Raw genomic sequence first — 57,671 nt, 5'->3', positions numbered from 1 at the left:
TATAAATGAGCTACCGTATGGAACGTCGGGCGTATGCAGAAACTTTCGGTCCGACAACAGGCGATCGCATTCGTTTGGCAGATACAGAAATTATTATCGAAGTCGAACGAGACTATACAACTTACGGTGAAGAAGTAAAGTTTGGTGGTGGTAAGGTAATCCGCGACGGTATGGGACAATCGCCAATTTCCAGGGCAGATGGGGCGGTAGACACGGTAATTACTAATGCTTTGATTCTCGACTGGTGGGGTATCGTCAAAGCCGATGTAGGTATTAAAGACGGCAAGATAAAAAAAATTGGGAAAGCTGGCAATCCTCTAATTCAAAATAATGTCGATATTATTATCGGTGCGGCAACCGAAGTGATAGCAGGAGAAGGAATGATTCTTACTGCTGGGGGAGTAGACAGCCACATTCACTTTATCTGTCCCCAACAAATCGAAACGGCGATCGCTTCTGGAGTTACGACAATGATCGGCGGTGGTACGGGACCTGCAACTGGTACTAATGCTACTACCTGCACTCCTGGAGCGTGGCATATCTGGCGGATGTTACAGGCTGCCGATGCTTTTCCGATGAATCTGGGGTTTCTGGGTAAGGGCAATAGTGCCAAACCAGAAGGATTGGTAGAACAAGTTCGGGCAGGGGCAATGGGGTTAAAACTCCACGAAGATTGGGGTACGACTCCAGGGGCGATCGATACCTGTCTTAGCGTCGCCGATGAATATGACGTACAGGTAGCAATTCATACCGACACTTTAAACGAGGCTGGTTTTGTCGAAAATACCATCGCCGCTTTTAAAGACCGAGTCATTCATACCTATCATACTGAGGGGGCAGGCGGCGGACACGCACCAGATATTATCAAAGTCTGCGGACTGAGTAACGTTTTGCCTTCCTCTACTAACCCCACTCGCCCGTTTACGGAGAATACCTTAGAAGAACATCTAGATATGCTGATGGTTTGCCATCACCTTGATAAAAACAGTCCCGAAGATGTGGCATTTGCCGAATCGCGCATCCGTCGTGAAACCATTGCCGCTGAAGATATTCTGCACGACTTGGGGGCATTTAGCGCGATCGCTTCTGATTCTCAGGCAATGGGTAGAGTGGGAGAAGTGATTCTTCGTACCTGGCAAACCGCCCACAAAATGAAAGTGCAACGGGGAGTTCTATCATCTTCTACCGAAGAACCAGCCGATAACTTTCGTGCTAAACGCTATATTGCTAAATACACTATTAATCCCGCTGTAATGCACGGTATTGCCAATTATGTCGGTTCGATTGAAGAAGGCAAGTTAGCCGATCTCTGTCTTTGGAAACCTGCCTTCTTTGGAGTCAAACCAGAAATTGTCATTAAAGGTGGTGCGATCGCCTACTCGCAAATGGGCGATGCCAACGCCAGCATACCCACTCCCGAACCCGTACGAATGCGTCCCATGTTTGGTAGCTATGGCGGTGCAATTGGGGCGACATCTCTCAGTTTTGTTTCGCAAGCAGCTATGGATGCAGGAGTTGGCGAACAAATTGGCTTGCAATCTTCTGTCGTCGCTATATCTAATACCCGCAATATTAGTAAGGCAGACATGAAGCTCAATGCTGCTACGCCAGAAATGGAAGTCAATCCCGAAACTTACGAAGTAAGAGCAGATGGAGAGTTATTAACCTGCGAACCTGCAAAGGTTTTACCTCTGGCGCAGCGTTATTTTTTGTTTTAACAATTTAATGAGCGCAAGTTTTGCTGTTAATATCTCTGGCTAGACTGATAAACTCTAAAAATTTTGATTTTAATTAGAAGTAAATCTTGATAGTCTTACCTGTGTAAAGATTCGATATCGTAAGTTTTGCACTTGATTTTCAACCCAAACAGCCTTTAACGGAGCAAAGAAAATGGCAATTTTTGAAGGTGACAATACAGACAATAATTTATTAGGAACTCGAGAAGATGACTCACTCTTGGGTTTTGAAGGCGAAGATTTTTTATTCGGTAGGGCTGGCAATGACTATTTGAATGGCGGCGATGAACGAGACTTACTCATCGGCGGTACTGACTCCGATACACTCGTTGGTGGTTTGGGCGAAGATGCAATTTTTGGCGGTAGCGGTAACGATCGCTTAACCGCAGGAGACGACATTCAAACAGGTCCAGGAGCTTTTGGGAATGACGAAAGCAACAATATTTTATGGAGCGGACGGGGTAACGATACAATTTATGGCTCTTTCGGTAGAGATATCATCTTTGGTAATGCTGGCAATGACGAAATCGTTTCGGGGTCTTTTGGTGAAGACTATATTTATGGGGGCAAAGGTAATGACGAAGTAGAGGGAGGTTTTGGCAATGATACGCTCATCGGCGGGGATGGTGATGATACTCTATTTGAGAATATCTTTAGAGCAGCGGGTGGCGATGATGTTCTTAAAGGTGGTCGGGGAAATGACGAGCTTTACGGACAAAATGGAGATGATAGTCTTGAAGGCGGAACGGGAGACGATACCCTTATTGGTGCTGGAGTAGTTAACGCGCCTCCACCATTTAGCAATCAGGGATTTGGTGAAATAGATACTTTTAGTGGAGACAGTGGCAAAGATACGTTTATTTTGGGTATAATTCAAGCTTATTACGATGGTGGTGAAATAACCGTCGGAACAGATGACTATGGGTTAATTGTCGATTTTAATTCAGAAGAAGACACTATTCAGCTTTCTGGTATTGCCTCCAACTATATATTGGCTCCATCTCCAGAAAGTTTACCATCAGGAACGGGAATTTATATAGACCGAGAAGAAGATGAACTTATTGGCATCGTCCAAGGAGATTCAGACTTAACCCTTGATAGTGATGCTTTTGATTATGTTTAAAACTAAAAATTGGCGTTGCATCATAAGGGGATGGTTTAGATTGACTTGCGGTGCGACCGTCGACGTTGCGAAGCTTCTCTAAAAGAGTAAGACGCAAGGGAACGCGCACCGTTGGGTATCTGGAAACTGGGCGAAGGCTCTACTCTGGAAATTTACGGCAACAAATGCTTTATTTACGACGCAAACGATCTATAGAAAAACTATTAAAGCTATTGCCAGCGATTAATACAAACAGCACCAAACAATAAATAAGTTGGGAACCAGCCGTATCCCACTTTTGCAGCAGCGTAACACCGTACATTAAAACTATCATCAAACCAAACAAAGTCACTAAGGCTGCTTGGGTAAACAAACCTATCGTTACTAATAAGCCTCCGATTAGTTCTACTATTGGAACTAATAGCCCGGGTACTCTTACTAACACTTCAGGAACGAAAGTATTTTGAAACATATCTACCATCGATTGAGCAAATCCAGATATATCAGCAATTCGAGTAAAACCATGATTGAAAAAGTTGACTCCAAAAACAATTCGCAAAAAAACATAAGCTAAAACAATGTCTCTACGTCTTAGCCAGATTGCTCTATCTTCTTTAGTCATTTCATTTATTATTTATCATTTACCAATGAACAACTTTTTAATGAACAATTCTTTATTCAAAGTGCAATCGCACCATCGTTAAACTTAACCAACGGTTAGGCTTGTGGGCTAGCAGCAACCGCCAGCACATCCTGACTGCTTACTGTTTAATGTTCACTGTTAATTGTTCATTGCGAGCGAGCAGCGATCGCAACTACTCGGCACCTACCATTTGAGCTAGTTGATTTAGTTCGATCAAATTACCTTCAGGATCGCGCACTAGTGCTAACTTAACGCCCCAATCGACAAAATCCCAAGGTTCGCTGACAATTTCAACTCCTTGCTGTTTTAAATATGTAAAAGCTTCGTCTACATCTTTTACTTGAAAGCTTAACGCGATCGCATCGTTTTTATGCCCGAAAGATACAGGAGTGTCACTGCCAAAATACTCGGTAATTTTGTTGCGGTTTAATAAAGTCAGCTTGGTTGCACCATCGGTTAGCTCTACGTAGGTGTCTATTTCGGATGCAAAAGTCTCCTCTAATCCTAAAATATCTCGATAAAATTTCAAGCAAGTTTCATAGCTTTCTACATACAGTCTGGTATAGGTAAATTTAAATTCCATTACTTTTTGATTGAATTACTTTTAGCTCGATTTCTAATTGTTTTTTAGATGATTTAGCCGATTAGCTGACAATCTCTTCAAAGAGTTTATCGGAATGGTAAAAATTCTTCTTAGAAACTAGATCGATTTTTGGGTTAATAAATCTATCTATAAGCGGTTTTAATTTAGTTCACTTACAAATAGGTATGGGCGATATCAGCTTTAACGATCGTCTAACTTAAGTTCTTTAGCTCCTTCTTCCTGCTCTTTAATTTTTATTTCTGAAGGAAAGTCTCGCATAACCAGAGTATAAATATCTGTGGGCATATCAATGTCAGCAGTTTCTAAAACTTCTTTAACTGTTTGAGTGACTTTTGAAGTAGTTGCCAGAAAACCAGAACGGCGAGAATTTACCCAAAAACGGACTTCCAAATTTACCGTACTAGCAGCCAATTCGCTTACTAAAACATCTGGTGCGGGTTCGGTTTCTACTTCTTTTATCTTGCTTAAAGCCTGAAGAATCTCGTTTATAGCACGTTGGATATTTTCACCATAATCGATTCCTACCATAACGCTACTGCGACGGCGAGAAGAAGCAGTGTTGTTGATAATGCTGGCTTGAAATACCTCTTGATTGGGAATATAGACAACTCTACCATCGTATGTTTTTATCGTCGTAGCCCGTAGCTGTATTTGAGTAATCGTACCTTCGTAATCTTCAATAACTACCTGATCGTTAATTCTAAAGGGTCGCGCCGCTAGCAAAATCACGCCAGAAATATAATTACTCAAAACATCTTTAAGGCTAAAACCAATTGCTACGCTAGTTAGTCCCAAAGCACCTAATAAAGCCCCAAAATTCAGTCCCATTACGCCCAGAGCTATTATCGAACCTACAATCCAAACGCCTCCATAACTAAGTCTGGCAATTAAAATTTCGGTATTAGAATCCCCTTCAGTTCGCTGTGCCCAGCGAAAAGCCAAATAGCGTACGATTCTAGCAACTAGCAAGGTAAACCCAATAACAATAATTGCTCCTACTAGTGAAGGCAGGTTGGCGATCGTATCGTTCAAAAGCTCTCTAACCGTACCATAAAGTCTCTGACCTACATCGATCGCCAACGGAGGTTTATCTAAAGCTGTATTTAGCTGTTCTGCCCATCTTTCTGCTAGTGCTTCCACGCTTAAACCGTAATCTTCTGCATCTTGTTGGGTTACGGTCATCAAAATGCGATTTTTGAGCCTCAAAGTAGCGATTCTTCTCGGATTATCAGGAGTAACTGTAATTGGTTCTAAGTTATTAGAATTAGCGATCGCACTAGCAATACGGCGATTGATAATTTCGGCTCTCGCACTGGCATCAATTTCGGGTAAGCTGCCAATTTGGATTACTGGTCTACCTCTAACCAATACATCAGCAAAGTATAGTCCATCGCTGGGTTCTACTACCGAAGAAGAATTTTCAGCAGGTGGTAAAATTTCTTCTTCTTGAGCGACTAAAGGGTAGGGCATGATAAATAACCCAATCGTAATGATAATTGTCGGAAAACGACGCAATAAAAAATGTTGCTGCTTCATGCTTTTAAAGTCAGAATTATTTAATTGCAGACTAGAAGTTTAATATTCTCATCCCTCAAGAAATACCACAATATTCGATAGAAGCATTAAGACTAAAGATTGAAATAGAGACATAAACTGCGTCTAGAGTTTTGATACGAACGCGGTTTAGTACTTAAAAAAGCAGCAAAACTTTCTGCTAGAGCTGTCTATTGAGACTCTAAAGTGATGCCGAGACAAAGCTTTAAGTAACAAGAACAATATAGACTTTTTAGATGACCTTTAAAGTAAGGCTTATAAAATCACATTTTTTTGGTATATAATTTTTTCGCCTTTTATTTAAATATATAAATAATTTATGCTTTCTTTATTTCAAATTTATAAATTAAATTTATTTTTTGTCTAATTAACTAGAAAACGATTTTACAACATTTACTTTATACTAACTTCAAAAAACTGATAAACAACATCAATAATATCAAGTTATTGTAATTTGTCAGTAGATTCACTTAGCTGTTATTGACTATGTATAAATACGCAAATAAGATAACAATATAAAGTAATTATGTAAAAAATAATAAAAGATCGAAAGATGAATAAAACAATATCATTTCTAATTTTAATTGGTGTCGGTGTTTTATTTAGAAGTAAAATTAACAATAAAGAGCAGCTAAATACAATAAAAACTCTTATTTTAACTTTAGCTTTACCTGCGGTAATTTTTTCGGCATTATTAAAAATTCATCTTACTGCTTCTTTGTTTTTACCTCCGTTAATAGTTTTTGTGTTTAACATATTAATGTTTTTGTCAGTGCGTTTTTTGCTACCTGTTTTTATAGACAAAAAACTCGATCTAGCAAATAGACGAACGCTGATGTTTATGCTACCTTCACTGGCTCCTTATTTGTCTTGTTTTCCTTTTTTAGCAGAATTTTCAGAGCAGTCTAGTCTGGGTTTAGCTGCTATTGCCGATACGGGAAACAAAATATTTATTTTAGTATTTCTTTATTTTTTAGCGATGTATTGGACTTATGGCAAACAGTCAGCAATAAAACAGCCAAAGAGTAGTCAAAAGTTTGCAGAAGTTTTATTGCAGCCTATTAATTTAACAATTATTGTTGCTCTTGTAGCTAGCATATTTGGTTTCAATTTAGAAAATATTCCCGTTTATTTTCAAGATAGTTTGTCTTATTTGCGCGATCTCTTAACACCCACAATTCTAATTTTTATTGGTTTGGCAGTAAAAGTAAAAGGCAAAGAATTAAAGTTATTACTGGGGTTGCTTATATGGAGATCGGCAGTCGCATTTCTGATCAGTGCATTGCTAATTAGTTCATTTGACTTTGATTCTCTAGCTACAATGCTATTAATAGTAGCTTTTCCTCAAAGCTCTTGCAGCTTTCTACCTTATGCACAAATAAGTGTATTTTCTGATTCTCAAGACAATAGTAACAAAGTTTTCAATCAAAGTTTAGCTCTATCTTTATTAGCAATTTCTCTGCCCTATTCTTCTTTTACTATTGTTACTATTTATTCACTAGGTGATTTTTTTGCCTCTCCCATTCATCTTATTATCTTTAGTCTTATTGGTTTTCTTAGTGCGGGAATGCTTCTCAGGCAAAAAAACAAAAGTGGACAAAAAATTTCTGTTGCGCACCAACCATAAGTAAAAGTAGTAGTAACTAACACCGTTATCAAACGAAAATAAACAGTAAAGCTCAACTTGGAACTAGATTTATACCAATTCCATAAAATAAAGATACAGAATAAATTTCAAGGGAGCAGGGGAAAATTTATCGATCTGTAGTCAACATTTAGAGAAATGGTATTAGACTTTGATTTTCCCACTGCCTTCTCCTGATGTCTCTCTTTGCCACTTCATAAAATGTCCCAGCCTGGGTTCAGTTTTTTACTTTTGATTGTCTTAGACGAGATCGAAACGAATTTGCTTTTTCACCAATGAGCTAAACTTATCCTCGGAACCATGCTCACGGAAGAGTTATATTGACACCATTGTTCTGTCGGTTTTAACTGCTAGAACACTTTTATTTTAGGTTCGGCTTTCTGCCTTGAGTTATGATTTTGTCCTTGTTTATTTAGATGCTCGCGTTAAACTAGTTGCTTACCAGAAGTCTCTTGTTTTTCATACCACTTCATTAAAGGTGCTGCGCTAATTCCATGAACGACTATTGATATTACTACTACAGTAAAAGTTATCCAAGAAATTTGTTCGGCAACTGGACCATCTAAACTTTCTCCTAAAGCATAGGTTAAATAGTAAATCGAACCAATACCGCGAATTCCAAACCAGCCTACAAGATGTTTGGTCGAAGTCGGTAAATTGCTATTAATAGTTCCGAGCCAAATTCCTATAGGACGAATAATAAAAAATAATAGTCCAGCTAATAACAAAGACTGACCCAAGTAATTAACTATCGGCTCTATTGACAAAATTGTTCCGATTATCAGAATAGTAGTAACTTCGAGTAGTTTTTCATTTTGTTGGGTAAATTTTAGCTGCGCCAAACGTTTTTGACGATCTATGCAATAGCTTTGTTCGACTATTAGCCCTGAGACAAAGACAGCTAAAAACCCATAGCCGTGTATTAATTCTGTTAGAGAATAGGACAATAAAATTAAACTTATCGCCAAAAAATCTTCTAACAACTCGTCAGCTTTACGGCGTTTTTGTAAAGTGGAATCGCACCAAACAATTACTTTAGCAACGACAATTCCCATAACTACTCCAGCCACAACCGCCCAAATCAAATCTACAGCTACCCACTGTTTAAACCAATTATCCCAATTGCTGTCCTTGAGAGCGGAAATACCAAAGTAAACAAAAGGAAAGGCTAGAGAATCATTTAATCCCCCTTCAGAAGTCAAACTAAAACGCAGTTCATCTTTATCTTCAACATTGGCTAGCTGCACTTCGGAAGCTAAAACGGGATCGGTAGGAGAGAGAATTGCTCCTAATAATATTGCTGCTCCCCATCCCATACCAAACACCCAATGAGCGAGTACTGCCAAACACAAAATAGAAAAAGGCATTAAAAAACCAATTAATCTGATGGTAGTTTGCCAAGTTTGCAGTTTTAGAGGACGATTTACCTTCAGCCCGCAACCAAATACAGAGACAATAACTACAAATTCTGTCAGTCTTTCTAAAAACTGAGCGTCGGGACGAATTTCGATTAGCTTAAAACCATAAGGACCGAGAGCAATACCCACTATTAGATAGATTAGCGAATAAGACAGAGGCAAGCGGTTAATCCAACCCGAACCTAAAGTCACTACTAACAGCAATAAACCAATAATAAGTAGATTGAGAATATATTCATCCATAAGTTGCATTAATTTGATACTGAAAACCCTGCTTTCAGAACCATAGTTCGAGTTTTTGTCGGTATTTTACTAGAGCGCAAAATGCTTTGAAGTTCTACATCAAGGAAATCAAATTCATTTGCTGTTGTTACTCTAATCTTTATCCAATAAACATTCATCCCTCTTCAAGCTAGGAATTCGCTTGCTTTACCTGAATTTTCTTTCAACTTAAGTTAGAGCTTCTGGCGATCGCACTAACGTTTGTAGCTCGTTAGCTTTGTCTGAGTGAAATGAGTATATTAAGTGTTTAAGGTATGTTGCTACTGCTATACGCTCTGTTTTTCATGCTCAGACTCAATCGATATAAACTACGTGACGGCTTATGGCATTAGTTATCGCGGGCGATCGCTCCAGAACTGGTAAAACTACGGTTACTCTGGCAATTTTAGCTTGGTTGGTACGGCAAAGTACTAAGGTTCAATCGTTCAAAGTAGGACCCGACTATATAGACCCAATGTTTCATGCTGCAATAACCAGGCTTCCCTGCCGCAACTTAGATCCTGTTTTGACTTCCGAGACTTATGTCAAATTTTGTTTTGCCCGACACAGTCAAAATGCAGATTGGGTCGTAGTAGAAGGGGTAATGGGTTTGTTTGACGGTATTCGCCCCGTAAGGGCTTGTCACGACAAGACCCTGCGGTTGCAAGATTATGCCAGCACTGCTCATATTGCCAGATTGTTAAATCTACCCGTTCTATTAGTTTTAGACTGTTCTCGTTTATCTAGTTCCATTGCCGCGATCGCTTTTGGTTATGTCAATCTCGATCCCCAAATTAATATCGCAGGAGTAGTTCTCAATCGTGTGGGTAGCGATCGCCATTTAGAATTACTACAAGAAGCTCTTAGCACTATTAATCTGCCAGTTTTAGGAGTATTACGTCGCAACCAGGTCGTTACCATTCCAGATAGACATTTAGGTCTGGTTCCCAGTGAAGAACTACCCCAGCTACAAACTATTTTTACCCAACTAGCAGAACTAGCCCAAACCTGCTTCGATTGGAAAAAGCTTTTGCCATTGCTAAAACCGCCAGCAGCAGAACATACTTTAAGGTTAGACAAAGAAATAACAACCAGGAAAAGTTCTATTAAAATAGCTGTCGCTTGCGATCGCGCCTTTAATTTTTACTATCAAGATAATTTTGACATTTTAAGAAAATTAGGTGCGGAATTAGTATTTTGGAGTCCTCTAGCAGATTCAGCAGTCCCCAAGGTTAGCGGACTTTATTTTGGTGGTGGCTTTCCCGAAGTATTTGCCGAACAGCTAGCCAACAATCGAACAGTATTAAAACAGTTACGCCAGTTAATTTTAGGTGGCATTCCTACCTATGCTGAATGTGGCGGTTTAATGTATTTATGCGATCGCCTAATCGATTTTGAAGGTAAAGAGCGATCGCTTGTAGGTGTAATTCCCACTACGGCAGTAATGCAGCAAAAGCAATTAACTCTCGGATATCGTCAGGCAACCGCAATGCAAAATACTTCTGTGATTTCCAGAACTCAAACCGTACGAGGACATGAATTTCATCATTCTAGTCTGACCGAATCTCCTAACGAAGCTCTCTGGGAAATAGTCAGCTTTAATACTGCTAGCAGTAAAGTTGCCGAAGGCTGGCAAATAGCGAATCTTCACGCCTCTTATTTACATCTGCATTTTGGCGAATTTGAATTTCTGCCCCAAAAATTTATTCAATGTTGTCGAAATTATCAAACTTAGTTATATTAACTAAAGATACACAGTTATCGAAATAACCGTTCAGGGATATAGGAGGTGATGCCCATGATAGATAGTAGTAGTAACATGGGTCCCTTAGTTGAAGTTAGCCGGCTGTGTGCCGGAGCCGCTCTCTAGCAGGCAATAGTCTTTTCTTCTTCGGAAGAAACATAGATTATAGCTGTTGGAGTTCCTTCCGGCAGTTAGGTTTCAACTAAGAGATCCCCTAGACCGCTCTCACAACCCGATAAACGAATTAGCAACTTTTTGTTAGTTTGAATATCACTTTGTGAGAGCGGATAGTTTTTTGGGATAGTTTTTAAATTTCACTACAGGTAAAACGACTATTGCCCCTAACTATAATTTGTGGTAAACAGCTAATTGCTAAAGTTTAAACTGCGTAAATCAAGAAGCTATTGCTATGTATTAGAGCGATACCATCATTTCTCTTAAATATGAATAATTTGACTGTTATTTATAGTAAGTACTTTCTAAAAATCAGTTTTTCTAAAATCTATCTACTGAAATTTATCGGTATAGTTTTTGATTGAAATAGGCTTGCCTTCGCTTGAGATACCAGATAGACATTGGCTATCGGTAATATAAAGTTACATTATTAAACCTTTGAATTTTTGAAACAATTGTCGATTGCGATAGCAAACTGTCAAAGCTAAATTTGTTTTTAAGTTAGCTATCTATCTATTTGAAATAATAACAATAATCGATCGAGTTAATACGTATGTTTGCTATCGGACATACTTACAATGTGTTGTTTGATAATTTAAATCGGAGCAAATTATTCCATTCTTATGATGGTGTAATTTTATTTTTTTAAATTTAGTTAAAACAATATACAACTGAGTTGCCGAAATTGCCATTATCTCCTATAAACAACATTCCTACTAATCGAATATTATCTGCTTTACCTCAAAAAGTGTATCAACGTCTCGCTCGCGATCTACAGCCAGTAGAACTTCCCCAACATCGAATTATTTATTATGCAGGGGATAACTACAATTATGCTTACTTCCCTACTGACTCGATTGTTTCTACTGTGGCAATTATGGAAAACGGATCGACCACAGAAATTGGAGTTATTGGTAATGAAGGAATGGTAGGGTTGCCAATCGTATTGAATAGCGATCGCACGAACTCTACTGCAATAGTGCAAGTAGGGGGAAACGGTTACAAAATTGAAGCAAAAAAACTTAGAAAAGAAATCGAACGTAACGAAGAATTAAAGCATATTTTGATGCGTTACGTTCAAGCAAGAATAATCGAGCTGGGTCAAATCGCCGCCTGTAATCGCTACCACAATATCGAACGGCGATTTGCTCGATGGATGTTAACAGTAGGCGACAGAATAGAAAAATTAGAATTCAACTTAACCCAAGAATTTATTTCCCAAATGTTGGGAGTACGTCGCGCTGGAGTAACACAAGTCGCTAATAAGTTTCAAAAACAAGGCATTATTCAATATAAGCGTGGCTTTATCCAAATAATTTCTCAGAGTGAGTTAGAAGCTCGTACCTGTGAGTGTTATCGGCTAATTGCCAATCATTTTGAGCGCCTGATAATGCCTTAAATAAAATACTTATAACGCTCGGCGTATAGACCAATCGAGCGTAGCTATAAGAATAAATTTGTAGCGAGAAATTTCAACATAATTTTTACTTGCCTCTTTTTTACGACAAATAGAAGTAGCCGAGTAGCGATCGAGATAGCATAATAAATAACTCAAATTATTTTAAAAAATTATGCGAATTGCCAACGATATTACCGAACTGATCGGTAAAACTCCTCTAGTTCGGCTTAACCGTATACCACAAGCTGAAGGCTGTGTAGCAGAAATTTTGGTCAAACTAGAAGGGATGAATCCCTCTGCTTCAGTCAAAGATCGTATTGGGGTCAACATGATTAATGCTGCTGAAGCCGAAGGTAAAATTAGTCCCTATAAAACTATCTTGGTCGAACCCACCTCTGGTAATACGGGAATTGCTCTGGCTATGGCAGCTGCCGCCAAAGGATACAAGCTAATTCTGACCATGCCCGAAACTATGAGTCAAGAAAGGCGAGCAATGTTAAAAGCCTATGGCGCACAATTAGAACTAACCCCTGGTCATGAAGGAATGAGCGGCTGTATACGACGAGCGCAAGAAATACAGGAAAGTATTCCCAACGCCTATATTTTGCAACAGTTTAACAACCCCGCTAACCCTGAAATTCACAGGCGTACTACTGCCGAAGAAATTTGGGCGGATACCGACGGTAAAGTAGATATGATGGTAGCAGGAGTCGGTACGGGAGGAACGATTACGGGAGTCGCTCAAGTATTAAAAAAATACAAACCAGATTTTAGAGCGATCGCCGTAGAACCCTTTACTAGTTCGGTTTTATCTGGAGGTAAGCCAGGATCTCATAAAATTCAGGGTATTGGTGCGGGTTTTATTCCCCAGGTGTTATTAGTAGAATTAATTGACGAGACGGTAGCAGTTACCGACGATGAAGCGATCGCAACGGGTCGCCGTCTGGCAAGAGAAGAAGGCATTTTATCGGGAATTTCTACAGGTGCTGCTGTAGCGGCAGCAGTAAAAGTTGCCCGTCGCGAGGAAAATAAAGGCAAAATGATAGTTACGATCCAGCCCAGTTTTGGCGAACGCTATTTAAGTACCCCTTTGTTTCAAGATTTAGAAACTCCCACTATTGTTGCTAGTAACTAGTTTGCGTGCGTCCCTTGAATTACTATCAAACTCTGCAAGTCAGTTTTCAAGCTAGCCAGCAAGAAATCAAGCAGGCTTATCGGCGGTTGGCGAAACAGTTTCATCCCGACCGCAAAACTGAAACTAATTGCGACAAAATTATTGCTATTAATGCTGCTTATGAAGTGTTGGGTAATATTCAAAATCGTCGCATCTACGACCGCCAGCTACAGTTAAACTCAACCGATGATTCGTTGGCACGTCGGCAAGAAAGAAACGTTAGAGCCAATCAGCAATATCAACGCTATCGCCAAGCCAAGCAAGCCAACAACGTTAGTTATCAATCGTGGTTAGAAGAAATATATTTGCCGATCGATCGCTTGGCTTCAGACATTCTTCAACCTCTATCATCAGAAATTGACGAATTGGCTGCCGATCCTTTTGATGACGAACTAATGGCAAACTTTACAACTTATTTAGAAACCTGTCGTAGCCAATTGCAGCTAGCAAAACAAACTCTAGAGTCTCAGCCCAATCCACCTCAATTAGCAGGTGCGGCAGTTCATATTTATTACTGTTTGAATCAAATTGGCGACGGTATTAAAGAGCTTGAGTGGTTTAGTCTCAATTACGACGATTGCTATCTACATACGGGTCAGGAAATGTTTAGAATTGCCAGCAATTTACGCGATCGCGCTCGTTACGAAGTTAGTTTGGTTTGATTACTTTATCTCAAACAATTCTAAAGGTCAGATCGGTTATTATTTCAAAAAGTCTACTCAATCAAAAACTGCTTTAATTTACATTATTTATGCAATGTACTATCGACCGACGCGCTCAATTTTCTGCGAGTCACCGCTACTGGTTGCCAGAATTAGATCTAGCCGAAAACCAGCGTCTTTTTGGTGCTGGTAGTCGTTTCCCAGGACACGGACACAACTATCTGCTATATGTATCTCTGTCGGGAGGATTAGACCGCTACGGTATGGTGCAAAATTTGTCTCTCGTCAAACAGGTAATTAAACAGGAAATTACCAGTCAGCTAAATTACGCTCACCTCAATGATACCTGGAAAGAATTTCAGCAAACCTTACCCACTACCGAAAATATTGCTAGAGTAATCTGGCAGCGACTAGCACCCCATTTACCTTTAGTTAATATTAAATTGTTCGAGCATCCCGAACTTTGGGCTGATTATCAAGGAAAAGATATGGAAGCATCTCTCACGGTAAAAACTCACTTTAGTGCCGCTCATTGTCTGGCATTACCAGAGCTTAGTTTTGAAGAAAATACCAAAATTTATGGCAAATGCGCTCGCCCCAACGGTCATGGACATAACTACCATCTAGAAGTTACCGTAAAAGGTGAAATCGATTCTCGTACGGGTATGATAGTAGACTTAGCTGCTCTGCAAGACGCAATCGAAGAGTATGTTATCGAACCTTTCGACCATACCTTTCTTAATAAAGATATTGCTTATTTTGCCGAAGTAGTGCCTACAGCCGAAAATATCGCGCTTCATATCGCCAACCTGTTGCGATCGCCAATTCAGAAATTAGGTGTAGAATTGGATAAAATCAAGTTAATCGAAAGTCCTAATAATTCTTGTGAAATCGACTGTCGCCAATTAGCTAAGAACCCTATATCAGAAGTGGAAAAAGAACCAGTAATGTCTCTTTAAAAGCTATAACCTAAAATTAAAAGTTTATTAATGACTAATAATTAACTGCTTTGATATGTAAAATTATGTATAAAAAGCGTTAATAGTTTCAATAGCAAGTATTTGATAATATGAGCAACAGTTTAGTCAAAAAATAAACCGAGCTAATATTCTGATAACAATTAAAAAAAGCAATGCCGTTTTCAAACTGGCTGACGCTGAAATTTAATTCAGGAGTTTATCGAGTTACAAAACGGAGTAATCTCCAAGCCAACCAAATTTAGATAATAGGAGTGCATAAAATATGGAATCTCAAACCCCACAAGTAACAGAGACACCAAATCCCGCTAATTTAAGTAGCGAGTCTCCAGGTAAATTAGCTGCCCCACCTAAAAGAACTGTTGCAGGACAACAGGTGCAAGAAGCTTTAGCACCCGTACTAGATTTCTTGAACAAACTTCCAGAGGATATAGCTAGTTTCGTTTCTGCTTACCAAAAGCCACTGTTGTATATCGTCTTGTTTATTGCAGCATTGGTAACAATCAGAATTATTCTGGCAGTTCTAGGTGCAGTTGACGGCATCCCATTATTATCTCCTGTGTTCGAGCTAGTAGGCTTGGGTTATACGGGTTGGTTTGTCTATCGCTATCTTTTAAAAGAAGATTCTCGCCAAGAATTAGGGCAAGAATTTCAGTCGCTCAAAAGCCAGGTGTTAGGAAGAGATCCTTCCAACCTCTAACTTTTAGCTCGAAGCAATCTCTTTGCTCGTATAATCTGCTGGATTTACCTCAACTGAAGATTTCAAAATATTTTTGTCCCCAAAAGTCCATCTGGGGACTATTTTATTTGTCCATTGCTTCTAGTCGCTTATAGATTGCCGTTAGGGTTGACTTTAAAGTGACTATATTTTGAGATTCTACACGTTCAGCACTCAAAGCAATAGACTTAACAGTCTTTTCTAATTTTTGAGCCAAAGTCAAAGCCTGTTCGCTCATTTTTTCTAGTTGTTGGCGATCGTAAGTTTGTAGAGTTTTACCTTTTAAAGCCGCGAACACAATTTCCTCCCCTTTGATAGAAGGCGTTAATTCGATACGTAGTAACAATCGCTCATTGTTGCGACGTTTTTCCATCGCTACTCTTCTTGGCTTTTCTAGAGGAACGGGCGGCAGCTTGACTAAAGCTTTAACTTCGTTAGCTATGGCAGTAAAAACTGAAGGCTCAACATCTTGCCAGGAAAAAGCTGCTGCTTCGTTGTGACTACCGATGATTTGACAAAAATTATTGTGGTTTTTCAAGCAAAGCCGATCTATTTCACCATTAAGAATTTTTTGATATAGCTTTTGCCATGTCTGGCGAGGTGTTGAATTGGCAATTAGCTCTGATAACTGCCCTATTGGTTCATTATCTGGGGTAGGTTGCTGCGAGTTTGCTGAGTCGATAGTTATATTACCAATATCGAAATCTGAAGGAATCTCAATTTCGGACACCGAATTCTCTGTCATAGGCTCTTTAACCATCTCTTCGGGTCTGCCAATGACTGTAGGAGCATCAAAATGACGACGGTCGCGATTGACTGCTGGCATCTCTTCGGGTCTGCCAATGATAGTAGGAGCATCAAAATGACGACGGTCGCGATTGACTGCTGGCATCTCTTCGGGTCTGCCAATGACTGTAGGAGCATCAAAATGACGACGGTCGCGATTGACTGCTGGCATCTCTTCAGGTCTGCCAATGACTGTAGGAGCATCAAAATGACGGCGGTCGCGATTGACTGCTGGCATTTCTTCTGGTCTACCAATGATAGTAGGAGCGGAATCGCGATTATGACGATCTCTCACTGTAGAACCAGGGTTTTTAAGATAAGATGCCAGGATTGCCTGATGAGTTTGAGCATCAATAGATTTTAGGTCGAGAGTATAGCCCAAAGAAGTAATAATAGGGCGAATTAAGTTAAGCGCATTCTCGTCTTCATAATTTACCATTCCCAGCGTTAAGCGATCGCTATTTAGTTCTAAAGGCAAAATTTCATGGTGGAGACATAATTCCAAAGGCAAAATACCGTCAATGAGTCTAAAAATTCTTTGGCTATTAGCTAAATATTCTGTAAGTTCATTAGGATTAGGAGTATCGTTACTGGGGTTGAAGTGAGTCATTGGACAAATTTTAATAGCTAAATTTTAAAAATATCTATAGATATAAATGAGAATAGACGAGACTTTAACCACAAAATACCCAAACAAACCGCTGAATCTAGCAGTTTTTTATAAAGATCGTGCAAACTTATCAAAATTTTGTTGGCTATAGCAATTATTAATTGTTTGTCTGGCAATTCGATCTAAAATTCTTCTGAGAACTTTTTAAGGATATGTAGCAAATGACACAATCGCCAATTCCAGTAGTCGTCAACGGTGCTTTGGGTAAAATGGGACGAGAAACGGTTAAAACCGTAGCTCAAGCTGAAGATATGATGCTAGTAGGAGCGATTGATAAAAATCCCGCTCATCTTGGTGAAGATATTGGGGAAATAATCGGTTGCGGTGCTTTAGAAGTTCCCGTTCTCAATGATTTAGAAAGTGTTCTGGTCTTAGCTACCCAGGAAAAAGTACAGGGGGTAATGGTAGACTTTACCCATCCCGACAGCGTTTATGAAAATACCCGTAGTGCGATCGCTTACGGAGTTCGTCCAGTTGTGGGAACTACAGGACTGAGCGACAAACAGATTAAGGACTTGGCTGAATTTGCCGATAAAGCTACCACAGGAGCTTTAATTGTCCCCAACTTTTCTATTGGCATGGTGTTACTGCAGCAGGCTGCCGTTACCGCCTCTCAATATTTCGATCATGTAGAAATTATCGAACTGCATCATGACCGCAAAGCAGATGCCCCCAGCGGTACGGCAATTAAAACTGCCCAAATGCTGGCAGAAATGGGTAAAAACTTTAATCCGCCCAAAGTAGAGTCAAGCGAAACTATTGCTGGTGCTAGAGGCGGTGACGGCGCGGGTAATATTCCCATCCATAGCGTTCGCTTACCTGGTTTGATTGCCCATCAAGAAGTAATTTTTGGCGCGACAGGGCAAATTTATACCCTACGACACGACACAAGCGATCGCTCCTGCTATATGCCTGGAGTTTTACTCGCCATTCGCAAAGTTACCGAACTTACTTCTTTAGTTTATGGTTTGGAAAAAATAATATAAATCTGCTATTTATATTCTGCTAAAACAGATTGAGATTTGTTTGTGAAAAAGCAATTAGAGGGTGGAAGCTAAAATAGTGCGGCGACGAACACTATTTACACTTTAAAAAAAACTTAGTTTTATGAGCCGCAACATTCGTTTGTTTCCAACCTACTCTCAAAAAGAGAATCAGACGACAAATCACTGCTTGCTAATTCTCAAATTATTGTACGAAGAAAACCCTAAGTTTCTTTCTGAAGCCTTGAGTAATTTATTAGATGAAAGTTTTTCAGGCACAGTAGGGGTACAGTTTATGCAACAAAGGCAGGGTAAAGACTCTGTTCCTGATGGAGAAATTACTCAAGCTCCCTTTTCAATTTTTATCGAAACGAAACACGGTAGTAATTTTGATAAAGGACAACTTTTGAGACATCTAGAAACCCTAAAACAAAAGCAAGGACAAAAAATATTACTGGCTTTGGGTAATTTTGAGCAAGATAATACCTATCATCCTGATTTTTTAGAGATTGCTCAAAAAGCTAAAAATTATAATGTTTCTTTTGCTCCTGTTAGCTTTGAGCAGTTTCTTCAATCAATTCAATTGAGCAACTTTTCAAAAAACTTAGTAGATGCAGTCTTAGATTTGGGTGAATATCTGGACGAAAACAATTTGTTACCGTCTTGGAAATATCGATTAGATGTCGTCAACTGTAGTCAACTTTTTGACAATGTAATAGATTACAAAATTTATACTTGTCCGACAAAAGGTGGATCTTATAACCATCGTCGAAGCTTATATTTCGGAGCTTATCGTAATAAGCGTGTCGAACAAATTGCTAAAATTGAGGCTGTTCTAGATTTAGAGTCTGAAGACGAATATAAGTTGGTTTGGAAGAATGATAGTCGCTCAGATAAAGAGTTAAGACAAATTGCATTCGAGCGATTTCAACGCTACACAAATAATGAGCCTTGGTATCCTGTAAGAATATTTATATTAGGCAATTTGCATAATACGGAATTTACTAAAGACAGTCCTGGTGGAATGTGGGTTACTAAGCAGTATTTCGACATTGAAAAATTAAAAGTTGATAATGCAGAAGACTTAGCAATGAAATTGAAAGACAAGACTTGGGAAAATTATTTATTAAGTTTTGCGGAATAGATAATTATTACAACTTCGTTAAAAACTAAGTTAATGCTTACAAAGCCTTGTCTTGAGAAATTTAGCTCTAAACGCTGACGTTGGAAAAATTGTAAATTGTATTTTTAGCGATCGCTATATTATGTTGATTTCTTGTAAGCTTTTCCCTGTCTAATGTTTTCGGTTATTACTACGCTGCTATTTGTCAATCTTTATAAATAATTGTTTACAATGTAACAGAAAGTAAATTAAACAGCCTTTAAACTAGGGTTGTTCATTACTGAAAGTACATGGAGAATTCACATGGATATGAATAGACAAGACAATCAACTAACTATGGAACAAGAACTCAACCATAGAATCTTTTCTGACAGCGTGCGAGAACTTTCTAAAGAACAAGCGCAAGAACTGTTAGTTCAGATGCACAAACAAACATTGCTTAAAGAAAACATTTATCGAGATTTATTCCTCAGCCAAGAAAAAGACATCGTCGATTCTTTATTTGGCGTTAGAAAATAAGCATTCAATAATTAACAGGGAGCAAGATTTAATGAACAATGTTTACTGTTGACTGCTTACTGCTTATTGTTAAACGATCGTTGTCGATCGATCGAGGCACATTGTATTTAGCAAAACGAAATTATGTTACGTTTGAAGGTAGGGACAATCCGCGACAGCCTGTAAGTTCCGAGCAAAAATAACCGAAATATCATAAGGTAGATAATGCTCGTTCGATAAGGAAATAGCAAATTTATGAGTCGTCTTGCCCTACTTAGCGTATCTAATAAAACTGGTATTGTAGAACTAGCTCGCCAGCTAGTGGAAAAACTTGACTTTGAAATTATTAGTAGTGGCGGTACGGCAAAAACTCTACAGGAAGCTGGTATTGAAGTTACCAAAGTCAGTGACTACACGGGATCGCCAGAAATTTTGGGGGGAAGGGTTAAAACTCTTCATCCTCGCATACATGGGGGTATCTTAGGTAGAAAAAATTTGCCTGAAGACAGTGCCGAAATGCAGGCAAACAGTATTCGCCCTATAGATTTAGTGGTGGTAAACCTCTATCCTTTCGAGCAAACAATTGCTACAGACGTTTCAGTAGCAGAAGCAATCGAACAAATTGATATTGGTGGACCTACTTTATTAAGAGCAGCAGCTAAAAATTTTGCTTACCTCACGGTATTGTGTAATCCCAACCAATACTCAGAATATCTAGCAGAAATTGATAATTCTAATGGAGATATATCTTTAGAATTTCGACAAAAAATGGCGGGAAAAGCTTTTGCTCATACCCATAGTTACGATCGCGCTATTTCGGCTTATTTTGCAAATTTAAACGAAGCCGAAGAATCAGCCGACACATACAGTCTTTCTGGTACAAAAATCCAAACTTTACGCTACGGTGAAAATCCCCATCAAGGTGCTGCTTGGTATCGAGAAGGTAGTACAGCTTCGGGTTGGGCAGCAGCAGAAAAGTTGCAGGGAAAAGAATTGAGCTACAACAATTTAGTAGACTTAGAAGCAGCAAGAAGAATTATTGCTGAATTTCCCGAATCAGAACCAGCCGCCGCAGTACTCAAGCATACTAATCCTTGTGGTGCTGCAGTTAGCAATAGTTTGGCGGCAGCTTACGAAAAAGCTTTTAATGCTGATTCTGTCTCTGCTTTTGGCGGTATCGTAGCACTCAATCAATCGATAGACGCAGCGACAGCAAAAGCACTTACTAAGACTTTTTTAGAATGCGTTGTCGCGCCTGACTGTAATGCCGAAGCAAGAAAGATTCTTCAGGCAAAATCCAAACTGCGAATTTTACTACTGCCAGATTTAATTGCGGGTAACAAACAAATTATTAAAGCAATTGCTGGTGGTTTTTTGGTTCAAGCCAGCGATGATTTAATCGAAAATCCCGATAATTGGCAAATCGTTACCGACAAACAGCCTACTAGCCAACAAATTGCCGAAATGCTGTTCGCTCAAAAAATAGTCAAGCACGTTAAATCTAATGCGATTGTAGTGACGAGCGATCGCACTACTGTCGGTATTGGGGCGGGGCAAATGAATCGCGTTGGTTCGGTAGATATTGCCCTCAAACAAGCAGGAGAAAAAGCTAGAGGAGGTATTTTAGCCAGCGACGGGTTTTTCCCTTTCGATGACTCGGTACGTACTGCGGCACGGGCAGGAATAACGGCAATAATTCAGCCTGGTGGTTCGATAAGAGATAAAGACTCGATCGCGGCAGCTAACGAGTTGGGGATCGCTATGGTATTAACTGGTACTCGTCATTTTTTACATTAAATTTCGAGTTAGAGAGTAATTTAGGCGATCGCTTTGACGTTGCATAGTTAATCGAAGCTGCTATTATATAATTAGAGGAAACTTGTCTCTATATAACTAGAAACTAATTATTTGGAGGATGATTTTTAATGACCCAAGTGGTTGTTGGACAAAACGAAAACATAGAATCTGCACTACGTCGATTTAAACGCCAAGTATCTAAGGCTGGTATCTTTGCCGATATCAAACGTCGTCGCCACTACGAAACCCCAATAGAAAAACGTAAGCGCAAAGCAATTGCTCGTCGCAAAAAACGTTATCGTTAAACGCACTACACAGTTTTGAGCTTACTAAAGCATTCTTTATGAGCTAAGAATAAAAGAAATTAGATGTTGCCGAATACACGACTATCTCAGTCATAGCTTCATTAGTTAGAGCCTGGAATTAATTCTGAGATTATTTAAATTGTTGTCATTCGGCAACATCTTTTTATGTTAATTAGCCACTGTTATTATTTTCCGAGAGATGGGCATACTGAGTGAGTACTTATTTGCCTAAATAAGCTGTAATGTTCTCTCGAATATTCTATGAATAAATCTCACCAGCAACAGTGGATTGTCGCTCAAAATTCTTCTGACCGACAAATTATTCCCTTGAAACCAGAGCTACTATCTCATCCATTTTGGGCATTTAGTAGTTTGGGTTTAATAGTTGGTCTGGTAGGTTTATTCGTATATAGCAGATGGAAGAACCGTAAAATGGTTGCGGCGATCGCATACGAGCAGCGTAAAATTGAAAGCTTAGAAAAAAGATTGAATACTGCTCTGGCAACGATACGCAAGTGGGAAGAAAATCCAGACTTGGTGCATTCGCGAGACTGCAATCTAGACTATATTAGAATGCGAATGCAGGAACCAACATTTCATGGAGCTTTAACCAACCAGGCAAAAGTAAAAGTCAAACAGTTTATTAGTACCGCTTTGCGAATTAATTTATCAAAAAACGCTGGTGGTGGGGTAGCTAGCAGACATGGCTTTAAAATCGACGAAATTTTTGATATTACCTATGAAACTGATATACAAGGTAAACGCCGTCGCCGAGTTTTATTTCGCATTCAAGTTAAATTGATGAAATTGCCTACTCAATCTACATCTAGTACGGTAAATCAAATTGTCGAATGCGTAGAAACTTTTTTAAGTCCCATTGACGACCGAGATAACTGGCAGCCAACTATTCAAGGTCATATTGTTTCGATGAGTTGGAATCAAATGGCGAAACCAACGCCTTTATTACTGATAGAACAGCATACGGGCGGTGCCAATGTTAACTTTCGCACTAAAAAAACCACTAAAAATCGTTAACGCAAATCTATTAAGATTAGAGGAAGAAAGACCTAATCTAAAGAAAGATAGAAAATGCTGCAATTTTTGCTTACCTGGTTGGCAACTGCTATTTCTTTATTAATAACGGCGAAGATCGTTCCTGGTTTGGCGATTACTAGCTTCACGGCAGCTGTTGTTGGCGCGGCAGTTTTAGGCTTAGTTAACGCCATAGTCAAGCCTATTTTAATTTTATTTACTTTACCGCTAACAATCTTGACCTTGGGCTTATTTTTGTTTGTGGTCAACGCCATTACCTTGGGAATAGTAGGATATTTAACTCCAGGGTTTCAAGTTGGTGGTTTTTTTGCCGCCTTATTTGGTTCGATTGTATTGGCGTTAGTTTCTGGACTAATTGCAGGGTTGTTTCCTGGCGATCGACCTAGAGATTATTAAGCGAAAAAAGCGATCGCTCAATCTTCGAGCGATCGCTTTAACTTTAAGTTTGCTTTACTAAGCAACTTTATCTTCGATTACCCGATCGATCAAACCATATTCTTTGGCTTCATGTGCCGACATAAAATAATCGCGATCGGTATCTTTTTGAATTTTTTCTAATGGCTGGTCTGTATTTTCTGCCATCATGCGGTTGAGTTGGTCGCGGATACGCAAGATTTCTTTAGCTTCAATTTCAATATCTGAAGCCTGTCTGCGTCCTTGAATGCCACCTAGAGGTTGGTGAATCATAATTCTCGAATGGGGCAAAGCGAGGCGTTTTCCTTTTGTGCCGCCAGCAAGTAGAAAAGCCCCCATAGATGCTGCTAATCCAACACAAATTGTTACCACCTCAGATTTGATGTGACGCATGGTGTCGTAAATAGCCAAACCAGCAGTGACCGAGCCGCCTGGAGAATTGATGTAAAGATAAATTGGTTTGCCAGGATCGTCAGAATCTAGATACAGCATAATGGCAATAATTTGGTTTGCCAAAGCATCATTGACTCCTCTACCGAGAAAAATGATTCGTTCGCGATACAGGCGATCGTAAATACTGATCCAGTCGCTATAAGGCTGACCTGGCATTTGATAGGGAACTTTAGGAATACCAATTGGCATAGATTTTACCTAATGAATTTTTAATACTTTAAGTGATTGCAGAAACGGGAGTGGGAAGTTCGGAAGTACTTTCCAAAACTTTATCGATTAAGCCATATTCTTTGGCTTCTTGAGGAGTCATGTAAAGCATTCTGTCAGTATCTTTTTCTAGCTTTTCGATTGGTTGCCCGGTATTTTGGCTAAAAATTTCTAATACTGCTTGTTTGTTTTGTAATACTTCTTTGGCTCTAATTTGAATGTCGGTTGCTTGTCCTTGCGCTCCCTGACGTGCCTGATGTAAGATAATTGTTCCATTAGGCAAACTCGCACGACACCCCTTTGTTCCTGAAGACAAAATCATCGCCGCCGTTCCCATTGCCTGACCGATACAGATAGTATGAACGGGAGGCTTGATATAATTTATCGTGTCGCAAATTGCAAAAGCTTCAGTTTCAAATCCAATTGAATCTCCACCATACCAAGAAGTACCAGTAGAGTTGATATACATCATAATTGGCTTTTCGGGATCGTCAAACTGTAAAAATAACAGTTGGGCGATAATTAATTCGGTAACGTCAACCCCAATTTGATCTTTGTATTCGTCGGGAGATACTAAAGGTAGTCCCAGATAAATAATCCGCTCTTTTAATAGTAGAGATGGCAAATCTGGGGGGGGAGTGCGGTAATTAGCACCACCTCTGTAGGGTGCTTGAACTGCTTTAATTGATAAATCCATAGTATCTTTCACTTGTTTGTTGCTAGCGGTCTAGTTGTCTGCTCTACAAATTTAAAGCTAGTTTGCCGATAATCTATAATTAAGCTTTAAAACAACGCTGGTAATGATGATTTTAACGCATTACCCCTAAGAGCATAGAGTTAAAAGAGGTATCTAAAACCGAACCAATTTTTCGCTCTTTTTTTTCAGTCTCTTTACTATTTTGACTATGGCAAGAACTATTGCTTTTATCGCTCACGATCGCCAAAAAGCTGATTTGGTCGCTTTTACCCAACGACATCAGCCTTTACTATCTCGCTATCATACGATAGCTACGGGAATTACAGGGCAAAGAATTGCTGCTTCGACAAATTTAGAAGTAGAACAGATGGAACCTGGTTCTAGAGGAGGAGACGTGCAAATTGCCGCTAGAGTAGTTTCGGGAGAAGTAATAGCGGTAATCTTTTTAGTCGATCCTCTGAAAGTTCAAGCTCACGAACCGAATTTCGAGCTACTGCTGCGGGTTTGCAATTTACATTCAGTAGCAATGGCGACTAATTTAGCCACTGCTGAGGCAATCGTACGCAGTTTTGCTGATAGCTTAGTCGCACATTTAATCTTCAATCCTGCTTCGGGACATGGTAATGCCGAACAGGATTTAGATTTTATCCAAGAAATGCTCGAACCCCATCTTCATCTAGAAATTCACCTGACCACCCCTGAAATAAGCCCCCGACAGCTAGCAAAAAAAGCGATCGCCGAAGCTGCCAATTTAATAATTGCTTCTGGTGGTGACGGCACGGTTTCGTCTGTGGCAGGAGCGGTTATTGGTACGGATATCCCTCTAGGAATAATACCCAGAGGTACCGCTAATGCTTTTGGTATGGCATTGGGGATTACGCAGCAAATCGCCCAAATTCGACGCGCTTGTGAAATTATTTTGGCGGGTAAAACTAGAGTCGTCGATGCAGCTTACTGTAATGATAAACCTTTAATTTTACTGGCGGGAGTGGGTTATGAAGCCGAAACAATTGCTAAAGCCGATCGCGAAGCTAAAAACCGTTGGGGATCTCTGGCTTATATCATGGCAGGCTGGCAGCAATTAAACGAACACGAACTGTTTGAGGCTGAAGTTGAAGTTGAAGGAGAGTGTAAAACTTTTGAAGCAGGAGCAATTACTGTTGCCAACGCCGCACCTCCTACCTCAATTTTGGCTCAGGGCATTGGTGAAGTAGTTATGGATGATGGTTTATTAGATATTACTATCGCCACCGCAGAAACTAAGTTACAAGCCGTGACTACAATGCTAAATATGCTCGGTAGTGCTTTGATCAAAACCAATCGCGAACATGAAAATATCGTTCATTTGCGATCGCGTAAAGTCAAAATTGCTGCTAAACCGCCACAAAAAGTCGTTCTCGATGGCGAAATTATTGGTGAAACACCGATAGAAATTGAATGTATACCCCAAGGGTTGACAGTTTTTGCTCCTGTAAACAATGAGGAATAAAAGCAAAAATATTCTTAAATTCAAATTAAGAATAATCTTCGAGCATTTTTTTGCCCACAGTAACGTTTAGCTGTTCTCCAATAAGCATGACTAATGAACTTAAATACAGCCACAGCATTAAGACAACAATAGTTGCAATTGCTCCATAAATTTTGTTGTAGATGCCAATATGAGTAACATAAACCCGAAACATCAGCGAAACAACTGCCCACAAGCCAGCAGCTATAATTGCTCCTGGTACGATTGGAATATGGGGTTGGCGATAGCTGACACCAAAGCGATAAACTAAACCAAAAGCGATCGCCACTAGGCTTAAGGCAATGGGAAATCCCAACAGTCGCCAAAAATAAATTGAAACTATAGTAAGCTCGATTTCAAACTCTGAATAAGCGATGGCGTTTTCTACTAGAACACAAGCAGAGTAAACCAACTGCATTAATAAGGCACTAACTACAACGACTGCATTAACAATATGTACTTTTAATCGGCGTTTTTTGTCCTTTAGGCTAGTTTTAAAGCGATAAACAAAACCGAGAGCGATCGCAAAAACAGTTAAAATTGAAATTACACTAAAAATTTTCCAAGTAACTAACAACAATTGATTCCAACTTTGCTGTAGAGCCAACTGGAATAAAAAATCTCCTACCCAAAGCAGAAAGCAGGCAACGATCGTAAATGCCAGGGTACAAATAGTCAGCAAGATTGCCAGTAATTTAGTTTTCCAAAAAGAACGCTTGTATGCTGCTGGAACTTGATGAATCAGATCTAAGGCATTAATTGCCGCACTCAATACGCCAGAAATAAACCAAATAGCCGTAATAGAGCTTAAGGAGAACCAGCTAGTATTTTCTGAAAGTTGTACCTCTCGAACAAATTCTAAAATTAACTCCCAAACTTGTCTGGGAACTATCTCGGCAAAATGCGTGGCAAGCTGGATAACAGTTAATTCTACGGAGGATTCAAACAAGCCAATTGCCATTACAATTGCAATAATTGCTGGAAATAGCCCCAACATAGCATGATAAGCCATTTCCGCAGATAGACCAGTCAGCCGTTGTTCGATAACGCTAGCAATAGTTTTTTGTAGCGCGTTCCAGTCAAGATGACGCACAAAACGAATCCAAATAGACATCTAGAATTTCTACTGAATTAACTTCCCAATGTTATAACTGGTGTTACCCAGATGCGTCATGAGTACAATGCTCTATTCAGTCACAATAGCTTGCCAGTAATTTTTCTAGCCGTCTAACTATGTAAGGGAATAGTTATAAATGGTAACAACAGCAAAGCCAGCCAACTCCAATTAAGCCAATGCGCTTTAGGAATTGACTCATCGGATAACAAAAAGTCAATTCTTGTTTCTAAACGATTGAAATTAGCGGGATAGCTAAAGTGTGCCGACAGCATTTGCGGCGATTCTAAAGGGGCTTTAACTACTGTCAATAAAGATTCGGCTAATAATAAAGAGTTGGTTTTTGCTGCTGCTTGGTAGTCGGCTCTCAATTCTCTAAGCAACAACAGTTCCTGCCATAAAGATGCTGTCTGTGGCAACCAATTCGTAATACAACGCAGCCAGCCAAACCAAAAAAACCAAAATGTATCGCGATAGTGAGCGTGAGCTTCCTCATGGGCAAAGACAGCAGTTAAGTGTTCTTCATCCAAAGCTTCGAGTAATCCTTCACTAACTACTAGTTGAGAATTCCAAAAACCAATTTGAGCAATGTATGGCAAATCTAGAGTTAGAATTCGCACCGTTTTGTCAGCGATAGTTTGTTTTCGATAAGTATTAAGCTGTTGCAACGAGCGGACACCATGATATGTCGATTTTAGTAACAGACAGCCAGCAAAAATCACCAATCCCCATGACACTATGTATCCCAGCCAGCTAGCTCTAACACCAAGCATTTCTCCCTGAAATCCCATGCAGATTACTGCTAGAGCCGTACTTAAAAGTAATAGTGGGGGAAAAAGTAGTAAAAATAGACAGCGGTTCCAGCGTTGGTGCCAACTTAACTCTAAAGGAACTTTTAGTTGTCTTAGCTGCCACGCTATTGCCAATACCATCACTATACCAACCAGATGCATACTAATTTTCCTCTCTCTGACGGCGAATTGCTTTAAGGCGAGAAGCAATGTTTTCAATTTGTTCTAAACTAGCCGTATCCAGACTATCGGCAAAAGATGCCACCAAATCTGGATTGCTTACTGCCAAGAAACCATGTAATTGTTCGTAAGATTTTATTGCTTGAGCTTGTTCGCGGGATATTACTGGTTGCCATGAAAAAGCTCTTCCTTTTTTGCAACACTTGAGCCAGCCTTTAGCAGTCAAACGACGCAATACGGTAGTTACAGAAGTGTATGCCAGTTCGCGATCGGGATCGGCTAAGATTCGTTCGTGAACTTCTTTAACCGTCACGATTTTTAACTGCCAAACTATTTCCAGGATTTCTGTTTCTAAAGGACCGAGAGATAGCTTTTTTGGTCGGCGATTGGGGAGAGGAGACATCAATAGTTTTTGCAGGCGATTACAAATTTTATTTTACCCGACCGTGTCGTTCTCTATCTTTTTACTCTTCAATAATAAGATGATTGCCAATAAGAAAATATAGCTCGCAACTATAGTGCTAGCTAAAGTTTCCTTTAGCAAAATCTCAACTAATATATTGATAGATGTCAATATTTTTAGAGCGCAATTGGCTCTGCCAACGCGCAGGGCGCGGTCGCGTTTTGTTGAAAAGTTAAAATTGCTGAAGGAAGTTAGCTAGTAGTTGACAGAGCTATCTCGGTGTTTCTATAAAAAATAATACTTTTTAAATATACTTTATTTCTATTTTATTAAAATCGCTATGAATTATTGGTGGCAGGGAACGACGTTAGTTTTAGCAACTTTATTCGGTATATTTGGAGGAGATCCTTTATCTGCAACTTCGTCTAGCAACATTTTGCAAGAGGTTCAAACTACTAAAAACAGGCGCATGCCGATAGTAGCACAACAAAATTTAGATTGTTCGCAGTTTGCAGCTAATTATACAAAAGTATATGCGTTTGAAACCCAAAGATTTTGTATCAGTATTTACCAGGCTGATAATGATTTTTTTTACTTCAGGCAGTCTAAGGCAGATCCCGAGGAACTTTTAATACTCCCAGCTACTGCTGTTTTTGGTGGCACTATCTTTCAGGCTATTGACGGTAAAACTGTTTATTTTGTTGGACTCGATGCTAATGGTTATTATTCTTCGGTAATGCGAAATAATGATGAAGTCGTGTTCGAGCCAGAAATACAGCCATCAATGGTAGATTTACCTAAAAATGAGCGTTCCAAACATACTTTGACCGAAAATATTCCGTTTTTGACTGATTCCCACGAAAACGATCCTGACGCTCGAGTAAACCAATTTAAGCAGGAAACTGACTGGAAAAATTGTACTCAAGATGAAAAAATTAATCCACTTATAAATAGCTGGCAAAAACTTATTGGTACTTCAACTACAACAGCTAATAACTGTCAAATACCAGCCGAACTCAATTAATTTTGTCAGCAGATGGCAATTTCCTGGGGATTGACAGCTATTAACACTCGATCGCCATAAGCAATATTGGCAATGGGCAGGGCAATTACTTCTAGTACTGAGTCATCTTGAAAATGACCGATTTTGGTTTCGGGATGGGGATAATAAATCAATCCCGAATAGCTAATATCGTTAAAAATTATCTGACAGGGGGAAAAAGAAAAAGTTTCTGCTGGATAATTGGGATGCCACTTAACGTTTTTAAACGTATATTTAGGTCGCTCGATCTCAAAAGTATGAGGAGCGATCGAGATATTTAAGGTACCAGAAAAATAAGGACTGAGATCGAGTCCTAGCTGTTTAAAAAACGGTAGCTGCATTTCAAGAGTACCGCGATCGTAAGGGCTATCTTCCCCCGATCCCGATGCTACTCGATGACCCGATTTTACTACTCCTGTTATTTTTTGTTCTGGGTGCATAGATTAAATATTAAAAAGATGTATAGAATTAAGCGTTTGCTTTTAATTAGTTCAATATTCTCATAAATATCGGCTAGTTTCAGACTAACAAACTAGTACATTAATCCCTAGCACAGCGAAACCCAACTAAAATTTGTCTGACCCAGGGATGATACCAGTTACGAAAGCTAGTTCTTAGCGTCCAGGGAGATGTAGCCCAACTACCGCCTCGTAGAACTCGATGTTGATTATCGAAATAAGCTCGAGAATATCCAAAGTAGGGATAGCTACTAAAACCACAATAGCCAGCAAACCAGGAAGATGTCCATTCCCAGACATTGCCCAACATATCGTAGCAACCGCAGGAACTTTGACCTTCAGGATAGGCATTAACTGGAGTAGTATGTCCGATTAAGCTATTGTGGTTGCACTTTAGCGAAGTTGCAGGTACTGTAGTAATTCCGCAGGCGGCTTTTTCCCATTCTGCTTCGGTAGGCAGCCTTTTGCCAACAAAGTTAGCGTAGGCTTCGGCTTCATAGTAACTAACACCACAGACTGGATGATTATCCCATTCGACGGCATCCGACCAATACAAAGGCTGGCAGACGGGATTGTTTTGCAACCATTGCCAGCCTGTTTCCGACCAATAGCAACGATTTTGATAACCCCCAGAGATAATAAATTCTCGATATTGACGGCAGGTCACGGGATAGCGGTCTAACCAATAAGAGTTTAAATATACTTTATGTGCTGGACGTTCGTTATCTTGAGCTTCAATTGCATTACTACCCATGCAAAATTCTCCTGCGGGTATGCTTACCATTTCGGTTAAATTAAAACTAGACTCCGTTCCTGCTGTCGAACTTCGGGCAAAATTAACTTGCGAAACTAGATTTTGGTTGCGGCGATACAGTTGCAGAAGAAACGCCATAGTTTCATTATGCTGGCTTTCATGTTGAATTAACCATTGCCAAAGTCGTTCTTGACTATCTAAAGATGAGGTTTCGAGATAGTCTAAAATTTTAGTTCTAACTATAGACAGGTAATCTCGAATAGTTTTAATGGAAGGTAAATTTTGTCGCTGGGCTTTGGGTAAACCATCTGCTGCAAATAGAACGCGATATTCGGGAAACAAAGGCGAACAATTGCCTAGATATTCGAGAATCCAATAGGCTTCAGTAAAGGCAATATGTCCGAAATGCCAACCTATAGGGCTAAAATCGGGATGTGCCTGACTGGTAAAAGCTTCCGAGTTGGTTTGAACGATTAAATCTAGAGTTTTTTGACGACATCGAGCTAAATCGCGTGAGATCGCTCGTTTACGTAATTGAACTGACTTTGACTTCAAGATCTTCTCCTACACTAATGATGCTTTTTTCGGGGCATTCAATCCAATTACCCTCAAACATGGGTTCGGAAACAATCATTACTGCATTTGAGTATAAAATATCTTCTTGCAATTTGAGATAGTACAGTGTGGGGCTGGCATGGCGATTGGAATAACGACAGGCAGTTAGTTCTTTGCCGTTACTAATTACCACATTGGCAGAAAATTCTATTTCGCCACCGTAAGATAACTCTACCAGTTTGGCGATTGCAGTTTCTAAAGCGCGATCGATACTCATTCCTTCATTAGATTCTAATTCGCTAACTACCAGTGCAAAAATGTGTTCCGAGTCGGTAGTGCCTTCAATACGGCGATAGGCAAAGTCAGTCAAATGATTGCGTATCGGTCGATACATGGTTTTCCTAAAGTCATCGATATAGCCATTGTGAATGAATAATAAATCTTCGTGAGTGAAAGGCTGGCAGTTAATTAAATCTACCGATAACCCAGAAGTGGCACTGCGAACATAGCCTAAAACACAGTGTGATTCTACATAGCGGTTGAGGTGAGATAGATTGATATCATTCCAAATGGGCAAGATATTTTTATACGTAAAGGGCGGAACTAATTTACTGGCATGATACCAACCAATGCCAAAACCATCGGCGTTCATTAGTCCTGCGGTCATTTCGCGTGGTTGATAGCTTTGAACGATTAGAGAGTGTTCTGGTTTGTCAAATAAACGATCTAAGGTAACGGCAGAACCGAGATAGCCCAATAAGCGACACATATAGATAAATATATAAATTCTAGGCGATCGATAACCTACAAATTATATCCAACGATTGGAATTACTGTCTTCGTTGCCGAAATTGACAATTTGTTTAAAAGACTGTCGCACTAATAATTTCTTTTAAGAATGACTATAAGAATTTTTGATTTCTTGCCATTCGGCATCTGACAATGCTTGTTCTACTAGTTCGATCTCCCAGCAGTCGCTTGCAGCTTTGGTTAAATGTTCGATAATTTTATCTATAGAGCGATCGCCCCGATGAGGAATTAACTCTAACAAGTTTTTACCTACAGGTTGGTTAAATATTTTTATTGCCAAATTTTTATCTGTACTCAACAGGATCGAACCATGCTGTAGAATAGCTTTACCTCGGCGTAGCTGTGCGCTACCGATCGCCTTTTCTCCTGTAGTGGTAACTAAATCGGCAACCGTTGCCGTACTAAAACAGTTGGGGTTTGCCATGTATTCTTTGGTCGCATTGCCGTAAGATAGCTCGACACCGAGCGATCGCCAACCTGCAATTAGAAAACGGCAAATTTGCTTGTATATTTCCAGTCTTTTACCAGGTGGAGTAGAGGTTACTACCGCATAGGTAAGATCGCCTTGATGTAATACTGCTTTACCTCCTGTAGGGCGGCGTACGATATCTAGAGGCTGTTTCCAGATTAATTTTTGCCAGGCTAAAGGATAATTTTTTTGGTGATAACCCAAAGAAATTGCTGCTGGATACCACGTGTAAAATCGCAAAGTTGGAGGATGTTTTCCACGACGATGTTTTTCTAGCAACCAGCGATCGATTGCCATTTGTGTGTGTCCCGACGCTACTATTGGAGGAATAAAACGCCAGGTTGGAAATGAAGTGAAGTAGCAATCGCCAGTCACCGTTAACTAGTCACCAAAACTAAATTAAGCAGCACCAAATTCTTCTTTAAGCATTTCGTCATTGTCATCGGCAATATTGGCAACTAGAGTGATAATGCGCGATATTTCTCCTGGATATAAATCCGCAACGGTACGTTGAGCCGAAACCATTACCGTGTCATTGTTAATACTAAAGCAAGTTTCAAAAGTACCCGTCCAGTTCATTTCCAACAATCGACGCATCAAACCAGGTTCGTTTTTGGCTGGCAATTTCAAGACATTTGCCCATACGGTAAATAAGTCGTCATCAGTTTCGCCCGTAAGCTGAACGAAGACTTCTACACTACCGTATTGAAATTTCCACAGACTACCTTCATCAGTATGGTTGACCATTGCCGTATTTTCGCCGTCGAGACTGGAAATTACGGTTTCGATTACCTCTTGATGGCTAGAATTTTCCTCGATTAGTTCTTCAATAGCTTGCTCGGTATCTACTTCTATATTAGAAATCTGACTAATCATAACGGCTTACCTTAAATTAATTTAATACCTACTCAATCGTAAATCTAACATTTAGTATCGACAATTGTTGGCTCCCTCGCCACTATTATTTATACTAAGACAGTAAAAAATTGGCTTTCTAGCGTTTAATTTTAAAATTTTTTATAGCAATGTTACTTTTTAAGTCTTTGTGGGCATACTGTAGCGGTTAATTTTGCTATAAATTAGAGCTAACTTTATGTGGCAGTCAGATGCTATGGTGCATTTGGGATTAAAACATTGGAAATTGTTTGGGTACGGTAATCTTGCCGCCATTTTATCATTCGCGCTATCGCTGCCAACTATTCTGGTAGTGCAACCTGCAAATGCAGAAACAATTAATACGCTAACAGCAGAGCGCGAGCAATTATCAAACAATTCCGTTCGCTCGGCAGATTCCAATATCCTTAATATCACTGCACCCAAAACCAAACCTAATGACAATTCCGTTGCCGCAGCTAGTGATGACAATATTCCCGAAAGCATCGTTGTTAAGAGCTTTGATATAGTTGGTAGTACGGTATTTAGCCAGGAAGAATTAGCCAGTGCAGTTGCTTCTTATCAAAACCGCTCTTTAACTCTATCAGAACTATATCAAGCCAGAAGTGAGATTACCAAGCTTTATACCGAAGAGGGCTATGTTAACTCTGGTGCTTATATACCGCCACAAGAGCTAGATGATGGTAAAGTAACTATTGCTGTTTTAGAAGGTGAATTAGAAGCGATTGAAGTTAGGGGAACAGAACGTTTAGATCCCGATTACGTGCGATCGCGCCTGGAAACCGCAGCGGATAAACCCGTTAATGTCGAGTCTTTGCTCGAAGCTTTGCAGCTATTGCGACTCGATCCTTTAATTGCTAGCGTCTCGGCAGAACTTTCAGCAGGAGTTCGTCAGGGAACGAGCTTGCTGGATGTAAAAATTGAAGAAGCAGATAATTTTAATGTTACTACTAGTTTTGATAACGGGAGGTCGCCAAGCGTTGGCACTAATCGGCGAGCAGTCGGTTTAAATCATCGCAACTTACTTGGTTTTGGTGACGAGTTTAGTTTTGGTTATGCTAATACCGAAGGTAGCGATAGCTTTGATTTTGCCTATAGTTTTCCCTTTAATGCTCTAGATGGCACGGTAGGACTAGCTTACGGGTTTAATTTTAATGAAGTAATAGAGGATCCGTTTAATGCACTCGATATCGAATCGGAGTCGCGATATTACGAGCTTAGTTTGCGTCAGCCAATAATCAATCGCCCCAATCGAGAATTGGCTTTGGGAATTAGCTTTACTCGTCAAGAAAGCGAAACCTTGCTTCTAAATACTCCTTTTGCTCTATCTCGCGGTGCAGATGAGAATGGTGAAACTAGAATCAGCACGATTCGCCTGTTTCAAGAATTTATCGAGCGCGACGATAAAAAAGTTTTAGCTTTTCGTTCCAGCTTTAATATTGGTATAGATGCTTTTGACGCTACTAGTAATGCAGACGCTCCTGACAGTATCTTTTTTGCTTGGCGGGGTCAAAGCCAATGGGTTCGTCAGCTAGAACGAGATTTTGTGTTTTTGTTGAGAGGAGATTTACAGTTAGCAACTACGGGGTTGGTACCTCTAGAGCAGTTTCGGCTTGGTGGCTTTAACAGCGTTAGAGGTTATCGCCAAGATTTGATTTTGGGGGACAATGGCCTATTTGCCAGTGCCGAACTGAGAATTCCTGTATTGCGGTTGGGTAGAACAAATGGAGTAATACAGCTAGCTCCTTTTTTCGATCTCGGTACGGCATGGAGCAGCGACGACATGGCGATCGATGATGACTTTATCAGTGCTGTAGGCATCGGTTTGGTATTCAGAGCGGGAGAAAACTTCAATGCTCGCCTAGACTGGGGTATACCTTTGGTAGATATCGATACCGACAGCAATTCCTTACAAGAGGATGGAATTTATTTTTCTATCGATTACAATTTCTTTTAAAAATCATCTTTTATTGCGATTGGCAATTGTTACTACTAGCTCTAAACCGTACTCTTCTTCAAAAACATCTTTTTTGTAATCTAAACTCCACAACTCAAAAGCGCAGTCGTCGCCAATTTCTGTAGGAAATAACTCTAGGTGCAGAGTCTGACTATCGGCTTGGTAATGACAGTTGACACTGGCGATCGCGCTTTTTTGGCGACGGTCTAAAGCCGTAGCAATGCGTAAAATCGCGCTGAGTTGTCTGACCATCAAACGTTCGCGATCGCTTAGTTTCTGATAGGGTTCGTGTTTTTTCTTGGGTTTACTACGACGATGATAGCGAGCAATATTGGCAATCAACTCTAGATCGAGTTCGGTAAAACCCAACAGTTCGGCATTACGAATTAAGTAATAAGAATGTTTGTGATGTGACGAGTGACTGATATAAATACCACAGTTATGCAAAATAGCAGCACTCCACAGTAGTTCTCGTTCGTCATTTCCCCAATCATGCAGTTCTCCTTTAGTTTGGTCGAAGATGCTCAGGGCGAACTCGGCAACTTTTTGAGCGTAAGTTAAATCGACCTGATATTTATGAGCAATTTTTAAAACATTTCTCTTTTTTACTTCATCCTGATAGCGTAGCCGACTGTTAATCAAACCGCGAGTCAACATCCAATTGACGATAATACCTTCTCGTAATGCCCGTTCGCAGACTACAATCGAATCGAGCTTCAGCATATTCATTACCTCCAACAAAATGATTGCCCCTGGAACGATGATTTCGGCACGTTTTTCGGTTATTCCCGCTACTTCTAATCTTTCTTTACAGGTCATTTTTGTTAGTTTTTTGACTACTTTTTCTATCGCTTTGCGACTTAATTCGTAGCCATTAAGCGGATCGGGAACGTAACCTAGTTCTTCATTAGCGCGAACAGTGGCTAGAGTCTCAATTGTTCCAGAAGTACCTATCGCCTGGGGAATTTCATTAAGCTGTAGTTTTGACCAGATTTCTTCTACAGAACGTTCGAGCATACCTCGAATGTATGCCCGTAGATAGTTCAATTCTTCATCGTTTATCGGATCGCTAGTAACAAATTTCTGCGTCAACCTAACCGCGCCCACTTTGGTACTGCTTAAGACGCGAGGTTCTTGAATATCTGCCAAAATTACTTCAGTAGAGCCGCCACCAATATCGATAATAATGTAGGGACGCTCTTCCAAGTCCATTCCTGAAAGCACCCCAAGATAAATGCGCCTGGCTTCTTCTTGCCCAGAAATTAAATTAACGACAATGCCAATTTCTGATTCGACAAGCTGCAAAAAGTCTCGTCCATTGGGGGCTTCTCTCGTCGCACTGGTAGCTACGGCAACAATTTCGCTAGCCTGAAAACTATCGGCAAGATCTTTACAACGTCTGAGAGTTGCTAAAGCACGTTCGATCGCATCGGTAGTCAGGTTTCCCGTTCTAGAATCGCGATCGCCCAACCTGACCATATCTTTTTCTTTGGCAATAATGGTAAAAGCAGGTAAAGAAGGTTCGATTTCTACCACTACCATGTGAATCGAATTGGTACCGATGTCGATGGCAGCGAGAATCTGCTTTTCTAGGTTGTTATTAGTATTATTAAAAGTAGTGTAATTAGCTATTTCCAGCATAAAATCGAGCGCAAAAGATAGGGAAAAAGTCAATTTAGACGGGTAGGAATGATTAATCTAATTTTATGGTCTCATGTAATTTACCGATGCGATCGTAAAACGCTAACTTTTTAAATGTATGTCAATTTATTAAACTTGCAAACTAAATATGACTGAATATCGCGCAACTACAGAACCTACCTGGCAGCGAATTATCAGACTATTGCGTTGGGACAAACCTGCTGGCAGGTTAATTTTGATGATTCCTGCGTTGTGGGCAGTTTTTCTCGCCGCTAATGGCACTCCACCTCTACCCTTAGTTTTGGTAATTGTGCTAGGAACTTTGGCAACCAGTGCAGCAGGTTGTGTAGTCAACGATCTTTGGGATCGAGATATCGATCCGCAAGTAGCCAGGACTAAAACTCGTCCTTTGGCTTCTCGGGCTCTTTCGGTTAAGGTAGGAATTGTAATTTTAGCGATCGCGCTAGCTTGTGCGGCAGGKTTGGCTGTTTATCTCAACCCTCTCAGTTTTTATCTCTGCGTAGCTGCGGTTCCAGTAATTATCTTGTACCCTCTAGCAAAACGAGTTTTTCCCATTCCTCAGCTAGTGCTTTCGGTAGCCTGGGGTTTTGGCGTGCTAATTAGCTGGACGGCAGTAACGGGTAATCTCGAACCTTCTACCTGGCTCTTGTGGGGAGCTACAGTAGCTTGGACGTTAGGTTTTGATACGGTATATGCTTTGTCAGACCGCGAAGACGATTTGCTGGTTGGCATCAACTCCAGTGCGATTTTTTTCAACCGCTATGCACCCGAAGCAATTGGCGTATTTTTTGCGATAACGGCGATCTTAATGGGATATTTAGGCTATCGGATGGCTTTATATCCTATTTTTGCCTTTACTTTAGGAATCGCCTCTGTTGGCTGGCTATGGCAATATTTACGGCTGCGCGATCCCAATCTACCTCGTTCTGCCTATGGCAAAATTTTTGGACAAAATGTCTGGCTGGGCTTTATTTTGCTGGTGGGAATGATTGGAGGCAGTTTGTTGTAAGTAAATCCAAGTGATTTGGGTTGGGTAGTAAAGTAGCAAGTAGCAAGTTATTTTAGGCATTAGGCTAAAGGTTTATGAAACTAACTACTAACTACTAACTACTCAAGTTAAGTAAGAAGTAGGCTTTTCAGTCTTCATGGTTACAGATGTTTTTCTATAGCCTCGCTGTAATCTTCGTAAGGCAGTTTACCGACCAAATTTTCTACCTGTTCGCCATCTTTAAACATTAAAACGGCGGGGATACTACGAATGCCATATTTTTTGGCAGTGTCTTTATGTTTATCAATATCGATTTTAACTACGGTAGCACGATCTTGATACTCCTCTGCCAGGCGATCTATTAAAGGTGCAGTGACGCGACAGGGACCGCACCAGCTTGCAGTGTAGTCGGCTACTACTACAGATTCATCATTTAGCAGGCGATCGAATTCGTCTGCTTCGACATATTGGGCTTGATTGGAAGAAGTCATGTAATTTTTCTATAGAAATCTTTAACTTACAAGAATTAGTATAGTTTGCTGCTTACACATCTCGATCGGCTACTTGATGTAAATATCGAACCTATTGCACGATCGGGCGATTGGTTACAGTCGAAAGTAGCTCTATAAATACTTTAGACATTGGTACACAACCGTACTCGCACTCTAATTATGTAACGTCTAAAAAATATTCAAATATTTCATTATTATTGCTTAATAGAAATCACGTAATTCTTTATTTTAAATTTACCTGTTTATAAGTATTACTATTTATGATTTAGTTGAACAAAAAAACATTGCTAAATTCTATATTTAAACATTATGGTATTAACTTTGGGAACCGATTTAAACGATTTTATTCGTACTGGCTTCGATAATAATGTTGTTTTTGCTAAATCTGGCGATGATAAGGTTTACGGTAATATAAATCACGACGTTATTTTTGGCGGTGAAGGTAATGACTATCTATATGGTAATGTCGGTAATGACGTTATTTTTGGTGGCGAAGATAACGATTATATTAGTGGAGATGCTGGTAGAGATGTACTCAAAGGTGGCGATGGCTGCGATACCATTTGTGGTGGTGGTGATGACGATTTGATTAAAGGCGGTAGGAGTCACGATTATCTATATGGTAATGACGGTAATGACAAGCTTCACGGACAAGCTGGCAATGACTGGCTTAGAGGTGACTGGGGTGATGATACCCTCAAAGGTGGTAAGGGTGACGATCGGCTTTATGGTAATGATGGTTGCGATCGCCTCTATGGTGGTAAGGGTGATGACCTCCTCAGTGGTGGTAATGGCGACGATTGGCTTTTTGCGGGTTCTGGTAGTGATGTTCTACGTGGTGGTTCGGGAGCCGACACTTTTGTTTTAAATGGCGCGTCTGGCGTTGGTAATTGCGTCAAAATTGAAGATTATCAGCTAGAAGATACCATTAAAGGCTTAAATTCCTATCACATTGTCGCCACGAATTGCGAGGATTTAGTCGAGCTTTATCGTCACGATCGGCTAGTAGGAACTATATACGGTGAGGTTGCCGATTTGGTTTAGCTATTAAATCTCTAGCTTTGATTGAGATAAAAGTCTGACAGTGATTCTTGATATCCTTTTCGTTGTTATGGTGGCGAGAAGGATATTATCTTTTTCGACTTTGAAAAACAAGTAAATCGCGATAGGTGAAACATCTTCTCGTTTATCCTATACAAACAATTGCATCATCCCTTAAAAACATTTTTGGTAATTGTATCATTAGATATTCAATTCGCCTTTTTATATGTTCGAGATCGTTTTCATTAAATTTTTTTAGACCATTCGAGCACTTTTTATAGTTCTACTAATACTAATTGCAAGTCATCTTTTTTTACGTCTATACCTCCTGAAAACAATGGAATCCATTCTAAATGTAATTTTTTACAAGCAGAAAGCCAAACTCTTTCAAAAAAAATATTCACCCGAAATCGGAACATAAAAATTTTGTTCATAATCATTAATTGGTTCATATATAAATGCAGCAACAGACATAATTTGTTTTATTGCAACAGAAAAACTTTTATAAGCTGCAACAACCTAATCTAGACTAAAATTTATTTCTTGTTTATTAAACGGAAGATCGTTATTAATTGCTTCAATTTCGGCTTGTTCCATTTGATTGACTTCATCAATGTAGTTTTGTAGAATCTGGCTCATCCGGCGGTTGTAGAAACGATGCAAACTATGATTGGCAGTAGCAGGAAAACCGCGTCTTTTTTTATGTCTGCCCCCCGCACCAGGATCGTACATTTTGATGCCGTTAGCGATCGCCCACTCGATTGGTTTGTAGTAACAAGCTTCAAAATGCAGACAGTCGTATTCTTCCAAACATCCCCAATAGCGTCCGTATAAATTTTCTCCCTTGTGCAGACAAAAAGACATTCCTACTGGTCTGCTATCGTTATTTTCGGTGTATGCTACTACTAACAAGACGCGATCTCTGTAGTTGGGATAAAGCTGCTCGAAAAACTTGCGAGTTAAATACTTACTGCCCCAATAAAACTTATCGCAAGTGCTGCTATAAAAACGATAGATATAAGGATACAGATGACGGGGAATTTCTCTTCCGTTAAATACTTTAACTTGCAAACCAGCTTTAGCTACAGCTTTTCTCTCCTGCTTGATGTTTTTGCGCTGCTTGGTATTAAACATCTTGAGGTAATCATCAAAACTGTTAAAGTTACGGTTCGACCAAATATAGCCATGATGCTGCCAACTGATAAAACCATTCCGCTCCATAACTTCTCGCCACTGCGGATCGACAAACAAAAAATTACAGCCTGAAATGCGGTTGCGATCGCAAAAATGGTCGACCGCCGCTACCATTATTTGTGTAATTTCGTCTTCGTCTTCCCCTGGTGCAATTAAAAATCTGTAGCCAACGGCAGGAGTAAAGGGAGTCATGCCCAACATTTTGGGATAGTATGGCACTCCCAGGCGATGGGATAAATCTGCCCATTGATGGTCGAAGACAAACTCCCCATAACTATGTCCTTTAACATACAGCGGTGCGGCACCAATCAAAGTGCGACCGCGCCAGACGGCTAAGTGACAGGGTTGCCAACCAGTACGAGGAATAGCACTTTTTGAAGTTTCGATATTGTTGAGCCATTCCCATTCTAAAAATGGCGTTGCCAATGGTAGAGCTAGAGCATCCCATTCGGCTTGAGGAATTTCAGCGATTTTAGTAATCCATGATACAGAATATTGTGGCTTAACTTGTTCTACCATAAGGACGTGCTATAAAAAGATCGAACTTTTATTTAGCCTAATTAATATTCGCTTTCTCTGCACCAAAAATTTCTGCCTTCAGCTTAAATTTATTTTCGTTCCTCAATTACCTGTGTAAGTAGCTCTTTAAAAATGTCGTCATTTAATCTTCGAGCGGCTTCGAGCAACAACTCCGAATTAGCATCACCTGCGGTAGCTGTTTGCGGCATAAGTAAAGCTAGATGTGAAACTAAACAATCTAAATCATCTCGAATACGCGCTCGCTTCGCTTGTAATAATTTAGCTGCACGACGTATAGAGCGTTCTCTATCTAATTCGCTACATAGAACATCTCTTTTTGGCGGTTGATTCATTTCCAGACTCCGAAACTAAAAGAGCAAAATCTCTGGCACTTCACGGGGAAGTAAATAGATGTTGCTTGAAAGTAATAGTTTTAAGTCTTGGTAAAAGAAGTAAAGAAGGTACACAGAATAAATAAAATCTCTTGCCAACTCTAACTTTTAGAAAAACTTTTTCTATCGTTCGCCCTCGGAAGGGAGTGAGGCGCGATTGACAATATTAGCATTCAGCAATCCCATTAAATTTATAGAGATTCATGTTTGCATTAAAACTAATTTGAACCGCAAGTGAAACCACTATTTAATTTAAGTTTAGATATGTCTAACAATAGTTACTTTAGTATGTTTTTATTTAAATTTAATTTAATAAATCTTACCTAAATTAAAATAACTCAACAGCATCGATTAGAGATCGATTTTTTGCTCTTTATTTTTACCTATGAGCATTTCTTACTAAGTATAACTACTCGGTCTAAAGACGCGCTACAATTTTTAATAATTTATTAGGCATTTAAACTAAACACTATTTACCAAGCTTATGTTTCTTAGTGAATTATTACCAGTCATTCAAAAGTACGGTCAGCAACCTCTAGCTTTTACAGGCGGTTTTTTTTCGGGAGTATTTCAACTAAAATTAAACGAACCACCGCTATCAGACTGGTTGGTAGAACAAGGATATTCTCCTACTTCTCCTGCTAATGTCAGTAGCGACAGCAACAATAGCAAACCACAATCGATTTCTATCGACTGAGCGAGCGTCGTAATTGGCGTTGACAAAGCAAAATTTATCGATAAGCTGAAGCTAGTCTTAAGCTTCTAATCGCAATCTCAGATTCCTCTCTAAGATAGAAAATATAGAGTATAGCGAGAGAAATAGAGTTATTAACGATCGCAACTTCTGAAACGAGCGATCGCTAACTTACTTTCAATTTTTATACTCTATTGCCAATCGACTACCAAAGGCTGATGCTACCGAATTTAAAATCTGTTTATAACGGTAACTAAATGCCTGGCAAATGCTTAGAGAGGTTAATTACATGGGAAATTCAGGACAGAATCTAGTGCCAGAATACAGTTTAGATCGAGATTGCACTACTTTATCGCGGCACGTACTGCAACAATTTTCTAGTTTCACTACAGAAGCGCAAGATATTAGCGCGATTATGAGTCGTGTCGCTCTAGCAGCCAAACTGATAACTCGCCGTCTCAGTCGTGCGGGTTTGATGGCAGGAGCGTTGGGTTTTACAGGAGAAACCAACGTTCAAGGAGAATCAGTCAAAAAAATGGACATCTACGCTAACGATGTCTTTATTTCAGTCTTCAAACAGAGTGGTTTGGTCTGTCGCCTGGCTTCCGAAGAAATGGAAAAGCCGTACTATATTCCTGAAAACTGTCCTATAGGAAAATACACGCTGTTATACGACCCAATCGATGGTTCTTCTAACGTCGATATCAATCTCAACGTGGGAGCGATCTTCGCTCTGCGCCAGCAACAGGGTGATGACATCGACCAAACGGGATCGGATTTGTTGCAAAATGGTCACAAACAAATTGCCGTAGGTTATGTATTATACGGACCATCTACAGTATTAGTTTATTCTTTAGGTAAGGGAGTTCATTCTTTTATTCTCGATCCTAGTTTGGGAGAATTTATCTTAGCAGAAGAAAATATTCAAATTCCTACACACGGTCCTGTTTATAGCGTCAATGAAGGTAACTACTGGCAGTGGGAAGAATCGATTCGAGAGTATATTCGTTACGTTCACCGTCATGAAGGCTATACAGCTCGGTACAGTGGTGCTTTGGTAGGAGATTTTCACCGTATTTTATTGCAGGGTGGCGTATTTTTATATCCAGGTACGGTCAAAAATCCCGCAGGAAAGTTGAGATTACTTTATGAATCCGCACCTCTGGCATTTTTAGCCGAACAAGCTGGAGGTAAAGCCAGTACGGGTACGGAAAGAGTTTTAGATGTAATACCAGAAAAAATTCATCAGCGATCGCCGCTGGTAATTGGCAGTGTTGAAGATGTAAAACTAGTAGAATCTTTTATTCAAGACTGGACTCGTCGGGAATCTGAAGGAGTTCGAGAAATGTCTGCGAGAAATAAATAGCTAAAACTGCCTTGAAAGCTAAGGTGTAAAAATTTTAACCGAGTTTATTTATAGGAGGAAAACATACGTTATGGCTACTACCAACCATATTTTAGAAATTGGAAACCAATACGGTCAGAGTATCTGGATGGATAATCTCAGCCGCGACATCATTAATTCGGGAGAATTAAAACAGTTGATGGAAGATCGAGGGATTCGCGGTATTACCTCCAATCCTTCAATTTTTGAAAAAGCGATTGCAGGGAATAAAATTTACGATGAAGCGATTGAAGCAGGAATCAAAGCCGATAAATCCGTGCAGGAAATCTATGAATATCTGGTATTTGACGATATTCGTAAAGCTTGCGATATTTTTATGCCCGTATACGAAGCTACCGATGGTTTAGATGGCTACGTCAGTTTAGAAGTTCCTCCCAATTTGGCAAAGGATACCGAAAGTACCATTACCGAAGCGCGTCGTTACTACCAGGAAATAGATCGCCCCAACTTAATGATCAAAATCCCAGGTACGCCAGAAGGTTTGCCCGCAGTCGAACAGGCAATCTCAGAAGGCATGAGCATCAACGTTACGTTGCTGTTTTCCGTAGAAAGCTATATTGATACGGCATGGGCATACATTCGCGGTTTAGAAGCCAGAGCCGCTAAAGGTGAAGATATTAGTAAAATTTCTTCGGTGGCTAGTTTCTTTCTCAGCCGCATCGATAGCAAAGTAGACGATCGCGTCGATAGTAAACTAGACACAGCAAGCGAATCAGCAAAAGAAAAACTTAAAAGCGTCAAGGGTAAAGTGGCGATCGCCAATGCCAAAATAGCCTATCAAAAATACAAAGAAATTTTTGGTAGCGACAGATGGCAAGCTCTAGCTGATAAGGGAGCCAACGTCCAGCGACTTCTGTGGGCGAGTACCAGCACCAAAAACCCCGAATACAGCGATGTGATGTACGTCGATGAGTTAGTCGGCAAAGATACGGTTAATACTTTACCTCCCGATACTATCGAAGCTTGCGCCGATCACTGCGATCCTGCCGATCGCGTCGAGACTAAGGTTGAAGAAGCACATCAAGTTATAGAAACCTTGAAAGATCCAGATGTCAACATCGATCTCGATACCGTAATGGACGAACTATTAGAAGAAGGCATCGACAAATTTATCAAGCCGTTTGAATCTTTGATGTCTTCATTAGAAACTAAAGTCAAGCAACTGGCTGCGGTTTAACGCTAAAAAAGCTTTTAGCTGTTGGCTCTTAGCTATTACCTTAAAAGAAGATTCTCAAACTAGATCGATCGAAAGCCAACAGCTACAGAATAAACGATGGGGGAACTGGAAAAGAGAAACCAGATACTAGTAAATAACTGCACTTGTATCTTAGATTACTCGTCCCGTTCCCCTAATGAGGGAAAGTTGTATTAATCAGCAAGAGTTTTATTAAAGTACGATTGGATAATGGTAGCAATCTTAGAAAATCCCTTACGGGTAGGGCTGCAACAGGAAAGAACTACAGAACCCTCAATAATAGTCATCTTTGGCGCATCGGGTGACTTGACCCAAAGAAAATTAATTCCCGCTATCTATAAACTAAAACAGGAAAATAGATTGGCTCCCGAAATGACTATTGTGGGGGTGGCTCGTAGAGATTGGAGTCACGACTATTTTCGCGAACATCTGCGCCAGGGAATTGAAGAATTTGGCGACGGCATTAGAAACGAAGACTTCTGGAAGGGATTTGCCGAAGGCGTATTTTACTGTTCGGGCAACATGGACGAACCAGAAAGCTATGAAAAATTAAAACAATTTTTAGCAGAACTCGACGGCAAAAGAGGAACGCGAGGCAATCGAATCTTTTATCTAGCAGTCTCGCCCAAGTTTTTCAAACCAGCCTTAAAACAATTAGGTGCGGCAGGAATGCTCGCCGATCCGATGAAACAGCGGATTGTAATTGAGAAACCTTTTGGCAAAGACTTGAGTTCGGCACAATCTTTAAACCGTGCCGTCCAAAAAGTATGTAAAGAAGAACAGGTTTATCGCATCGACCACTATTTGGGCAAAGAAACCGTTCAAAATATTTTAGTGTTTCGCTTTGGCAATGCTATTTTTGAACCTTTATGGAATCGTCAATTTGTCGATCACGTTCAGATTACCGTTGCCGAAACAGTGGGAGTAGAAGAACGAGCGGGCTACTATGAAACCTCTGGGGCAATGCGCGATATGCTGCAAAACCACCTCATGCAGCTATTTGCCATTACCGCTATGGAACCGCCTAATTCTCTCGATGCCGATAGCATTCGCAACGAAAAAAACAAAGTTTTACAGGCAACTCACATTGCCGATGTTAATAACTTAGAGCGAGCGGCAATTCGCGCTCAGTATTCTGAGGGCTGGATGAAAGGCAAGCCAGTTAAAGGCTATCGTCAAGAAGAGGGGGTAAATCCCGATTCTACCACTCCTACTTTTGTCGCTTTAAAGATGGAGATCGATAACTGGCGGTGGAAAGGCGTACCGTTTTATCTGCGTACTGGCAAACGGATGCCCAAAAAAGTCAGCGAAATTTCAATTCACTTTCGCGAAGTTCCCCTGCTGATTTTTCAGTCGGCAGCACAACAGGCGAGTCCCAACATTCTCAGCATGAGAATTCAGCCCAACGAAGGTATAACTTTAAAGTTTGAAGCTAAAATGCCTGGTCCAGACTTGCGGACGCGGACGGTAAACATGGACTTTAGCTATGGTTCTTCCTTTGGTATGGCGACGGCTGATGCTTACCATCGACTTTTACTAGACTGTATGCTAGGCGATCAGACTCTGTTTACCCGTGCCGACGAAGTAGAAGCAGCCTGGCGCATAGTTATGCCAGTAATCGATGCCTGGGAAGCTCCCAGCGATCCCAATCTGATGCCGCAGTACGAAGCAGGAACCTGGCAACCGCCAGAAGCCGAATTTCTGATCAATCGCGATCGCCGTCGCTGGCGTAGGCTCTAAAAAAATAAATAATATGCGATCGACAAATCGACAGTCAACAATTAATAATTTAATTTACCGATTATGGTTTCGCCAATAGTATCTTTACAAGCACCAAAAGACATATCTATAGAAGACATTGAAGCCGAACTGCAATCGCTCTGGCAGAGTCAGGGTATAGATGATGACGCTAGTGCCGTTACCAGAGCGGCAACTTTTAGCCTAATCGTTTACGAACCCGATGGAACGCAACAATTACTAGCTTCATTGGGCTTTTATAGTGGTCCTATCGACGGGATTTCAGGACCGAGAACCGAAGCGGCGATTAAAGCGGCTCAACAAGAATATGGCATGGAAGTTACGGGTAAGTCTAACTCAGAATTACTCAAAAAATTGCAGTCAGAGTTTGAGAAAGCTAAAACTAAAGACAAACTTACTCCCGAAAATAAAACTGCTGCTATCAACTATAGCCCCGATTCATCAGTTACCGTTGCTGATGAAATTGCTGCTTCAAATCCCTGTCGTATTATTACTCTCTGTCCGATTTTAGGAGAAGATACGGGGGTTAAAGCCCAGGTATCGGCATATTGTCCCGTAAACAAGCGCAGCAACAATACTTTGGTTTGTTGTGAATATATTACTTTAAGCGGTACTGCCGAAGCCTTAGAGCGCATCGGTGGCATTATCGAAGCCTTGGCGATCGCCGATTTACCCAAATTTCTCTGGTGGAAAGCTACGCCAACTCCAGACCTGCTTATATTCAAACGCTTAGTCGGCAGTAGCGATACGGTTATTTTCGATTCTAGCGGCTTTATCGATCCCGAGACGGACTTAAAACAGCTATCGGAACTGCAAAAGCAAGAGGCTACCCTGGCAGATATAAACTGGCGCAGACTATCACCCTGGCAAGAATTAACTGCCGCAGCTTTCGATCCTCCCGAACGAAGGGAATCGATCTATGAAGTAGATAAAGTAACTATCGATTACGAACGAGGCAATCAGGCACAGGCACTGATGTTTTTGGGTTGGATTGCCAGTCGCCTCGAATGGACACCAGTAGCCTATAAGTCAGAAGGTGGAGACTACGATATCCGTCGTATCAAATTTAGCGACAGCAATCAGAGAGAAATAGAAGCCGAACTAGCAGGTATACCTACTGCTGACTGGGGTGATATTCCAGGAGATTTAATTAGCTTGCGTCTCAGTTCTAAAAACCTCGATGCCGACTGTTGTACCGTACTCTGTTCCAGTACCACAGGCTGTATGAGAATGGAAGCTGGAGGTGGCGCACAATCTTGTTACATCGAACAAGTTACCCCATTGTCCGACCAAAAAACCGAGGAATTACTCGGTCAACAACTACAACGAATTGGTAGGGAAGTTCTTTATGAAGAGAGTATGAGCGTGACCGCTAAAATACTACAGTTAGCTCAATAGACATTGAAGCGTAAAATCTAAATGCGATCGCGGCGGAGAAAAATATCTCTCCGCTTATTTTCTTTATGTTTAGTCAGCAAATCAACTTGTTGAGACAGTCTAATAACTCCTTAGCCGTGTATGGTTTTGGTAATAAAGCGTCGATTTCAACACTGGCAGCTTCAGCCAATTTGTTGTTTGATGCCAATCCACTAGTAGAAATAATCTTCAATTGTGGTTTAATTTTATGTAAAGCGCGGATAGCGGTCAAACCATCCATAGAGGGCATCATCATATCCATTAACACCGCAGCAATGCGCTCTCGATGTTGAGCGTAGACGGCGATCGCCTCAATGCCATCACTAGCTGTTAAGACTTGGTAGTTGTATTTTTCTAACAGAATTTTGGTAATTTCGCGAATGTTGAGTTCGTCATCTACGACTAAGATTGTTTCTCCACTTCCCTGGGGCAGATTAGAGTCTTCTGCTGGCTGTAATTGGTTTGACTCGGTTGCTGGTAAGTACACTTTAAATTCAGTGCCTCTTCCGAGTTCGCTATAAACTTTCAGAAATCCACCGTGGCTTTTAACAATTCCGATTGTAGTTGACAAACCAAGTCCCGTTCCTCGACCTAACTTTTTGGTGGTAAAAAAAGGCTCGAAAATTTTTTCTAATATCTCCGAACGAATACCCGTTCCCGTGTCTACAACACTAATAACAATGTAGGCTCCGACTCTAGCATTAAGATCGATTTGAGCATAGTGTTCGTCGATAAAAATATTTTCCGCAGCAATTGTCAGAGTACCGCCATCGAGCATAGCATCGCGAGCATTAATGCAGAGATTCATCAACACTTGGTGCAGTTGAGTTGCATCGCCATATACCGTCCAAAGATTTTTAGTCGCAATGTCTACAATGACTTCGATCGATTTGGGAAATGTCTGTCGGGCAATTTGCAAAACTTCCGACAACAGATGTTTGACCTGAACTTGATGTCTTTTTCCTTCTTCTACGCGAGCAAACGATAGTATTTGCTTGACCAAAGCCGCTCCGCGTCTGGCACTGGTTTCTAAAATCTTGAGAAATTCCTCACTCTGCTCGTCGAGGTCGGTAAACTTCAACCCCAATACTTGCGATACTGCCAGTATTGGAGTCAGGATATTGTTAAAATCGTGGGCAATACCACTGGCAAGAGTGCCGAGGCTCTCCAAACGTTGAGCGCGAATAAACTGCATTTCTAGCAGTTTCTTTTCGGTAATATCGGTATTGACGACCAGGATCGAACTCGGTCGCTCTTCTTGATCTCGTACTAGTGTCCAGCGACTAGAAACAATTATCTCTTTACCAGCTTTAGTAACTTGGTGTAGTTCATTTTGCCAAGAACCATGTTGGTTAAGACTGGCATGAATGTCTGGAAGCCGTTCGGTAATTTTTACTTTTCCATACAAAAGCTCGTTAGCATTTTTGCCAATTGCCTCGGAAGCTTGCCAGCCATATAAATTTTCTGCTCCTTTATTCCAAAAGCGAATTGTATTGTCTAGCTCTCGTACGATAATTGCATCGGTAGTAATCTCTAACAGGGCGGCTTGTTCGAAAATTTTTTGTTGGGCTTGCTTGTAATCGGATAGGTCGAGTACAAAACTAATAGCTTCTTGAGAACCTTCTAACAAGGCACCGCCGACCATTACGGAAATATATCTACCATCTCGGCAAATAAACTCTTTCTCAAAGGGATTGCAGCTTCCCGACTCCAGTAACTGTTCTTTTGCTGCTCGATCCAAATGTTGGTATTTTGAAGGAGTGATTTCGTCTAAGCCCAATAAACCCCCTTGTAGTGACTGGCGATTGTATCCCACCATCTTGAGAAAGGCATCGTTAGCTTCGATAATGTTGCCATTGAGATCGGCGCAAATAATGCCAATAATATTAGATTCGACTAATCTTCTAAACCGCGCTTCACTTTGTTGCAGTGCTAAGAAAGCTAGCTCTTTTGCTTCTTGTGCCTGTTGGCGTTTGGTAATTTCTTGTTGCAAACAGACATTTTGTTCTGTCAATCTTTTGGTTAGATTTTGAAGATGAAGATGAATGTTAACCCGAGCTAAAACCTCTTCATGTTCTAACGGCTTGGTAATATAATCGACTGCCCCAAGCTTTAACCCTTCGAGCTTATTGGTGCGATCGCTCAAAGCAGTCATAAAAATTATGGGAATATCCTGCGTAGCGCGTTTGGTTTTCAAACGACGGCAGGTTTCAAACCCGTCCATTTCTGGCATGAGGATGTCTAATAAAATCAGGTCTGGTGGAGCATACTCAGCCATCTCAATGGCACTTTCTCCTTCTTCCGATACCACAACTTTAAAGCCAGAATTCTCTAAAAAATCTAGCAGTAATTCTAAATTAGTAGGAGTATCGTCAACGACCAAAATAACGTTTTGTTCGGTAGTATTAACCTTCATTAATATCTGACTGCAGTTGTTTCAAAAATTCTCGAATTTGTTTTCCTTTAAAATTTTTTGCAAGTGTACGAAGATGACTGGCAAACGTTACCCATTGGCTGTCTGACTTTTCAAGACGATTGACTCGCGCAGTTATCCCTCTAAGATCGCCTCTCATAGCTAAATCGAGTAACGTAGCTATTTCTTGGGCAGGGGGAATTAAGAGCGGCTCGACAGCAACAGAAATTTCTTTCTGCTCATTTTTGCGGTTTTTTACTGGTTTTTTATTTTTTACGCCATCTTCATAGATCCATTCTAAACTCAAATGAATTTCTAATTTTTGTAAAAGATCTTTTTCCCAAAATGGTTTGGGTAAAAAATCGTCGCAGCCAACCTCTAAACTTTGCTGGCGGTCGAAACCAAACACGCTAGCTGAAATAGCTACAATCGCCACCTGCGCAATTTCTGGCAGCTTTCTAAGCCGTCGAGTAGCTTCAAAACCATCCATCTTTGGCATGGTCAAATCCATAAAAATTAGATCGGGTTGAAACTCCCTTGCTTTAATTAAACCTTCAGAGCCGTTCGCTGCTTCTACTACTTCAAACCCTAAAGGTTCTAATAGATTGACCAGCACCGCACGATTCATGCAGCGGTCGTCTACTACCAAAACTTTCTTTTTAGAGCCTTTGAAACCAACAACTCGATTGGCTTGCCCCTCGCTTGGTTTCTTGCCACGGTTTACGACTGGCAGTTCTAGCTCGAACCAAAAAACGCTACCTCGACCGAGAACACTCTTAACCTGTAGTTCGCTGTTCATCATTTGCACGATTTGCCGACTGATTGCCAATCCCAATCCCGTGCCTTCTGTCTTGAGATTCGCTGCGCCTGCTTGCTGAAAAGGCAAAAAGATTGCATCTATTTGCTCTGATGCGATCCCCGTACCAGTGTCGCGTACTTCAAACCGTAGTTTGTTATGATGAGTGCCTACTTTAAAAGTAACGCCGCCTCGATCGGTAAACTTAATCGCATTACCCAAAAGATTGATTAAGACTTGTCGTAACCTTTTTTCATCAGCATAGAGCAAATCTGGTAAGTTAAGAAACGGTTGGTAATTTAAATAAATATCCTTTTGTTGGGCGCGGATGCGGCAGACTTCTACAATATTCTCTAGAAATGCAGACAACTGGAACTCTTGGGGATATAGTTCCATTTTTCGCGCTTCGATCTTAGAAATATCTAAAATATCGTTAATCAGCGTCAGTAAGTGAGTGCCACATTGATAAATAACGTTTACGCCCTTCTGTTGCTTTTCTGTTAAATTGGTTTCTCTCTGAAAGATCTGGGCATAGCCTAAGATCCCGTTGAGTGGAGTACGCAGTTCGTGACTCATGTTAGCTAAAAATTCGCTCTTAGCCCGACTGGCAGCTTCGGCTGCTGATTCGGCTCGTTGGCGATCGCCAATTTCTTGCTGTAGCTGTAAATTTTTGTCTTGCAACTCTAAGGTTCGCTGCTGTACCGCGGTTTCTAGCGTTCGATTGTATGTCTCTAGCTGGTTATAAAGACGGGCATTCTCGATGGAGATCGCAGCTTGAGAAGAGAGAAGTTGTAAAACTTTTATTCGTTCTTTTGTAAATGCTCCAACGGTGAGATTATTCTCTAAATAAAGAATGCCAACGAGTTTACCCTGATTAATAATTGGCATACATAAAATTGATTTGGGTCGATAGTTGAGGATATAGCTATCCTGGGTAAAAATTCCCTCACGTGTAGCATCATTTAGTAAAACATTCTGGTGTGTTTGCTGTACGTAGTTAACAACGGATGTTGGTAACTGTTGGAAGGATTCTAGTGGGTGAGACTGCTGCACGTCTATCTCTTTATCTACGCTGCCCGAAGCTTCGATCGATAATTCCCCTGCCGTTTCTAAAATGAGAAATCCCGTTTCGGCACCAGCATTAGCGATGACAACCCCCATCAATTTAGCCAGCAAATTTTGCAAAACTATTTCGCCAGAAAGAGCTTGGGAAGCTTCGATAACTGCTGCTAGATCGATTTCACCCGAACTAGTGGCACTGGTACCAATCGAGCTATTGCTCTTTAAATCCTGGCTACGACGCTCCGATATCTGAGTAAAAATTTGAGGATATTTAGCTTCTAAATCTTTGACTTTTGCTATTGCTCCCCAGCGAACATATCCGTAGTAGGCATCGGTTAAATAGTTTAGAGCGACTTGCTCTTTGCCATGCTGGAAACAAAACTTTGCCGCCAGCTCATTAGAAAGCGCTTCTTCCTGAATGTAGCCCTGCTCTTTAGCACCAGCAATAGCGCGATCGTAAAGGGCGATCGCCTGTTCTTCTCGTCCGAGAACCACGGCTCGCTCTGCCTCGACTAAGTCACATTTATGCTGAAAATTTATCGGGGCGCAATCTGCCCATTTTTGCAGCTTTTCTCTATTGCTAGCTATTTTATTTAAAATATGTTTTTGTCGTGAATCTGTCTCCGAGGGATATATTGCCAGTCGCGCTAGAGAATCGTAAAAATAAAATATTGGCACTGCCAAAAATGCTTGGACTCCATCCAAATACTGCTCGGCGCGCTCGGCATTTTCTAGTGCTTGTCGTTCCTCACCAAACAAACAGCTAAGGATGAGTTTGTTTAAATAAAAGTAATGGAGTCCAGTTCGGTCATTGGCTTCAAGCAGCAGCGATAAAGACTTTTCTTCGTCGAAGGCTTTACCCAATAAACGCGAATAGCGATCGCCAGGTTCTAACAGGTTAAGCACCGACTGCCGAAAGATTTGATTCCAATTCCAGGCATTTTCTTGCTTGAGTTGAGCCAAAACTTCGCCAACTGTTGCCATTTCTGCATCAAGACCGAGTAATTCACTGCCGATGTAGTAAGAATATTGACATTTTTGCATGGCAGCATAGCCACCATATTCAAGTTGTCCGTTTTCTAGTCCAAAAGAGTAACCAGCCTGTAGCAGTGGTATAGTTTCTCTGGCATGAACTTTGCCATGCATCGTACACGCTGCCGTGACGAAGAATACACTTGTCTTCAGTTCTGAAGCTTCAAACCGTTCTACGAGGTTTAAAGCCAACTGTCCGAATTTGTAAGCTGCTTCAGTATCTCCGACAATGCCGTTGAGAATGACACCGTAACAAGCATAGCCATAAGGAGAAAAAAGTGAATTTCCATAAGTAAGGGATAGATTTACCTGTTGACAGATAACTAACGGAAATAGTGTCGGTGCAGCTTGATAGGTAGGAGAACCCATACTTAACAGCATCTGCATGGCTGCTAGCTTTTCTACCTCTGTCATCACTGGTAGCTCGAGCAAAAATTCAATATCTTTCCCTGCTAAATGTGTAGCCGTTACCGCCAGCGTCTGCTGTATCTCTGAGAAACTTGGCGACTCTGGTAAATTAATCCCCAGCAGCTTTAGTCCTTCCAACCCAATTTTGACGGCTTCAAGTTGTTTGACCTGTGCCATGCAGGCTTGTATTTTGACTTCATAAACTTTCATTTTGTCGATGGAGGTTTTAGCTTGTTCTAAGACAACCATTGCCCATAGCTCCATTTGCTCGAAGTTGCCGTTGAGGTACGCTGCTTCTATCGCTAATTCATAGAGCGATAGAGTTAGTTGGTAACAATCCTGCCAGCAGCTGTCTGGCAATAACTCCAGACCCATTTTCAGGTAACGAATCGTGGGTTCGTAAGCCGTAGCTGCTTTTGCCTTTTTGCCTGCGATAAAATTTAGTTCGGCTAGCTCGATTTTTTCTAAATCGGAGAGGAGAGCTTTTGCGTAGTTTAAGTGGTTGACCAAAGCAAAAATCTTTTCTTCTTTTTCTTCAGGAGAAGTATTTTGCAAGAGCAACCGACCAATTTTGAGATGAGTTGCCTTTTTTTGTGAATCTACAATTAAAGAATAGGCTGCCTGCTGAACTCTGTCGTGTAAAAATTTATAGGCAACAGCAACTTTTTTATTGGGTTGGCGGTCGATTACTAAAGGAATTTTATAAGCTTCGTCTAAGGGCAAAATCAAACCTGCCTGCAACGATTCCCACAAATCTATAGCGGTTTCGGTTTGAGATTTTTGATGCACGACACTGAGAACGTCGAGAGTAAATTTATCTCCAATACAGGCAGCCAATTTTAAAACATCCTGAGTTGTTGGCGGCAGTTGTCGAACTCGCTCGACCATTAATTCAACGACGTTATCAGTAATGTTAATAGCTTTAAGCTGTCCGATCTGCCACTGCCAGCAGCCTCGATCGAAGTTGAATGTTAATAAATTTTCTCTGGCAAGAGATTTGAGCAGTTGTGTTAAGAAAAAAGGATTGCCCTGAGTTTTATTCCAGAGTAATTCAGCTAGGGGCAGAGACTTTTGGAAATCGACGTGTAGGGTATCGCTGACTAATTGATTGACATCGGAAATCTGCAAAGGTTGCAAAACTATCTGGTTGAGAGCGACACCAGATTTTTGAATTTCTTCTATGGTCGAACTCAACGGATGAGTCGCACTAACTTCGTTGTTCCGATACGCGCCAACAATTAATAAATATTGATTTTTTGAACCGAGCAATAATTGAATTAGCTTGAGAGATGCCGTATCTGCCCACTGCAAATCATCCAAAAACACTACCAGTGGATGTTCTGGTTGACAAAATAGACGAATGAATTGCTGAAATACACGATTGAATCGATTTTGATTTTCGATCGCGCCCAATTGAGGTATATCTGGTTGAGAGCCAATAATAAGTTCGACTTTGGGAATAACATCGGTTATGACTCGCCCGTTTGCTCCGAGTGTTGCTAAAAGTTTTGTTTGCCAAACTGCTATTTTTTCGGGTTTTTGGGTCAACAACTGCTCGGTTAACTCTTGAAAAGCCTGAATAAAAGCAGCATAGGGAACATTACGCTTGAATTGGTCGAATTTACCAGCAATAAAGTAACTTTGCTGGCGAGCTATAGGTTTGTGAACTTCGTTGACAACTGAAGTTTTACCAATTCCCGAATAGCCACTCACTAAAAACAGTTCGGTCGCGCCGTGAGAAACGCGATCGAAGGCATTAATCAAGTCAGCAACTTCTGGTTCTCGTCCATAGAGCTTTTGTGGTGCGATCGCCTGACTGTATGAATCTAACTGTCCAATCTGAAAATATTCGATTTTTTCTTTTGCCTGTAGTTGTTGCCAACATGCTTCCAGGTCGGCTTTTAGACCCAAAGCACTTTGATATCTTTCTTCAGCCGTTTTGGCTAATAACTTCATGACGATATCTGATACTGCCTGGGGAATTTGGCTGTCGCATTCTCTAGGTGGTGTGGGTGATTTGGCGATATGACAATGGATTAATTCCAGAGCGTCTGTAGCTGTAAATGGTAATCGACCTGTGAGCATTTCATAAAAGGTGACACCTAAAGAGTAGAAGTCAGTTCGATAGTCAATCGAGCGATTCATCCTGCCAGTTTGTTCTGGTGACATATAAGCAAGGGAACCTTCAAACAGATTGGCATTGCTAAAAGTTTTATTTTCTCTAGATAGACGCGATGAAATACTAAAGTCAATAATCTCGACGCGTTTTTTTTGAGAATCGATGAGAATATTGGCGGGTTTGATATCTTTATGAATGATGTTGTCGTGATGGAGCCGAGCCAGTATTGAAGAAAGTTGAATAGCAATTGGCAAAAAAGTTTTTAGCTCGAACTTGTCTGTAGCGATCGCTCTATACAGTGGTTCTCCCCCAAAGTCTGACAAAATTAACGCCAAACCATTCTGATAACTTTCTAAAGTCAGAGGTTTGACTACACCTTCTATCGTCAGAGACTGCAGTATTTGATACTCATGTCTCAATTTAGCGAGTTGTTCTATTGAAGGATACTCGGTTTTGAGTGTTTTAATAATTACCGAGGTTGTCTCTGACACTTTGGCAGCCCGATAAATGATAGTAGTGGCATTTTCGTCGAGGACTTCAATAAGGTTGTAACCAGCAATTTTACTCATTTCGCTCTTCAGCTTTTAAATAAATCTTATCGCTTTGGCTCTGAGTATACTGATTTTCTGAGAAACGCTATAATAGCCTGCCAATTTTAAATAGATAAATTGAGGATGACACGAAGACGCAGAGATATAATTTTCTCATCATTAATTAATTGACACAGCCCTAGTCTGTCAATTTTAGGTTTTCAGTTCGAGTACTTCAGTAGAAGATACCAAGATTAAAAATATCGAAGATTCGCTCGCGATTGCCGATTTATCTAAATTCCCCTGGTGGAAAGCCACACCAACACCATACCTAGCTCGGTCAACAACTACAAGGTACTGGTAGAGAAGTGCTTTATGAAGAGAGTATGAGCGTTACCGCTAAAATACTACAGCTAGGTCAATAGACTTTTACAGCAGTTTTTAGTTGCATGGACTACGTTCATAAATAGCTGGTTTTAAGCTATTAGCTGTTAGCCAATTATTGAGTTCGGTCGATGTGGTCTACCCAATTGAAAAGTGCAGTAAGAGTTGGCAAAGAATTACGACATTGATTTTTGTAAGGGCAAAAAATCTTTTGCCCTTATGGTTTATTTGTAGCTATTTCGTACAGTTAACTAAATAAAAGTATCGGCAACAACGGCAAGTCCCTGGAAATTCATGGCATCAGAACCAATTGCACCGAGATTATACGCCGCACCAGTTTCGAGATCGACAGAATAAAGAGTAGAGCCAGAAACGGCAAAAGCCGCATTCTCACCCTCAGCCAGAGAAAAGATATCGAAG

47 protein-coding genes are annotated in these 57,671 nt (G+C 40.4%); 26 read left to right on the top strand and 21 right to left on the bottom strand.

The genetic code is table 11. The features are described 5' to 3' along the window. The first annotated feature begins 5 nt into the window (after positions 1 to 5). Together ureC and KV40_RS03700 are read left to right on the top strand one after the other, a co-directional pair. Complete coding sequence (gene ureC, locus KV40_RS03705) at positions 6 to 1,718, top strand: urease subunit alpha (RefSeq protein WP_036478221.1); 1,713 nt, start codon at positions 6 to 8, stop codon at positions 1,716 to 1,718. 172 nt (positions 1,719 to 1,890) lie between these two features. Then, the gene (locus KV40_RS03700) at positions 1,891 to 2,859 is read left to right on the top strand and encodes a calcium-binding protein (protein WP_052055324.1); all 969 of its coding nucleotides are present in this window, start codon (positions 1,891 to 1,893) and stop codon (positions 2,857 to 2,859) included. A gap of 169 nt (positions 2,860 to 3,028) precedes the next feature. Here the strand turns inward: KV40_RS03700 and KV40_RS03695 are convergent, their stop codons facing one another. From KV40_RS03695 to KV40_RS03685, 3 genes are all read right to left on the bottom strand, one after another. Then, positions 3,029 to 3,460 (bottom strand): DoxX family protein, encoded by a 432-nt coding sequence (locus KV40_RS03695; protein ID WP_036478220.1) that lies wholly within the window; start codon positions 3,458 to 3,460, stop codon positions 3,029 to 3,031. A 193-nt stretch (positions 3,461 to 3,653) separates the two neighbouring features. Next, positions 3,654 to 4,064 carry a VOC family protein gene (locus KV40_RS03690; protein ID WP_036478219.1) on the bottom strand — a complete coding sequence of 137 codons (411 nt, stop codon included), beginning with the start codon at positions 4,062 to 4,064 and terminating at the stop codon, positions 3,654 to 3,656. Positions 4,065 to 4,265: 201 nt separating this feature from the next. Further along, positions 4,266 to 5,621: a mechanosensitive ion channel family protein gene (locus tag KV40_RS03685; RefSeq protein WP_036478218.1), complete on the bottom strand. Its 1,356-nt coding sequence runs from the start codon at positions 5,619 to 5,621 to the stop codon at positions 4,266 to 4,268. Between the two features lie 571 nt (positions 5,622 to 6,192). Here KV40_RS03685 and KV40_RS03680 point away from each other — a divergent pair. Next, positions 6,193 to 7,266, top strand: a complete 1,074-nt coding sequence (locus KV40_RS03680) for a hypothetical protein (protein WP_052055323.1) — start codon at positions 6,193 to 6,195, stop codon at positions 7,264 to 7,266. A gap of 443 nt (positions 7,267 to 7,709) precedes the next feature. Here KV40_RS03680 and KV40_RS03675 read toward each other — a convergent pair whose 3' ends face one another. Further along, complete coding sequence (locus KV40_RS03675) at positions 7,710 to 8,945, bottom strand: sodium:proton antiporter (protein ID WP_036478217.1); 1,236 nt, start codon at positions 8,943 to 8,945, stop codon at positions 7,710 to 7,712. Between the two features lie 361 nt (positions 8,946 to 9,306). Between KV40_RS03675 and KV40_RS03670 the strand changes: the two genes are divergently transcribed. The 6 genes from KV40_RS03670 (at position 9,307) to KV40_RS03645 (ending at position 15,793) form a co-directional block, all read left to right on the top strand. Next, positions 9,307 to 10,698 (top strand): cobyrinate a,c-diamide synthase, encoded by a 1,392-nt coding sequence (locus KV40_RS03670; RefSeq protein WP_036478216.1) that lies wholly within the window; start codon positions 9,307 to 9,309, stop codon positions 10,696 to 10,698. 868 nt (positions 10,699 to 11,566) lie between these two features. After that, positions 11,567 to 12,280: a Crp/Fnr family transcriptional regulator gene (locus tag KV40_RS03665; protein WP_036478215.1), complete on the top strand. Its 714-nt coding sequence runs from the start codon at positions 11,567 to 11,569 to the stop codon at positions 12,278 to 12,280. A gap of 172 nt (positions 12,281 to 12,452) precedes the next feature. Continuing rightward, a complete protein-coding gene (cysK, locus tag KV40_RS03660) occupies positions 12,453 to 13,415 on the top strand; it encodes a cysteine synthase A (RefSeq protein ID WP_036478213.1) in 963 nt (320 codons plus the stop codon). Between the two features lie 5 nt (positions 13,416 to 13,420). Then, positions 13,421 to 14,116 (top strand): J domain-containing protein, encoded by a 696-nt coding sequence (locus KV40_RS03655; protein ID WP_036478212.1) that lies wholly within the window; start codon positions 13,421 to 13,423, stop codon positions 14,114 to 14,116. A gap of 89 nt (positions 14,117 to 14,205) precedes the next feature. After that, entirely contained in the window at positions 14,206 to 15,075 is an 870-nt protein-coding gene (locus KV40_RS03650) for a 6-carboxytetrahydropterin synthase (protein ID WP_036478210.1), read from the top strand. 283 nt (positions 15,076 to 15,358) lie between these two features. Beyond that, on the top strand, positions 15,359 to 15,793 hold the full coding sequence (locus KV40_RS03645) for a CAAD domain-containing protein (protein WP_036478209.1): 435 nt from the start codon (positions 15,359 to 15,361) through the stop codon (positions 15,791 to 15,793). Between the two features lie 103 nt (positions 15,794 to 15,896). Here KV40_RS03645 and KV40_RS03640 read toward each other — a convergent pair whose 3' ends face one another. Continuing rightward, positions 15,897 to 17,207, bottom strand: a complete 1,311-nt coding sequence (locus tag KV40_RS03640; protein ID WP_036478208.1) for a hypothetical protein — start codon at positions 17,205 to 17,207, stop codon at positions 15,897 to 15,899. 221 nt (positions 17,208 to 17,428) lie between these two features. Between KV40_RS03640 and dapB the strand changes: the two genes are divergently transcribed. From dapB to KV40_RS03605, 7 genes are all read left to right on the top strand, one after another. After that, positions 17,429 to 18,253 carry a 4-hydroxy-tetrahydrodipicolinate reductase gene (gene dapB / locus KV40_RS03635; RefSeq protein ID WP_036478206.1) on the top strand — a complete coding sequence of 275 codons (825 nt, stop codon included), beginning with the start codon at positions 17,429 to 17,431 and terminating at the stop codon, positions 18,251 to 18,253. Between the two features lie 121 nt (positions 18,254 to 18,374). Further along, complete coding sequence (locus KV40_RS03630; protein WP_036478204.1) at positions 18,375 to 19,394, top strand: hypothetical protein; 1,020 nt, start codon at positions 18,375 to 18,377, stop codon at positions 19,392 to 19,394. A gap of 288 nt (positions 19,395 to 19,682) precedes the next feature. Further along, positions 19,683 to 19,892: an NblA/ycf18 family protein gene (locus KV40_RS03625; RefSeq protein WP_036478202.1), complete on the top strand. Its 210-nt coding sequence runs from the start codon at positions 19,683 to 19,685 to the stop codon at positions 19,890 to 19,892. A 234-nt stretch (positions 19,893 to 20,126) separates the two neighbouring features. Beyond that, positions 20,127 to 21,668 (top strand): bifunctional phosphoribosylaminoimidazolecarboxamide formyltransferase/IMP cyclohydrolase, encoded by a 1,542-nt coding sequence (gene purH / locus KV40_RS03620; protein WP_036478201.1) that lies wholly within the window; start codon positions 20,127 to 20,129, stop codon positions 21,666 to 21,668. Between the two features lie 128 nt (positions 21,669 to 21,796). Next, entirely contained in the window at positions 21,797 to 21,973 is a 177-nt protein-coding gene (gene rpsU / locus KV40_RS03615; RefSeq protein WP_006507325.1) for a 30S ribosomal protein S21, read from the top strand. A 261-nt stretch (positions 21,974 to 22,234) separates the two neighbouring features. Beyond that, positions 22,235 to 23,008 carry a hypothetical protein gene (locus tag KV40_RS03610; RefSeq protein ID WP_036478197.1) on the top strand — a complete coding sequence of 258 codons (774 nt, stop codon included), beginning with the start codon at positions 22,235 to 22,237 and terminating at the stop codon, positions 23,006 to 23,008. A 54-nt stretch (positions 23,009 to 23,062) separates the two neighbouring features. Beyond that, positions 23,063 to 23,422: a phage holin family protein gene (locus tag KV40_RS03605; RefSeq protein ID WP_036478195.1), complete on the top strand. Its 360-nt coding sequence runs from the start codon at positions 23,063 to 23,065 to the stop codon at positions 23,420 to 23,422. A gap of 57 nt (positions 23,423 to 23,479) precedes the next feature. Here the strand turns inward: KV40_RS03605 and KV40_RS03600 are convergent, their stop codons facing one another. Together KV40_RS03600 and KV40_RS03595 are read right to left on the bottom strand one after the other, a co-directional pair. Continuing rightward, positions 23,480 to 24,082 carry an ATP-dependent Clp protease proteolytic subunit gene (locus KV40_RS03600; RefSeq protein WP_036478193.1) on the bottom strand — a complete coding sequence of 201 codons (603 nt, stop codon included), beginning with the start codon at positions 24,080 to 24,082 and terminating at the stop codon, positions 23,480 to 23,482. A gap of 28 nt (positions 24,083 to 24,110) precedes the next feature. Continuing rightward, a complete protein-coding gene (locus KV40_RS03595; protein ID WP_036478191.1) occupies positions 24,111 to 24,797 on the bottom strand; it encodes an ATP-dependent Clp protease proteolytic subunit in 687 nt (228 codons plus the stop codon). Between the two features lie 208 nt (positions 24,798 to 25,005). Between KV40_RS03595 and KV40_RS03590 the strand changes: the two genes are divergently transcribed. Next, positions 25,006 to 26,286: a methylglyoxal synthase gene (locus tag KV40_RS03590; RefSeq protein ID WP_036478189.1), complete on the top strand. Its 1,281-nt coding sequence runs from the start codon at positions 25,006 to 25,008 to the stop codon at positions 26,284 to 26,286. 25 nt (positions 26,287 to 26,311) lie between these two features. On the opposite strand, the gene KV40_RS03585 is transcribed toward KV40_RS03590, so the two are convergent. From KV40_RS03585 to KV40_RS03575, 3 genes are all read right to left on the bottom strand, one after another. After that, positions 26,312 to 27,418, bottom strand: coding sequence for a YihY/virulence factor BrkB family protein (locus KV40_RS03585; RefSeq protein ID WP_036478187.1), 1,107 nt, complete (start codon positions 27,416 to 27,418; stop codon positions 26,312 to 26,314). Positions 27,419 to 27,531: 113 nt separating this feature from the next. After that, the gene (locus KV40_RS03580; protein ID WP_036478184.1) at positions 27,532 to 28,371 is read right to left on the bottom strand and encodes a M56 family metallopeptidase; all 840 of its coding nucleotides are present in this window, start codon (positions 28,369 to 28,371) and stop codon (positions 27,532 to 27,534) included. A 1-nt stretch (position 28,372) separates the two neighbouring features. After that, positions 28,373 to 28,792 carry a BlaI/MecI/CopY family transcriptional regulator gene (locus tag KV40_RS03575; RefSeq protein WP_036478182.1) on the bottom strand — a complete coding sequence of 140 codons (420 nt, stop codon included), beginning with the start codon at positions 28,790 to 28,792 and terminating at the stop codon, positions 28,373 to 28,375. A 340-nt stretch (positions 28,793 to 29,132) separates the two neighbouring features. Here KV40_RS03575 and KV40_RS03570 point away from each other — a divergent pair, with 340 nt between their 5' ends. Beyond that, positions 29,133 to 29,816, top strand: a complete 684-nt coding sequence (locus KV40_RS03570) for a hypothetical protein (protein ID WP_036478181.1) — start codon at positions 29,133 to 29,135, stop codon at positions 29,814 to 29,816. Positions 29,817 to 29,821: 5 nt separating this feature from the next. Here KV40_RS03570 and KV40_RS03565 read toward each other — a convergent pair whose 3' ends face one another. The 5 genes from KV40_RS03565 to KV40_RS03545 all read right to left on the bottom strand — a co-directional run bounded on the left by KV40_RS03565 (position 29,822) and on the right by KV40_RS03545 (position 33,756). After that, positions 29,822 to 30,274 (bottom strand): hypothetical protein, encoded by a 453-nt coding sequence (locus KV40_RS03565; RefSeq protein WP_036478179.1) that lies wholly within the window; start codon positions 30,272 to 30,274, stop codon positions 29,822 to 29,824. 100 nt (positions 30,275 to 30,374) lie between these two features. Beyond that, positions 30,375 to 31,601: an ergothioneine biosynthesis protein EgtB gene (locus KV40_RS03560; RefSeq protein WP_036478177.1), complete on the bottom strand. Its 1,227-nt coding sequence runs from the start codon at positions 31,599 to 31,601 to the stop codon at positions 30,375 to 30,377. Further along, complete coding sequence (gene egtC / locus KV40_RS03555) at positions 31,573 to 32,370, bottom strand: ergothioneine biosynthesis protein EgtC (protein WP_036478175.1); 798 nt, start codon at positions 32,368 to 32,370, stop codon at positions 31,573 to 31,575. The genes KV40_RS03560 and egtC overlap by 29 nt, the downstream gene beginning before the upstream one ends. Before the next feature lie 123 nt (positions 32,371 to 32,493). After that, positions 32,494 to 33,255 (bottom strand): biotin/lipoate A/B protein ligase family protein, encoded by a 762-nt coding sequence (locus KV40_RS03550; RefSeq protein WP_052055322.1) that lies wholly within the window; start codon positions 33,253 to 33,255, stop codon positions 32,494 to 32,496. 24 nt (positions 33,256 to 33,279) lie between these two features. Beyond that, positions 33,280 to 33,756 carry a YbjN domain-containing protein gene (locus KV40_RS03545; RefSeq protein ID WP_036478174.1) on the bottom strand — a complete coding sequence of 159 codons (477 nt, stop codon included), beginning with the start codon at positions 33,754 to 33,756 and terminating at the stop codon, positions 33,280 to 33,282. Positions 33,757 to 33,973: 217 nt separating this feature from the next. Here KV40_RS03545 and KV40_RS03540 point away from each other — a divergent pair, with 217 nt between their 5' ends. Continuing rightward, positions 33,974 to 35,731, top strand: a complete 1,758-nt coding sequence (locus tag KV40_RS03540; RefSeq protein WP_052055321.1) for a ShlB/FhaC/HecB family hemolysin secretion/activation protein — start codon at positions 33,974 to 33,976, stop codon at positions 35,729 to 35,731. Between the two features lie 3 nt (positions 35,732 to 35,734). On the opposite strand, the gene KV40_RS03535 is transcribed toward KV40_RS03540, so the two are convergent. Further along, positions 35,735 to 37,372 carry a Ppx/GppA phosphatase family protein gene (locus tag KV40_RS03535; RefSeq protein WP_036478173.1) on the bottom strand — a complete coding sequence of 546 codons (1,638 nt, stop codon included), beginning with the start codon at positions 37,370 to 37,372 and terminating at the stop codon, positions 35,735 to 35,737. 148 nt (positions 37,373 to 37,520) lie between these two features. Between KV40_RS03535 and KV40_RS03530 the strand changes: the two genes are divergently transcribed. Next, on the top strand, positions 37,521 to 38,402 hold the full coding sequence (locus tag KV40_RS03530) for a 4-hydroxybenzoate solanesyltransferase (RefSeq protein ID WP_036478171.1): 882 nt from the start codon (positions 37,521 to 37,523) through the stop codon (positions 38,400 to 38,402). 140 nt (positions 38,403 to 38,542) lie between these two features. On the opposite strand, the gene trxA is transcribed toward KV40_RS03530, so the two are convergent. After that, positions 38,543 to 38,872, bottom strand: a complete 330-nt coding sequence (trxA, locus tag KV40_RS03525) for a thioredoxin (RefSeq protein ID WP_036478170.1) — start codon at positions 38,870 to 38,872, stop codon at positions 38,543 to 38,545. A gap of 330 nt (positions 38,873 to 39,202) precedes the next feature. Between trxA and KV40_RS03520 the strand changes: the two genes are divergently transcribed. Beyond that, positions 39,203 to 39,937, top strand: a complete 735-nt coding sequence (locus KV40_RS03520; protein WP_052055320.1) for a calcium-binding protein — start codon at positions 39,203 to 39,205, stop codon at positions 39,935 to 39,937. Between the two features lie 516 nt (positions 39,938 to 40,453). Here the strand turns inward: KV40_RS03520 and KV40_RS03510 are convergent. Continuing rightward, a complete protein-coding gene (locus tag KV40_RS03510) occupies positions 40,454 to 41,647 on the bottom strand; it encodes a GNAT family N-acetyltransferase (protein WP_036478168.1) in 1,194 nt (397 codons plus the stop codon). 89 nt (positions 41,648 to 41,736) lie between these two features. Continuing rightward, positions 41,737 to 42,000 carry a hypothetical protein gene (locus tag KV40_RS03505; protein ID WP_036478166.1) on the bottom strand — a complete coding sequence of 88 codons (264 nt, stop codon included), beginning with the start codon at positions 41,998 to 42,000 and terminating at the stop codon, positions 41,737 to 41,739. 523 nt (positions 42,001 to 42,523) lie between these two features. Here KV40_RS03505 and KV40_RS03500 point away from each other — a divergent pair. The 5 genes from KV40_RS03500 (at position 42,524) to opcA (ending at position 48,489) form a co-directional block, all read left to right on the top strand. Continuing rightward, positions 42,524 to 42,736: a hypothetical protein gene (locus KV40_RS03500; protein ID WP_036478164.1), complete on the top strand. Its 213-nt coding sequence runs from the start codon at positions 42,524 to 42,526 to the stop codon at positions 42,734 to 42,736. Between the two features lie 286 nt (positions 42,737 to 43,022). After that, positions 43,023 to 44,099 carry a class 1 fructose-bisphosphatase gene (fbp, locus tag KV40_RS03495; protein ID WP_036478162.1) on the top strand — a complete coding sequence of 359 codons (1,077 nt, stop codon included), beginning with the start codon at positions 43,023 to 43,025 and terminating at the stop codon, positions 44,097 to 44,099. A 70-nt stretch (positions 44,100 to 44,169) separates the two neighbouring features. Beyond that, positions 44,170 to 45,315, top strand: a complete 1,146-nt coding sequence (gene tal / locus KV40_RS03490) for a transaldolase (protein ID WP_036478160.1) — start codon at positions 44,170 to 44,172, stop codon at positions 45,313 to 45,315. A 228-nt stretch (positions 45,316 to 45,543) separates the two neighbouring features. After that, positions 45,544 to 47,073, top strand: coding sequence for a glucose-6-phosphate dehydrogenase (zwf, locus tag KV40_RS03485; protein WP_036478158.1), 1,530 nt, complete (start codon positions 45,544 to 45,546; stop codon positions 47,071 to 47,073). Between the two features lie 63 nt (positions 47,074 to 47,136). Further along, positions 47,137 to 48,489 carry a glucose-6-phosphate dehydrogenase assembly protein OpcA gene (gene opcA / locus KV40_RS03480; protein ID WP_036478156.1) on the top strand — a complete coding sequence of 451 codons (1,353 nt, stop codon included), beginning with the start codon at positions 47,137 to 47,139 and terminating at the stop codon, positions 48,487 to 48,489. A gap of 73 nt (positions 48,490 to 48,562) precedes the next feature. Here opcA and KV40_RS03475 read toward each other — a convergent pair whose 3' ends face one another. Together KV40_RS03475 and KV40_RS03470 are read right to left on the bottom strand one after the other, a co-directional pair. Next, a complete protein-coding gene (locus KV40_RS03475) occupies positions 48,563 to 50,923 on the bottom strand; it encodes a response regulator (protein WP_036478154.1) in 2,361 nt (786 codons plus the stop codon). Next, complete coding sequence (locus KV40_RS03470; RefSeq protein WP_036478153.1) at positions 50,913 to 56,906, bottom strand: hybrid sensor histidine kinase/response regulator; 5,994 nt, start codon at positions 56,904 to 56,906, stop codon at positions 50,913 to 50,915. The genes KV40_RS03475 and KV40_RS03470 overlap by 11 nt, the downstream gene beginning before the upstream one ends. Positions 56,907 to 57,671: the final 765 nt, after the last annotated feature.

Origin of the sequence: Myxosarcina sp. GI1, from assembly GCF_000756305.1 — a bacterium.
Lineage (GTDB): Bacteria > Cyanobacteriota > Cyanobacteriia > Cyanobacteriales > Xenococcaceae > Myxosarcina.
The sequence above is the reverse complement of the archived record's forward strand: the minus strand, read 5'-3'. Positions and strand labels throughout refer to the sequence as shown.

Coding starts and splice junctions, on each gene's coding strand:
- KV40_RS03630 (WP_036478204.1), top strand. CDS start 18,375: ATGAGCCGCAACATTCGTTTGTTTCCAACCTACTCTCAAAAAGAGAAT.
- dapB (WP_036478206.1), top strand. CDS start 17,429: ATGACACAATCGCCAATTCCAGTAGTCGTCAACGGTGCTTTGGGTAAA.
- KV40_RS03475 (WP_036478154.1), bottom strand. CDS start 50,923: ATGAAGGTTAATACTACCGAACAAAACGTTATTTTGGTCGTTGACGAT.
- KV40_RS03700 (WP_052055324.1), top strand. CDS start 1,891: ATGGCAATTTTTGAAGGTGACAATACAGACAATAATTTATTAGGAACT.
- KV40_RS03675 (WP_036478217.1), bottom strand. CDS start 8,945: ATGGATGAATATATTCTCAATCTACTTATTATTGGTTTATTGCTGTTA.
- KV40_RS03510 (WP_036478168.1), bottom strand. CDS start 41,647: ATGGTAGAACAAGTTAAGCCACAATATTCTGTATCATGGATTACTAAA.
- KV40_RS03610 (WP_036478197.1), top strand. CDS start 22,235: ATGAATAAATCTCACCAGCAACAGTGGATTGTCGCTCAAAATTCTTCT.
- KV40_RS03640 (WP_036478208.1), bottom strand. CDS start 17,207: ATGACTCACTTCAACCCCAGTAACGATACTCCTAATCCTAATGAACTT.
- KV40_RS03685 (WP_036478218.1), bottom strand. CDS start 5,621: ATGAAGCAGCAACATTTTTTATTGCGTCGTTTTCCGACAATTATCATT.
- KV40_RS03505 (WP_036478166.1), bottom strand. CDS start 42,000: ATGAATCAACCGCCAAAAAGAGATGTTCTATGTAGCGAATTAGATAGA.
- KV40_RS03535 (WP_036478173.1), bottom strand. CDS start 37,372: ATGCTGGAAATAGCTAATTACACTACTTTTAATAATACTAATAACAAC.
- KV40_RS03590 (WP_036478189.1), top strand. CDS start 25,006: ATGGCAAGAACTATTGCTTTTATCGCTCACGATCGCCAAAAAGCTGAT.
- KV40_RS03605 (WP_036478195.1), top strand. CDS start 23,063: ATGCTGCAATTTTTGCTTACCTGGTTGGCAACTGCTATTTCTTTATTA.
- KV40_RS03625 (WP_036478202.1), top strand. CDS start 19,683: ATGAATAGACAAGACAATCAACTAACTATGGAACAAGAACTCAACCAT.
- KV40_RS03680 (WP_052055323.1), top strand. CDS start 6,193: ATGAATAAAACAATATCATTTCTAATTTTAATTGGTGTCGGTGTTTTA.
- KV40_RS03645 (WP_036478209.1), top strand. CDS start 15,359: ATGGAATCTCAAACCCCACAAGTAACAGAGACACCAAATCCCGCTAAT.
- KV40_RS03570 (WP_036478181.1), top strand. CDS start 29,133: ATGAATTATTGGTGGCAGGGAACGACGTTAGTTTTAGCAACTTTATTC.
- KV40_RS03690 (WP_036478219.1), bottom strand. CDS start 4,064: ATGGAATTTAAATTTACCTATACCAGACTGTATGTAGAAAGCTATGAA.
- KV40_RS03565 (WP_036478179.1), bottom strand. CDS start 30,274: ATGCACCCAGAACAAAAAATAACAGGAGTAGTAAAATCGGGTCATCGA.
- KV40_RS03650 (WP_036478210.1), top strand. CDS start 14,206: ATGCAATGTACTATCGACCGACGCGCTCAATTTTCTGCGAGTCACCGC.
- trxA (WP_036478170.1), bottom strand. CDS start 38,872: ATGACTTCTTCCAATCAAGCCCAATATGTCGAAGCAGACGAATTCGAT.
- KV40_RS03600 (WP_036478193.1), bottom strand. CDS start 24,082: ATGCCAATTGGTATTCCTAAAGTTCCCTATCAAATGCCAGGTCAGCCT.
- opcA (WP_036478156.1), top strand. CDS start 47,137: ATGGTTTCGCCAATAGTATCTTTACAAGCACCAAAAGACATATCTATA.
- KV40_RS03580 (WP_036478184.1), bottom strand. CDS start 28,371: ATGCATCTGGTTGGTATAGTGATGGTATTGGCAATAGCGTGGCAGCTA.
- KV40_RS03540 (WP_052055321.1), top strand. CDS start 33,974: ATGTGGCAGTCAGATGCTATGGTGCATTTGGGATTAAAACATTGGAAA.
- fbp (WP_036478162.1), top strand. CDS start 43,023: ATGGGAAATTCAGGACAGAATCTAGTGCCAGAATACAGTTTAGATCGA.
- zwf (WP_036478158.1), top strand. CDS start 45,544: ATGGTAGCAATCTTAGAAAATCCCTTACGGGTAGGGCTGCAACAGGAA.
- cysK (WP_036478213.1), top strand. CDS start 12,453: ATGCGAATTGCCAACGATATTACCGAACTGATCGGTAAAACTCCTCTA.
- KV40_RS03670 (WP_036478216.1), top strand. CDS start 9,307: ATGGCATTAGTTATCGCGGGCGATCGCTCCAGAACTGGTAAAACTACG.
- purH (WP_036478201.1), top strand. CDS start 20,127: ATGAGTCGTCTTGCCCTACTTAGCGTATCTAATAAAACTGGTATTGTA.
- KV40_RS03595 (WP_036478191.1), bottom strand. CDS start 24,797: ATGGATTTATCAATTAAAGCAGTTCAAGCACCCTACAGAGGTGGTGCT.
- egtC (WP_036478175.1), bottom strand. CDS start 32,370: ATGTGTCGCTTATTGGGCTATCTCGGTTCTGCCGTTACCTTAGATCGT.
- ureC (WP_036478221.1), top strand. CDS start 6: ATGAGCTACCGTATGGAACGTCGGGCGTATGCAGAAACTTTCGGTCCG.
- rpsU (WP_006507325.1), top strand. CDS start 21,797: ATGACCCAAGTGGTTGTTGGACAAAACGAAAACATAGAATCTGCACTA.
- KV40_RS03520 (WP_052055320.1), top strand. CDS start 39,203: ATGGTATTAACTTTGGGAACCGATTTAAACGATTTTATTCGTACTGGC.
- tal (WP_036478160.1), top strand. CDS start 44,170: ATGGCTACTACCAACCATATTTTAGAAATTGGAAACCAATACGGTCAG.
- KV40_RS03500 (WP_036478164.1), top strand. CDS start 42,524: ATGTTTCTTAGTGAATTATTACCAGTCATTCAAAAGTACGGTCAGCAA.
- KV40_RS03470 (WP_036478153.1), bottom strand. CDS start 56,906: ATGAGTAAAATTGCTGGTTACAACCTTATTGAAGTCCTCGACGAAAAT.
- KV40_RS03575 (WP_036478182.1), bottom strand. CDS start 28,792: ATGTCTCCTCTCCCCAATCGCCGACCAAAAAAGCTATCTCTCGGTCCT.
- KV40_RS03695 (WP_036478220.1), bottom strand. CDS start 3,460: ATGACTAAAGAAGATAGAGCAATCTGGCTAAGACGTAGAGACATTGTT.
- KV40_RS03545 (WP_036478174.1), bottom strand. CDS start 33,756: ATGATTAGTCAGATTTCTAATATAGAAGTAGATACCGAGCAAGCTATT.
- KV40_RS03585 (WP_036478187.1), bottom strand. CDS start 27,418: ATGTCTATTTGGATTCGTTTTGTGCGTCATCTTGACTGGAACGCGCTA.